Annotated in this window: 47 protein-coding genes and 1 pseudogene (1 of these 48 running past the window's edge); 31 read left to right on the top strand and 17 right to left on the bottom strand. The window is 71.7% G+C overall.

The window, feature by feature from the left end:
* Positions 1-533 carry the start of a type III PLP-dependent enzyme domain-containing protein gene (locus ABD374_RS18680; protein WP_344496636.1) on the bottom strand. It extends 814 nt beyond the left edge of the window, so 533 of the gene's 1,347 nt are visible here — the first part of the coding sequence; its start codon is at positions 531-533; its stop codon lies off the left edge, out of view.
* Between the two features lie 131 nt (positions 534-664).
* Here ABD374_RS18680 and hutU point away from each other — a divergent pair, with 131 nt between their 5' ends.
* From hutU to hutI, 4 genes are all read left to right on the top strand, one after another.
* Positions 665-2,323: a urocanate hydratase gene (hutU, locus tag ABD374_RS18675; RefSeq protein ID WP_344496634.1), complete on the top strand. Its 1,659-nt coding sequence runs from the start codon at positions 665-667 to the stop codon at positions 2,321-2,323.
* A gap of 77 nt (positions 2,324-2,400) precedes the next feature.
* The gene (locus ABD374_RS18670; RefSeq protein WP_344496927.1) at positions 2,401-3,591 is read left to right on the top strand and encodes an allantoate amidohydrolase; all 1,191 of its coding nucleotides are present in this window, start codon (positions 2,401-2,403) and stop codon (positions 3,589-3,591) included.
* On the top strand, positions 3,582-4,940 hold the full coding sequence (locus ABD374_RS18665; protein WP_344496632.1) for a formimidoylglutamate deiminase: 1,359 nt from the start codon (positions 3,582-3,584) through the stop codon (positions 4,938-4,940). The genes ABD374_RS18670 and ABD374_RS18665 overlap by 10 nt, the downstream gene beginning before the upstream one ends.
* Before the next feature lie 160 nt (positions 4,941-5,100).
* Positions 5,101-6,288, top strand: coding sequence for an imidazolonepropionase (gene hutI, locus ABD374_RS18660; protein WP_344496630.1), 1,188 nt, complete (start codon positions 5,101-5,103; stop codon positions 6,286-6,288).
* Positions 6,289-6,378: 90 nt separating this feature from the next.
* Here hutI and ABD374_RS18655 read toward each other — a convergent pair whose 3' ends face one another.
* Positions 6,379-7,278: an RNA polymerase sigma factor SigF gene (locus tag ABD374_RS18655; protein ID WP_344496926.1), complete on the bottom strand. Its 900-nt coding sequence runs from the start codon at positions 7,276-7,278 to the stop codon at positions 6,379-6,381.
* Between the two features lie 251 nt (positions 7,279-7,529).
* Between ABD374_RS18655 and ABD374_RS18650 the strand changes: the two genes are divergently transcribed.
* Positions 7,530-7,898, top strand: a complete 369-nt coding sequence (locus ABD374_RS18650) for an STAS domain-containing protein (RefSeq protein WP_344496925.1) — start codon at positions 7,530-7,532, stop codon at positions 7,896-7,898.
* Between the two features lie 191 nt (positions 7,899-8,089).
* Positions 8,090-8,581 carry an ATP-binding protein gene (locus ABD374_RS18645; RefSeq protein WP_344496628.1) on the top strand — a complete coding sequence of 164 codons (492 nt, stop codon included), beginning with the start codon at positions 8,090-8,092 and terminating at the stop codon, positions 8,579-8,581.
* 221 nt (positions 8,582-8,802) lie between these two features.
* Here ABD374_RS18645 and ABD374_RS18640 read toward each other — a convergent pair whose 3' ends face one another.
* Positions 8,803-10,302, bottom strand: coding sequence for a peptide MFS transporter (locus ABD374_RS18640; RefSeq protein WP_344496626.1), 1,500 nt, complete (start codon positions 10,300-10,302; stop codon positions 8,803-8,805).
* Between the two features lie 424 nt (positions 10,303-10,726).
* Here ABD374_RS18640 and ABD374_RS18635 point away from each other — a divergent pair, with 424 nt between their 5' ends.
* Both ABD374_RS18635 and ABD374_RS18630 read left to right on the top strand, forming a co-directional pair.
* Entirely contained in the window at positions 10,727-11,404 is a 678-nt protein-coding gene (locus ABD374_RS18635; protein ID WP_344496624.1) for a response regulator transcription factor, read from the top strand.
* A 15-nt stretch (positions 11,405-11,419) separates the two neighbouring features.
* The gene (locus ABD374_RS18630; RefSeq protein WP_344496622.1) at positions 11,420-12,685 is read left to right on the top strand and encodes an ATP-binding protein; all 1,266 of its coding nucleotides are present in this window, start codon (positions 11,420-11,422) and stop codon (positions 12,683-12,685) included.
* A gap of 12 nt (positions 12,686-12,697) precedes the next feature.
* Here the strand turns inward: ABD374_RS18630 and ABD374_RS18625 are convergent, their stop codons facing one another.
* On the bottom strand, positions 12,698-13,264 hold the full coding sequence (locus tag ABD374_RS18625; protein ID WP_344496620.1) for a GtrA family protein: 567 nt from the start codon (positions 13,262-13,264) through the stop codon (positions 12,698-12,700).
* 229 nt (positions 13,265-13,493) lie between these two features.
* On the opposite strand from ABD374_RS18625, the gene ABD374_RS18620 reads away from it, so the two are divergent.
* The 4 genes from ABD374_RS18620 (at position 13,494) to ABD374_RS18605 (ending at position 17,781) form a co-directional block, all read left to right on the top strand.
* A complete protein-coding gene (locus ABD374_RS18620; protein ID WP_425577279.1) occupies positions 13,494-14,612 on the top strand; it encodes a 5-(carboxyamino)imidazole ribonucleotide synthase in 1,119 nt (372 codons plus the stop codon).
* Entirely contained in the window at positions 14,609-15,145 is a 537-nt protein-coding gene (gene purE, locus ABD374_RS18615; RefSeq protein WP_344496616.1) for a 5-(carboxyamino)imidazole ribonucleotide mutase, read from the top strand. The genes ABD374_RS18620 and purE overlap by 4 nt, the downstream gene beginning before the upstream one ends.
* A complete protein-coding gene (locus tag ABD374_RS18610) occupies positions 15,142-16,341 on the top strand; it encodes a dipeptidase (protein ID WP_344496614.1) in 1,200 nt (399 codons plus the stop codon). Before purE ends, ABD374_RS18610 begins: the two co-directional genes overlap by 4 nt.
* 294 nt (positions 16,342-16,635) lie before the next feature.
* Positions 16,636-17,781: a dipeptidase gene (locus ABD374_RS18605; RefSeq protein ID WP_344496612.1), complete on the top strand. Its 1,146-nt coding sequence runs from the start codon at positions 16,636-16,638 to the stop codon at positions 17,779-17,781.
* A gap of 125 nt (positions 17,782-17,906) precedes the next feature.
* Here the strand turns inward: ABD374_RS18605 and ABD374_RS18600 are convergent, their stop codons facing one another.
* Positions 17,907-19,253 carry a UDP-glucose dehydrogenase family protein gene (locus ABD374_RS18600; protein WP_344496924.1) on the bottom strand — a complete coding sequence of 449 codons (1,347 nt, stop codon included), beginning with the start codon at positions 19,251-19,253 and terminating at the stop codon, positions 17,907-17,909.
* Positions 19,254-19,431: 178 nt separating this feature from the next.
* On the opposite strand from ABD374_RS18600, the gene ABD374_RS18595 reads away from it, so the two are divergent.
* Positions 19,432-20,589, top strand: a complete 1,158-nt coding sequence (locus ABD374_RS18595) for an acyl-CoA dehydrogenase family protein (protein WP_344496610.1) — start codon at positions 19,432-19,434, stop codon at positions 20,587-20,589.
* A 61-nt stretch (positions 20,590-20,650) separates the two neighbouring features.
* Here the strand turns inward: ABD374_RS18595 and ABD374_RS18590 are convergent, their stop codons facing one another.
* Positions 20,651-21,943 carry an LCP family protein gene (locus ABD374_RS18590; protein WP_344496608.1) on the bottom strand — a complete coding sequence of 431 codons (1,293 nt, stop codon included), beginning with the start codon at positions 21,941-21,943 and terminating at the stop codon, positions 20,651-20,653.
* 119 nt (positions 21,944-22,062) lie between these two features.
* On the opposite strand from ABD374_RS18590, the gene ABD374_RS18585 reads away from it, so the two are divergent.
* A complete protein-coding gene (locus tag ABD374_RS18585) occupies positions 22,063-22,632 on the top strand; it encodes an acyl-CoA thioesterase (protein ID WP_344496606.1) in 570 nt (189 codons plus the stop codon).
* Between the two features lie 34 nt (positions 22,633-22,666).
* Here the strand turns inward: ABD374_RS18585 and ABD374_RS18580 are convergent, their stop codons facing one another.
* Positions 22,667-24,109: an LCP family protein gene (locus ABD374_RS18580; protein ID WP_486388629.1), complete on the bottom strand. Its 1,443-nt coding sequence runs from the start codon at positions 24,107-24,109 to the stop codon at positions 22,667-22,669.
* 125 nt (positions 24,110-24,234) lie between these two features.
* On the opposite strand from ABD374_RS18580, the gene ABD374_RS18575 reads away from it, so the two are divergent.
* Positions 24,235-25,251 carry a glycosyltransferase family 2 protein gene (locus ABD374_RS18575; RefSeq protein WP_344496602.1) on the top strand — a complete coding sequence of 339 codons (1,017 nt, stop codon included), beginning with the start codon at positions 24,235-24,237 and terminating at the stop codon, positions 25,249-25,251.
* A 324-nt stretch (positions 25,252-25,575) separates the two neighbouring features.
* On the opposite strand, the gene ABD374_RS18570 is transcribed toward ABD374_RS18575, so the two are convergent.
* From ABD374_RS18570 to ABD374_RS18555, 4 genes are all read right to left on the bottom strand, one after another.
* Positions 25,576-27,321 carry an LCP family protein gene (locus tag ABD374_RS18570; RefSeq protein ID WP_344496600.1) on the bottom strand — a complete coding sequence of 582 codons (1,746 nt, stop codon included), beginning with the start codon at positions 27,319-27,321 and terminating at the stop codon, positions 25,576-25,578.
* A gap of 32 nt (positions 27,322-27,353) precedes the next feature.
* Entirely contained in the window at positions 27,354-29,135 is a 1,782-nt protein-coding gene (locus tag ABD374_RS18565; protein ID WP_344496598.1) for an LCP family protein, read from the bottom strand.
* A gap of 217 nt (positions 29,136-29,352) precedes the next feature.
* Positions 29,353-30,576, bottom strand: a complete 1,224-nt coding sequence (locus ABD374_RS18560; RefSeq protein WP_344496596.1) for an LCP family protein — start codon at positions 30,574-30,576, stop codon at positions 29,353-29,355.
* Positions 30,577-30,740: 164 nt separating this feature from the next.
* The gene (locus ABD374_RS18555) at positions 30,741-31,505 is read right to left on the bottom strand and encodes a TIGR03089 family protein (RefSeq protein ID WP_344496594.1); all 765 of its coding nucleotides are present in this window, start codon (positions 31,503-31,505) and stop codon (positions 30,741-30,743) included.
* Between the two features lie 137 nt (positions 31,506-31,642).
* Here ABD374_RS18555 and ABD374_RS18550 point away from each other — a divergent pair, with 137 nt between their 5' ends.
* The 3 genes from ABD374_RS18550 (at position 31,643) to ABD374_RS18540 (ending at position 35,177) form a co-directional block, all read left to right on the top strand.
* Positions 31,643-33,007 carry a peptidoglycan recognition protein family protein gene (locus ABD374_RS18550; RefSeq protein ID WP_344496592.1) on the top strand — a complete coding sequence of 455 codons (1,365 nt, stop codon included), beginning with the start codon at positions 31,643-31,645 and terminating at the stop codon, positions 33,005-33,007.
* Between the two features lie 85 nt (positions 33,008-33,092).
* Positions 33,093-34,175 (top strand): mannose-1-phosphate guanylyltransferase, encoded by a 1,083-nt coding sequence (gene manB / locus ABD374_RS18545; RefSeq protein WP_344496591.1) that lies wholly within the window; start codon positions 33,093-33,095, stop codon positions 34,173-34,175.
* 69 nt (positions 34,176-34,244) lie between these two features.
* Positions 34,245-35,177: a DNA-3-methyladenine glycosylase family protein gene (locus ABD374_RS18540; RefSeq protein ID WP_344496589.1), complete on the top strand. Its 933-nt coding sequence runs from the start codon at positions 34,245-34,247 to the stop codon at positions 35,175-35,177.
* 152 nt (positions 35,178-35,329) lie between these two features.
* Here the strand turns inward: ABD374_RS18540 and ABD374_RS18535 are convergent, their stop codons facing one another.
* Genes ABD374_RS18535 through ABD374_RS18525 form a run of 3 tightly spaced genes read right to left on the bottom strand, consistent with a single transcriptional unit; the run spans position 35,330 to position 38,182 of the window.
* Positions 35,330-36,679 carry a coenzyme F420-0:L-glutamate ligase gene (locus tag ABD374_RS18535; protein WP_344496587.1) on the bottom strand — a complete coding sequence of 450 codons (1,350 nt, stop codon included), beginning with the start codon at positions 36,677-36,679 and terminating at the stop codon, positions 35,330-35,332.
* Entirely contained in the window at positions 36,676-37,632 is a 957-nt protein-coding gene (gene cofD / locus ABD374_RS18530) for a 2-phospho-L-lactate transferase (protein WP_344496585.1), read from the bottom strand. The genes ABD374_RS18535 and cofD overlap by 4 nt, the downstream gene beginning before the upstream one ends.
* Before the next feature lie 13 nt (positions 37,633-37,645).
* A complete protein-coding gene (locus ABD374_RS18525) occupies positions 37,646-38,182 on the bottom strand; it encodes a cysteine dioxygenase (RefSeq protein ID WP_344496583.1) in 537 nt (178 codons plus the stop codon).
* A 677-nt stretch (positions 38,183-38,859) separates the two neighbouring features.
* Between ABD374_RS18525 and ABD374_RS18520 the strand changes: the two genes are divergently transcribed.
* From ABD374_RS18520 to ABD374_RS18510, 3 genes are all read left to right on the top strand, one after another.
* Complete coding sequence (locus ABD374_RS18520) at positions 38,860-39,123, top strand: WhiB family transcriptional regulator (RefSeq protein ID WP_344496581.1); 264 nt, start codon at positions 38,860-38,862, stop codon at positions 39,121-39,123.
* Positions 39,124-39,373: 250 nt separating this feature from the next.
* Positions 39,374-43,087: a glycosyltransferase family 2 protein gene (locus tag ABD374_RS18515; RefSeq protein WP_344496579.1), complete on the top strand. Its 3,714-nt coding sequence runs from the start codon at positions 39,374-39,376 to the stop codon at positions 43,085-43,087.
* Positions 43,084-44,643, top strand: coding sequence for a DUF5719 family protein (locus ABD374_RS18510; RefSeq protein WP_344496577.1), 1,560 nt, complete (start codon positions 43,084-43,086; stop codon positions 44,641-44,643). Before ABD374_RS18515 ends, ABD374_RS18510 begins: the two co-directional genes overlap by 4 nt.
* A 6-nt stretch (positions 44,644-44,649) precedes the next feature.
* Here ABD374_RS18510 and ABD374_RS18505 read toward each other — a convergent pair whose 3' ends face one another.
* Positions 44,650-45,117, bottom strand: a complete 468-nt coding sequence (locus ABD374_RS18505; RefSeq protein ID WP_344496575.1) for a metallopeptidase family protein — start codon at positions 45,115-45,117, stop codon at positions 44,650-44,652.
* 321 nt (positions 45,118-45,438) lie between these two features.
* Here ABD374_RS18505 and ABD374_RS18500 point away from each other — a divergent pair, with 321 nt between their 5' ends.
* The 6 genes from ABD374_RS18500 to ABD374_RS18475 all read left to right on the top strand — a co-directional run bounded on the left by ABD374_RS18500 (position 45,439) and on the right by ABD374_RS18475 (position 51,294).
* Positions 45,439-45,816 carry a DUF3499 domain-containing protein gene (locus ABD374_RS18500; protein WP_344496573.1) on the top strand — a complete coding sequence of 126 codons (378 nt, stop codon included), beginning with the start codon at positions 45,439-45,441 and terminating at the stop codon, positions 45,814-45,816.
* A 69-nt stretch (positions 45,817-45,885) separates the two neighbouring features.
* Positions 45,886-47,253 carry a phosphomannomutase/phosphoglucomutase gene (locus ABD374_RS18495; RefSeq protein WP_344496571.1) on the top strand — a complete coding sequence of 456 codons (1,368 nt, stop codon included), beginning with the start codon at positions 45,886-45,888 and terminating at the stop codon, positions 47,251-47,253.
* A gap of 332 nt (positions 47,254-47,585) precedes the next feature.
* Complete coding sequence (locus ABD374_RS18490; RefSeq protein ID WP_344496569.1) at positions 47,586-47,768, top strand: Trm112 family protein; 183 nt, start codon at positions 47,586-47,588, stop codon at positions 47,766-47,768.
* A gap of 79 nt (positions 47,769-47,847) precedes the next feature.
* Positions 47,848-48,981 carry an SIS domain-containing protein gene (locus ABD374_RS18485; RefSeq protein WP_344496567.1) on the top strand — a complete coding sequence of 378 codons (1,134 nt, stop codon included), beginning with the start codon at positions 47,848-47,850 and terminating at the stop codon, positions 48,979-48,981.
* Positions 48,982-49,061: 80 nt separating this feature from the next.
* Entirely contained in the window at positions 49,062-50,228 is a 1,167-nt protein-coding gene (manA, locus tag ABD374_RS18480; RefSeq protein WP_344496565.1) for a mannose-6-phosphate isomerase, class I, read from the top strand.
* A 97-nt stretch (positions 50,229-50,325) separates the two neighbouring features.
* The gene (locus ABD374_RS18475) at positions 50,326-51,294 is read left to right on the top strand and encodes a cation diffusion facilitator family transporter (RefSeq protein WP_344496563.1); all 969 of its coding nucleotides are present in this window, start codon (positions 50,326-50,328) and stop codon (positions 51,292-51,294) included.
* 90 nt (positions 51,295-51,384) lie between these two features.
* Here ABD374_RS18475 and ABD374_RS34675 read toward each other — a convergent pair whose 3' ends face one another.
* A complete protein-coding gene (locus ABD374_RS34675) occupies positions 51,385-51,930 on the bottom strand; it encodes a PTS fructose transporter subunit IIB (RefSeq protein ID WP_425577265.1) in 546 nt (181 codons plus the stop codon).
* A 373-nt stretch (positions 51,931-52,303) separates the two neighbouring features.
* On the opposite strand from ABD374_RS34675, the gene ahcY reads away from it, so the two are divergent.
* The 3 genes and pseudogenes from ahcY to ABD374_RS34670 all read left to right on the top strand — a co-directional run.
* A complete protein-coding gene (gene ahcY, locus ABD374_RS18465) occupies positions 52,304-53,761 on the top strand; it encodes an adenosylhomocysteinase (RefSeq protein WP_344496561.1) in 1,458 nt (485 codons plus the stop codon).
* Positions 53,762-53,864: 103 nt separating this feature from the next.
* Positions 53,865-54,479, top strand: a complete 615-nt coding sequence (locus tag ABD374_RS18460; RefSeq protein WP_344496559.1) for a hypothetical protein — start codon at positions 53,865-53,867, stop codon at positions 54,477-54,479.
* Between the two features lie 275 nt (positions 54,480-54,754).
* Positions 54,755-54,875: pseudogene (locus tag ABD374_RS34670) on the top strand (IS5/IS1182 family transposase); the annotation flags it as partial.
* A gap of 412 nt (positions 54,876-55,287) precedes the next feature.
* Here the strand turns inward: ABD374_RS34670 and ABD374_RS18455 are convergent.
* The gene (locus tag ABD374_RS18455; RefSeq protein WP_344496557.1) at positions 55,288-56,211 is read right to left on the bottom strand and encodes an RDD family protein; all 924 of its coding nucleotides are present in this window, start codon (positions 56,209-56,211) and stop codon (positions 55,288-55,290) included.
* Between the two features lie 134 nt (positions 56,212-56,345).
* On the opposite strand from ABD374_RS18455, the gene ABD374_RS18450 reads away from it, so the two are divergent.
* Entirely contained in the window at positions 56,346-57,353 is a 1,008-nt protein-coding gene (locus ABD374_RS18450; protein WP_344496555.1) for a stage II sporulation protein M, read from the top strand.
* Positions 57,354-57,671: the final 318 nt, after the last annotated feature.

Below are 57,671 nucleotides of genomic sequence, written 5' to 3'. Positions count from 1 at the left end.
GAGGTGGCGGTGGCGGTGGAGAGCGCGCCGATGGAGCCGCCGCCGATCTGCGGGTTGACGCGCAGGCCGACGGGGGACGCGGGAGAGGCGGAGGGGGCGGGGGCCGCCGACTTCACCAGCGCGTCGATGCGCGTCAGCTCCTGGAGGTTGTCGGCGTTGACCGCGACGCCCAGGGCGAGGGCTTCGCGCAGCTCGGCTCCGGTCTTGGCGGGGGAGTCGAGGACGGTGTCCGCCGGGCGCACACCGGCGGCGCGGGCCAGGGCCAGCTCGCCGGGGCTCGCGACTTCGGCGCCGATGCCCCCGTGCGCGTACAGCAGCCGCAGGACGGGGACCAGCGGCGTCGCCTTGACGGCGAAGGCGTGCAGGACCGGGGTGCCGGGCGGGGTGACCTCGTCGAACGCGGCGCGCAGGGCGGCGGCCGAGGCCCGGATGCCGGTGATGTCGAGGAGACCGGCGAGCGGGGTGCCGGGTCCGACGACCCCCTGCTCGACGGCGGCGCGTACGGCCCGCTCGCGCCGCTCGGGCGCACTCATGTCCGAAGGCATGTGTTCCAGCCAACCACCGGCTCCGGCCACGCGCAGGCGGCCGGATGTATTGACTAGTTCTATTCACCTCGCCAGGATGTGAATAGACGACGATGCAGTCACTTGCGAGGAGGCACCCCATGTCAGGACCCCGCCCCGTACGGGCACCGCGCGGTACGGAGCTGAGCGCCCTGGGATGGCAGCAGGAGGCCGCCCTGCGCATGCTCCAGAACAACCTCGACCCCGAGGTCGCCGAGCACCCCGACAAGCTCGTCGTCTACGGCGGCACGGGCAGGGCGGCGCGGGACTGGCGCTCGTTCGACGCCATGGTGCGCACCCTGAGGACCCTGAAGCAGGACGAGACGATGCTCGTCCAGTCCGGGCGCCCGGTCGGCGTCATGCAGACCCACGAGTGGGCGCCGCGCGTGCTCATCGCCAACTCCAACCTGGTCGGCGACTGGGCGAACTGGGAGGAGTTCCGCCGCCTGGAGGCGCTCGGCCTGACCATGTACGGCCAGATGACGGCCGGGTCGTGGATCTACATCGGCACCCAGGGCATCCTCCAGGGCACGTACGAGACCTTCGCGGCCGTGGCGGCGAAGAAGTTCAACAACACCCTGGCCGGGACCATCACCCTCACCGCCGGCCTCGGCGGCATGGGCGGCGCCCAGCCCCTCGCCGTGACCATGAACGACGGCGTCGCCCTCTGCGTCGACGTCGACCCGCGCGCCATCGAACGCCGCATCCAGCACCGCTACCTCGACGTCAGGGCCGACAGCCTGGAGCACGCCCTCCAGCTCGCCGTCGAGGCCCGCGACGCCCGCAGGCCGCTGTCCATCGGCCTCCTCGGCAACGCGGCCGAGCTGCTGCCGCGCATGCTGGCCGAGGGCGCGCCGATCGACATCGTGACCGACCAGACGAGCGCCCACGACCCGCTCGCGTACCTGCCCATCGGCGTCGACTTCGACGACATGGCGTCGTACGCCGCCGAGAAGCCCGCCGACTTCACGCTGCGCGCCCGCGAGTCCATGGCCAAGCACGTCGAGGCGATGGTCGGCTTCATGGACGCCGGCGCCGAGGTCTTCGACTACGGCAACTCGATCCGCGGCGAGGCCCAGCTGGCCGGCTACTCCCGCGCCTTCGACTTCCCCGGCTTCGTCCCGGCGTACATCCGCCCGCTCTTCTGCGAGGGCAGGGGCCCCTTCCGCTGGGCGGCCCTGTCCGGCGAGGCGTCGGACATCCACAAGACGGACAAGGCGCTGCTCGACCTCTTCCCGGAGAACGAATCCCTGCACCGCTGGATCACGATGGCCGGCGAGCGCGTCCACTTCCAGGGCCTGCCGGCCCGCATCTGCTGGCTGGGCCAGGGCGAGCGCGACAAGGCGGGCGCCCTGTTCAACGACATGGTCGCCGACGGCACCCTCGCCGCCCCCCTCGCGATCGGCCGCGACCACCTCGACTGCGGCTCCGTCGCCTCGCCCTACCGCGAGACCGAGGCCATGCTCGACGGCTCCGACGCGATCGCCGACTGGCCGCTGCTCAACGCCATGGTCAACGTCGCCTCCGGCGCCTCCTGGGTCTCCATCCACCACGGCGGCGGCGTCGGCATGGGCCGCTCGATCCACGCGGGCCAGGTCTCGGTGGCGGACGGCACGAAGCTCGCGGGCGAGAAGATCCGCCGCGTCCTGACGAACGACCCGGGCATGGGCGTCATCCGGCACGTGGACGCGGGCTACGACATCGCGGAGAAGACGGCGGACGAGCAGGGCGTACGCGTCCCGATGCGGGAGGGCGAGTGAGCTCCGTGGCGCCCGCCGACGGCCCGCCGCACCCCTCCGCCGCCGGCTCCGCCTCCACCGCCGCCTCGTTCCACGAGATGTGGGCGGACCTGTCGCCGGTCGGCCGCGACGACGACTCCGGCGGCTACCGCCGCTACGCCTGGACGGCGGCGGACACCGACTGCCGCGCCTGGTTCAGGGCCCAGGCCGAGTCCCGCGGCCTGATCTACGAGGTGGACCGCAACGGCAACCAGTGGGCCTGGCAGGGCGATCCCCTCGCCGGGGACGCGGTCGTCACCGGTTCGCACCTCGACTCGGTCCCGGACGGCGGCGCGTTCGACGGCCCGCTCGGTGTCGTGTCCTCCTTCGCCGCGCTCGACGAACTCCGCCGCAGGGGAGCGGAGTTCACCAAGCCGGTGGCCGTCACCAACTTCGGTGACGAGGAGGGCGCCCGCTTCGGCCTGGCCTGCGTGGGCTCCCGCCTGGCGGCCGGCCGGCTGACGGCCGCCGAGGCCCACGAACTCCGGGACGCGGACGGCGTCAGCCTCCCCCGGGCGATGGAGGCGGCGGGCTGCGACCCCTCCGCCATCGGCCCGGACCCGGAACGCCTGGCCCGTATCGGCGCGTTCGTCGAGCTGCACGTGGAACAGGGGCGCGCGCTGGACGTTTCCGGTGACCCCGTCGGCATCGCGTCCGCCATCTGGCCGCACGGCCGCTGGCGGTTCGACTTCCACGGCGAGGCCAACCACGCGGGCACCACCCGCCTGGAGGACCGCCGCGACCCTATGCTGACGTACGCCGAGACGGTCGTCGCCGCCCGCCGCGAAGCGCGGCTCGCCGGGGCCCTCGCCACCTTCGCGAAGATCGCCGTCGAGCCGAACGGCGTCAACGCGATCCCGTCGCTGGTCCGCGGCTGGCTCGACTCGCGCGCCGCTGACCAGGAGACTCTCGACCGGGTCATCGCCGGCATCGAGCAGGCGGCGCACGAGAGCGCCACTCGCTGGGGCATCGACCTGCGCATCGCGCGGGAGTCGTTCACTCCGGTGGTGGAGTTCGAGCACGCCCTGCGCGACGAACTCGCGAAGCTCCTCGGCGGCGGCATCCCCGTCCTCGGTACGGGCGCGGGACACGACGCGGGTATTTTGTCCGCTTCGGTGCCGACCGCCATGCTGTTCGTACGGAACCCCACGGGCATCTCGCACTCCCCGGCCGAGTACGCCGCCGAGGACGACTGCGTCGCGGGGGTCATCGCACTCGCCGACGTACTGGAGGGGCTCGCGTGCACGTGACCTACTGGCTGGAGCACGCCTGGCTCGACGCCTTCGTCGAACCGGGCGTGGCCCTGACCGTGTCCACCGGTGGCTCCGCCACGGGCGCCGACGGCCGGATCACGGCGGTCCGCAAGGACGTCCCGGCCCCGCCGCCCGGTGCCGTGGTCCTGCGGGGCCTGACCCTCCCCGGCCTCGCCAACGCCCACTCGCACGCCTTCCACCGGGCGCTGCGGTCCACGGTGCAGGTGGGCTCGGGCACGTTCTGGACCTGGCGGGAGGTGATGTACCGCGTCGCCTCCCGCCTCACCCCGCAGACGTACTTCGACCTCGCCCGGGCCGTGTACGCCGAGATGGCGCTGGCCGGGATCAGCGCGGTGGGGGAGTTCCACTACCTCCACCACGCGCCGGGCGGCACTCCGTACTCCGACCCCAACGCCATGGGCGAGGCCCTGATCGCGGCCGCCGCCGAGGCCGGCATCCGCATCACCCTCCTCGACACGGCGTACCTGGCGTCGGGCTTCGGTACGCCGCCGAACCGCCCGCAGCAGCGCTTCTCCGACGGCACGGCCGACGCCTGGGCGGAGCGCGCGTCGCTGCTCAAGGACCGCGACCACGCGCGGATCGGCGCGGCCGTCCACTCGGTGCGCGCGGTCCCCGCCGGCCAGCTGGCGACGGTGGCGGCCTGGGCGCGGGCCCGCGAGGCCCCGCTGCACGTCCACCTCTCGGAGCAGACCGCCGAGAACGACGCGTGCCTGGCCGCGCACGGCTGCACCCCGACCCGGCTGCTCGCGGACCACGGGGTTCTCGGCCCCCGCACCACGGGCATCCACAACACGCACCTGACGAACGAGGACATCGCCCTCATCGGCGGAACCTCCACGGGTACGTGCATGTGCCCCACGACGGAACGCGACCTGGCCGACGGCATCGGCCCGGCGTCCCGCCTCCAGCGGGCGGGCTCGCCCCTCTCCCTCGGCAGCGACAGCCACGCGGTGATCGACCTCCTGGAGGAGGCCCGCGCGATGGAGCTGAACGAACGCCTCAGCTCGCGCACCCGCGGCCACTGGACGGCGGCGGCCCTGCTCCGGGCCGCGTCGGTGGACGGCCACGCGGCGCTGGGCTGGCCGGACGCGGGCACGATCGAGCCGGGCGCCCTGGCCGACCTCACGACCATCGCCCTCGACTCGGTCAGGACGGCGGGCCCACTGCCGCGCCTGGGTGCCGAGACGGCGGTGTTCGCGGCCTCGGCCTGCGACGTGCGCCACACGATCGTGGCAGGTCGTCACATCGTGAAGGACGGCGCCCACACCCTGATTCCCGACATCCCCCGGGCCCTGGCCGAGGCGATCGCCGCCGTCTACGGATAACGGGGCAAGCCCCGGACCCCGGACGCCCTCCGGCGCTCGAGGAGCGGGGCCCGGGGCAGTGCCCCGATCCGGGAAGGGGCGGGCAGGGGAACAGCCCCGCGCAGCGGCCCGCTCCCGCCCCCATCGCCCGCGCACCGCACGTACCCCGGAGAGGACCCCCGTGAGCACCACCCTCGTCACCAACATCGGCACCCTCGTCACCAACGACCCCGCCCAAGGCACCGGCACAGGCCCCCTCGGCCTGATCCCGAACGCCGCCGTCGTCATGGAGGGCGACCGCATCGCCTGGGTGGGCGAAGCCGCCGCCGCACCCGCCGCCGACACCTCCTACGACGCGCGGGGCCGCGCCGCGATCCCCGGTTTCGTCGACTCGCACTCCCACCTCGTCTTCGCCGGCGACCGCACCGAGGAGTTCAACGCCCGCATGTCGGGCCGCGCCTACTCCGCCGGCGGCATCCGCACCACCGTCGCCGCCACCCGCGCCGCGTCCGACGAGGCGCTCGAAGCGAACCTCACCCACTACCTCCGCGAGGCGCTGCGCCAGGGCACGACCACCTTCGAGACGAAATCCGGCTACGGCCTGACGACCCACGACGAGGCCCGCGCCCTGCGCATCGCGTCCGCCCACACCGACGAGGTCACCTACCTCGGCGCCCACATCGTCTCCCCCGACTACGCCGACGACCCGGCGGCGTACGTCGCACTCGTCACCGGCGACATGCTCGACGCCTGCGCCCCCCACGCCCGCTGGATCGACGTCTTCTGCGAGAAGGGCGCCTTCGACGGCGACCAGGCCCGCGCCGTCCTCACCGCCGGCAAGGCGAAGGGCCTGCACCCCCGCGTCCACGCCAACCAGCTCGGCCACGGCCCCGGCGTCCAGCTCGCCGCCGAACTCGACGCGGCGAGCGCCGACCACTGCACCCACCTCACCGACGCCGACGTGGACGCCCTCGCGAACAGCCGTACGGTCGCCACGCTCCTGCCCGGCGCGGAGTTCTCCACCCGGGCCGCCTGGCCCGACGCCCGCAGGCTCATCGACGCGGGCGCGACCGTCGCGCTGTCCACGGACTGCAACCCGGGCTCGTCCTTCACCAGCTCGATGCCGTTCTGCATCGCCCTGGCGGTACGGGACATGGGGATGACCCCCGACGAGGCCCTGTGGTCCGCCACGGCGGGCGGCGCGGCGGCCCTCCGCCGCACGGACGTCGGCCGCGTCGCCCCCGGCGCCCGCGCCGACCTGGCCCTCCTCGACGCCCCGTCCCACGTCCACCTCGCCTACCGCCCCGGAGTGCCGCTCGTCGCGGAGGTCTGGCACCGGGGCGTGCGTACGGCGGGGCGCCCCGGGTAGGCATCACGACGAGGAAGAGGGCCTGCCCCGGATAGCGCCTGGGGCAGACCCTCGTTTCTTCATGTGCGCGTCGACGCGTACGCCGGGGCGTCACTCCTCCAGCGTCAGACCCTTGCGCAGCTTGGTCAGCGTGCGCGACAGCAGGCGTGACACGTGCATCTGCGAGATGCCGAGCTCGTCACCGATCTCGGACTGCGTCATGTTGGCGACGAAGCGCAGCGAGAGGATCTTCCGGTCCCGGAAAGGGAGCCCGGCGATCAGCGGCTTCAGGGACTCGATGTACTCGATGCCTTCGAGCCCGTGGTCCTCGTAGCCGATGCGGTCGGCCAGCGCGCCCTCGGAGTCGTCCTCCTCGGGCTGGGCGTCCAGCGAACTCGCGGTGTACGCGTTGCTCGCGGCCATGCCCTCGACGACCTCTTCGTTGCTGAGGTCGAGGCGCTGGGCGAGTTCACTCACCGTGGGGGAGCGGTCCAGCTGCTGGGCCAGCTCGTCACCGGCCTTGGCGAGGGCCAGACGCAGTTCCTGGAGGCGCCGCGGCACGCGGACCGACCAGGACGTGTCACGGAAGAACCGCTTGATCTCGCCGACGATCGTCGGCATCGCGAAGGTCGGGAACTCGACGCCTCTGCTGAGTTCGAAGCGGTCGATCGCCTTGATCAGGCCGATGGTGCCGACCTGGATGATGTCCTCCATCGGTTCGCTGCGGGAGCGGAACCGGGAAGCGGCGAACTTGACCAGGGCCAGGTTGAGTTCGACGAGTGTGTTGCGCACGTACGCGTACTCGTACGTGCCCTCTTCGAGGGTTTCCAGACGCCCGAAGAGCGTCTTCGACAGTGCCCTGGCGTCCAGCGCCCCCACCTGGTCGTACGGGGGGATCTCCGGGAGCCCTTCCAGGCCCTCGGGTCCGGTCTCGATCTGCTCGGGCGGGGGTGTCGACGTCGCGGTCCGCTGCGGGGGAAGCGTTCGCGGGTCGTCGAGCCGGGGTGACATGGTGTCCTCCATCGTTCTCGGCATATGGCTGCCGATGCCGATACGTCTGCGTGCGATGTGCGGCGCCTCCAAAGCCGGTTGTGTTGGTTGTGTCCCTCCTACCCCTACCCGCTCGCGACCGGCACTCGCAAGTTCCTTATGTCCGAATTGGTAAGTATTGCGCGGCTCTTCGGGTACCGATCGGCGCACAGAAGGCGTAAGGTTCTGGCACGTCAATGACAGTCACGACCGCGAAGAGAGACGAGACGGGCATGGAGCGCGGGACGGTCGGCAGCGCGAACCGGGGTCGGCTCCGGGTCGCAGTTCGGACCGAGGGACAGAGCGAGATCGTCACGCCGGCGGGTGAGCTGGACCACCACACCGCCGAGCTGCTCCGTGAGCCTCTGGAAAACGCGGTCGAAGCCGGGCGTTCGCGCCTGGTCATCGACTGCTCGTCGCTCGATTTCTGCGATTCCACCGGGCTCAACGTGCTGCTCGGTGCTCGCCTCAAGGCCGAAGCGGCCGGGGGAGGGGTCCATTTGGCCGGGATGCAGCCGGTGGTGGCCAGAGTCTTCGAGATCACCGGGGCCGAGGCCGTCTTCACGATCCACGAGTCGCTCGAAGCCGCGATGGAAGACTGAATCCCGGCTCTCCGGCGCCCCCTGTCGACCGGTTGGTCACCCGTGTCGCACGTCCGTACCGAAAAGTGGGTGTTCTCACCGTTCGGCCGGGCAGGAGGTCTCTGACCCCGACGACCCCGGGGGCTTCGAAAGCCCTCATGTCCTTGCACTGATGAATTGATGAATTGGCGAATCGGTGAGGTGAAGCGCTGATGAGCACCACCCGGCAGCCTCGGTCGGATGATCTCGGCCCGGAGGCTGCGAGTCACAGCTCGGCCTCTGCCGTGTCCGCCACCGACCAGGCGCGTTCCCTGGCACTGAGCAATGCCAGCGGCATCGTGCCGCTGGCTCGTGACTTCACCCGCCAGGCGCTGTACGACTGGGGCTGGCTCCCCGCTTCGTCGGCCGACCGGCGGGCCGCCGCCGAGGACGTCCTGCTGGTCGTCTCCGAACTGGTCACCAACGCCTGCCTGCACGCCGAGGGGCCGGAGGAGCTGCGCGTCGCGTGCGACGGCAAGGTGCTGCGCCTGGAGGTCGTCGACCGCGGCGCGGGCCAGCCGGCCCCGCGTACGCCGCACCGGGCGGGACGGCCCGGCGGCCACGGCATGTTCATCGTGGAGCGGCTGTGTCTCGACTGGGGGGTCGAGCGGAACCAGGACCCCCCCGGCAAGACGGTCTGGGCGGAACTCGCCGCTCCCGCGTAGCCCGCCGCAGCGGCGGTTCACGGCCCTTCTGGTGCACGCCGGCCCGGCGTGCACTTTCTTCTTGCCCGGCGGGACCCCCTGCCCCGGCGGGACCCCCTGCCCGGAGGCGGGGCGTCCCGGCCGATGTGCGGCCGGACAGCGGCCTCGCACGCGTCGTACGACGAGAAGGGCCGCCGCACCGAGTCGGTGCGGCGGCCCTTCCTCCTGCGGGCTTCAGCGCGTCAGTGCACGCCGCCCATGAGCGGCTGGACCTTCTTGCGGTACATGAAGATCGCGGCGCCGGCGAGGACGGCGAGCGCGCCCTGGCTGGCGAACCAGAACTCGGTGTCCGTCGGAGCGCCCAGCAGCTGGAGCAGCGCGATGACCGAGTCGCCGGCCGTCACGGCCAGGAACCAGACACCCATCATCTGGCTCGCGTACTTCGCCGGGGCCAGCTTCGTCGTGAGGGACAGGCCGACCGGGGAGAGGGTCAGCTCGCCGACGGTCTGGAGGAGGTACACGGCGGCCAGCCACAGCGGGGTGACCATCGCGCCGCCCGCGGCCGCGGTCTGCGCCAGCATCATCACGCCGAAGGAGACGCCGACGAGTACCAGGCCGAAGGCGAACTTCGTCAGTGTGCTCGGTTCCTTGGCGCGGCGGTTGAGCGCCACCCAGGCCCAGGCGAAGACCGGGGCCAGAGCCATCACGTACAGCGGGTTCAGCGACTGGAACCAGCTGGCCGGGAAGTCGAAGCCGAACAGATCGGTGGCGGTGTTCCGCTCCGCGAACAGGCTCAGCGTGGAACCGGTCTGGTCGTAGATGCCCCAGAAGATGGCGGCGGCGACGAAGAACCAGACGTACGCCGACATGCGGGACTTCTCGACGGCGTCGAGCTCGGGGTCGCGCTTGACGCGGAAGATGTAGTACGCGGGCAGCACCAGGCCCAGGATGGTCAGCGGCCACAGCACCCAGTCGATGGTGAAGGAGCCGCTGCCGCCGATGACGCCGTACGCGACGGCCGCGACGGCCAGCCAGATCAGCACCTTCTTGATGACGGCGGCACGCTCGACGTCGGAGAGCGGAGCCGGAACGAGGCTGCTCTCCTCGGCCAGGGTGCGGGAGCCCAGGAGGAAGCAGGCGAGGCCGATGGCCATGCCGATGCCGGCCATGGCGAAGCCGTAGTGCCAGTTGACCTTCTGGCCGACGTAGCCGATGGTCAGCGGCGCGATGAAGGCACCGAGGTTGATGCCCATGTAGAAGATGGTGAAGCCACCGTCACGGCGCGGGTCGTTCCTGTCCGGGTACAGGTGGCCGACCATCGTGGAGATGTTGGCCTTGAGCAGGCCCGAGCCGGCCGCGATGAGCACCAGACCGGCGAAGAACGAGATCTCCAGCGGCACGGCCAGCAGGAAGTGCCCGATCATGATGATCGTGCCGGACACGGTCACGGTCTTGCGGGCGCCCCAGACGCGGTCGCCGAACCAGCCGCCGGGAAGGGCGAGCAGGTAGACCATCGCGTTGTACACGCTGTAGATCGCGACGGCCGTGGCGGTGTCGAAGCCCAGCCCGCCGTCGGCCACCGTGGCCGAGAGGTAGAGCACGAGCAGCGCTCGCATGCCGTAGAAGCTGTACCGCTCCCACATCTCCGTCAGGAAGAGGACGGGCAGGCCGAGGGGGTGGCCGAGGAAGGTCCTCCCACCCGGGGCGGCCTCGGGGGTGTCCTTCGTCAGGCTGGACGCCATGGTCGATCCTTGCTTGCTCGGGACGCGACCGCCTCGTGAGCGGATACGCGCCCGGTGGGGGGCGGCCGGCACCGACGCGGAGCAGGTCCGCGCCAGGATCAACTCCCTCCGCGCGCCATCGCGTGAGGGGCCCGGCCCAAAGGTCGTTCCCTGCCGGGCCGGCAGTGCCAACCCCGCACAGGAAAAGAGACCTTCGGCGTGTAGGACAGACCAAAGGCCCCTGAGTCGTGATAAAGCAGTCTCGCCACCATACGTCACGACAGTGCCCCATATGGAAGAGGTTGAGAGATGGATCACAGGTGACGTTGGAACCGAGGGGCCTGATTCGAAGGTCGATACCAGGATCGCATCCCAGGGCCGCAGGTCGGAACGATCACTCGTCGATCGACCACGTCCCGTACCTGTCGCGGACTACCATCACCCCATGACCCGTGTACTGCTCGCCGAGGACGACGCATCCATCTCGGAGCCACTGGCCCGCGCCCTGCGTCGGGAGGGTTACGAGGTCGAGGTGCGCGAGGACGGTCCGTCCGCACTCGGCGCCGGCCTCCAGGGCGGCGTCGACCTGGTCGTGCTCGACCTGGGGCTGCCCGGCATGGACGGCCTGGAGGTCGCCCGCCGGCTGCGCGCCGAGGGCCACACCATCCCGATCCTGGTGCTGACCGCCCGCGCCGACGAGGTGGACACCGTCGTCGGCCTCGACGCCGGCGCCGACGACTACGTCACCAAGCCGTTCCGCCTCGCCGAGCTGCTCGCCCGCGTACGGGCCCTCCTGCGGCGCGGCGCCGGCGACCACGCCCCCGCGCCCGCCACCCACGGCGTACGGATCGACGTCGAGTCGCACCGCGCCTGGATGGGCGAGGAGGAACTCCAGCTCACCGCCAAGGAGTTCGACCTGCTGCGGGTCCTCGTCCGGGACGCCGGCCGGGTCGTCACCCGCGACCAGCTGATGCGCGAGGTCTGGGACACCACCTGGTGGTCGTCGACCAAGACCCTCGACATGCACATCTCGTGGCTCCGCAAGAAACTCGGCGACGACGCCGCCAACCCGCGTTACATCGCCACCGTGCGGGGCGTCGGCTTCCGCTTCGAGAAGAGCTGACGTACACACACAGCCATGCGCCGCCGTCTGATCAACTCCACGCTCGCCGTGGTGCTCGTCGTCATCGCCGTCTTCGGCGTCTCCCTGGTCATCGTGGAGACCCGCACCATCAGCAACAGTGCCCAGGAGAGCGTCGACTCCGAGGCGCTGCGCCTGATCAGCGTCGTGGAGAGCCGTCTCCTCGGCGACGAGAGCGTCAACCCGGGGGTGCTGGGCGAGCAGATCGACCCCCGGCGGTACGCCCGCATCGACATCCCGGGCCGCGCCCCCATCGAGATCGGCGAGCGCCCCGAGGGCAGCGTCATGGAGGGCGTCGCGCGGAGCGAGTCCGGCGAGAAGGTCACCGTCCAGGAGTCCCGCTCCACCGTCACCGACGAGGTCGGCCGTACGCTGCTGATCATCGGCGCGGTGGCGCTGCTCGCCGTGATCGCCGCGGTCCTCCTCGCCGTACGCCAGGCCAACCGGCTCGCCTCCCCGCTCACCGACCTCGCCGAGACCGCCGAACGCCTCGGCTCCGGCGACCCGCGCCCCCGCCACAAGCGGTACGGCGTGCCCGAGCTCGACCGGGTCGCCGACGTGCTCGACTCCAGTGCCGAGCGGATCGCCCGGATGCTGACCGCCGAGCGCCGGCTCGCCGCCGACGCCTCCCACCAGCTCCGTACGCCGCTGACCGCGCTCTCCATGCGGCTGGAGGAGATCACCCTCACCGAGGACCTGGACACGGTGAAGGAGGAGGCGACGATCGCGCTGACGCAGGTCGAGCGGCTCACCGACGTCGTACAGCGGCTGCTCACCAATTCCCGCGACCCGCGCACGGGCTCCGCCGTCGTCTTCGACCTCGACGAGGTCGTCAAGCAGCAGATCGAGGAATGGCGCCCGGCCTACCGCAGCGCGGGCCGGGCCATCGTGCACTCGGGCAAGCACGGCATGCAGGCCGTCGGCACGCCGGGCGCGGTCGCCCAGGTGCTGGCCGCCCTGATCGAGAACTCCCTGATGCACGGTGGCGGTACGGTCGCCCTGCGTACCCGCGTCACCGGCAACCAGGCCGTCATCGAGGTGACCGACGGGGGCCCGGGAGTGCCCGCCGACCTCGGCGCGCGGATCTTCGAGCGGTCCATCAGCGGCCGCAACTCGACGGGGATCGGCCTGGCCGTCGCACGTGACCTGGCGGAGGCGGACGGCGGCCGCCTGGAGATGCTCCAGCAGCAGCCGCCGGTGTTCGCGCTCTTCCTGAGCAGGGTGACGCGCCCCCGGCAGGAGCCGGAGCCGACGGTCAGGTGACGCGGCCGGCGGTCAGGTGGCGCGGTCGACGGGGACCCGGGGGGCGCGGGCGTCCAGGAGCGGATCCGACTCCGCGGCCCGCACGGCGCCGGTCTCCACGGCGCCGGGCTCTATGCCGTCGCTCTCCACGGCGTCGCCCTCGGGCAGCTTCCGGAAGACCCAGGTGCGGTACGACCAGAAGCGGAAGACGGTCGCGATGCCGATGCCCAGGAACTTGAAGGCGTTGCTCTGGAGCGGGCTGTCCCAGCCGAAGCCGTACGTCGCGGTGTACAGCACACCGCTCTGGATCACCAGGCCGACCACGCTGAACAGCAGGAAGAGCGTGAGCTCCCTGGTCCTGCGGTTCTTGTCGCGCTCCCGGTACGTGAAGTAGCGGAAGCCCAGGTAGTTGAAGCCGATGGCGACCACCGTGGCGAAGACGCTCGCCCGCACCACGGGAACGTCCGTGAGGTGGCGCAGGAGGTTGAAGACGCCGAGGTCGACGAGGAGCCCCAGGCCGCCGATCGTGCCGAACTTCGCGAACTCGCGCCCGAACCGCTCCAGGCGCCTTCGCAGAGGGCCGCCGTCCCGTCCACTCATGGTGATCGCTCAGCCCCGTTTCGATTGGTGTCGCCCCGTCGTCGACGACCGGTCGGTGCCGTCGACCCAGCCATGCTAACCAGCGGCCCGCCAGGATGTTCGTGGGCGCCGTCGAAGACGTGCCGCAGCTGTGACAGCCGGTGAGGGACGCCGCCGGCGGGTGTGGGGGGCACCGGCGGGCGCGCGGGCCTGCGGATACCCTGGAGGAGTGACGTTCCCCGTAGTCGGCATGGTCGGTGGCGGTCAGCTCGCCCGTATGACCCACGAGGCCGGTATCCCCCTCGGCATCAGATTCAAGCTCCTCAGTGACACACCCCAGGACTCGGCGGCCCAGGTCGTCGGCGACGTCGTCGTCGGCGACTACCGCGATCTGGACACGCTGCGCGACTTCGCGCGCGGCTGCGACGTGATCACCTTCGATCACGAGCACGTCCCGACCGAGCACCTGCGGGCCCTGGAGGCGGACGGCATCCCCGTCCGGCCGGGACCCGACGCACTGGTGCACGCCCAGGACAAGGGCGTGATGCGGGCGAAGCTCACGGAGATCGGAGCGCCCTGCCCGCGCCACCGCATCGTGAGCGACCCGGCGGACGCAGCGGCGTTCGCCGCCGAGACCGGCGGTTTCCCGGTCATCCTGAAGACCGTGCGCGGCGGATACGACGGCAAGGGCGTCTGGTTCGTACGCGACGAGCAGGACGCCGAGGAGCCCTTCAGGGCCGGTGTCCCGGTCCTCGCGGAGGAGAAGGTCGACTTCGTACGGGAGCTGGCGGCGAACATCGTCCGCTCCCCGCACGGCCAGGCCGTCGCCTACCCGGTCGTCGAGTCGCGGCAGGTCGACGGTGTCTGCGACACCGTGATCGCCCCGGCGCCCGGCCTCTCCGAGGAGCTCGGCGGGCAGGCGCAGACCCTGGCGCTGCGCATCGCGAAGGAGCTCGGCGTCGTCGGCCACCTCGCCGTCGAACTCTTCGAGACGACGGACGGCCGCATCCTCGTCAACGAGCTGGCGATGCGCCCGCACAACTCCGGCCACTGGACGCAGGACGGCGCGATCACCTCGCAGTTCGCCAACCACGTCCGCGCGGTGCTGGACCTGCCGCTCGGCGATCCGCGCCCGCGCGCGCCGTGGACGGTCATGGCGAACGTCCTCGGCGGCGACTACCCGGACATGTACCAGGCGTACCTGCACTGCATGGCGCGCGACCCGCAGCTCAAGATCCACATGTACGGAAAGGACGTGAAGCCCGGCCGCAAGGTCGGCCACGTCAACACCTACGGCGACGACCTCGACGACGCGCTGGAGCGCGCCCGTCACGCCGCCGGCTACCTGCGAGGAACGATCACCGAATGACGAACCCTGCTGCAGCCCCCGTAGTCGGCATCGTGATGGGCTCCGACTCGGACTGGCCGGTCATGGAGGCCGCCGCGAAGGTGCTGGACGAGTTCTCGGTCCCGTACGAGGTCGACGTCGTCTCGGCGCACCGGATGCCGCGCGAGATGATCGCGTACGGCGAGGAGGCGGACGGGCGCGGCCTCAAGGTGATCATCGCGGGCGCGGGCGGCGCGGCGCACCTGCCGGGCATGCTGGCCTCGGTGACGCCGCTGCCGGTGATCGGCGTACCGGTCCCGCTCAAGTACCTCGACGGGATGGACTCGCTCCTGTCCATCGTGCAGATGCCGGCCGGCGTGCCGGTGGCCACGGTGTCGGTGGCGGGGGCGCGCAACGCGGGGCTGCTGGCGATCCGCATGCTCGCGGCGCACGATCCCGAACTCCTCGGCCGTATGCGGGAGTTCCAGCAGGATCTCAACGACCAGGCGACGGAGAAGGGCAAGCGGCTGCGCGCGAAGGCGATGGGCGCGGACTCCTTCGGCTTCGGCACGTGACGCCCGTGGAGCACGACCGGCCGGCCGACCGGGCGCGCGAGCTGCTCGCCGCGCACCCGGTGGTCGACGGCCACAACGACCTGCCGTGGGCACTGCGCGAGCAGGTCCGCTACGACCTGGACCGGCGCGACATCGCCACCGACCAGTCGGCCTGCCTCCACACCGACATCCCCCGGCTGCGGGCGGGGGGCGTGGGCGCGCAGTTCTGGTCCGTGTACGTCCGCTCCGACCTGGCCGGGGACGAGGCGGTCAGCGCGACGCTGGAGCAGATCGACGTCGTCGAGCAGCTTCTGGCGCGTTACCCGGGCGACTTGGCGCGGGCGACGACGGCGGACGAGATGGAGGCGGCGCGGGCTGCGGGGCGGATCGCGTCGCTGACGGGCGCCGAGGGCGGGCACTCGATCAACAACTCCCTCGCCACGCTGCGCGCCCTGTTCACGCTGGGCGTCCGGTACATGACGCTGACGCACAACGACAACATCGCGTGGGCGGACTCGGCGACGGACGAACCGGGGGTCGGCGGGCTCTCGCCGTTCGGCCACGAGGTGGTCCGCGAGATGAACCGCGTCGGGATGCTGGTGGACCTGTCCCACGTGGCGGCCACGACGATGCGGGCGGCGCTGGCCACGTCGGTGGCTCCGGTGATCTTCTCGCACTCGTCGGCGCGTGCGGTGTGCGACCACCCGCGCAACATCCCCGACGACGTGCTGGCGCTGCTCCCGGGCAACGGGGGAGTGGCGATGGCGACGTTCGTGCCGAAGTTCGTGCTGCCGGAGGCGGTGGAGTGGACGCGGCGCGCGGACGAGAACATGCGCGCGCACGGCTTCCACCACCTGGAGATGACGGCGGAAGCGATGAAGGTGCAGCGCGCCTTCGAGGACGCGCATCCGCGTCCGGTCGCGACGGCGGCCACGGTGGCCGACCACCTGGACCACATGCGCGAGGTCGCGGGCGTGGACCACATCGGCATCGGCGGCGACTTCGACGGGACGGCGTTCACGCCGGCGGGCCTGGAGGACGTGGCCGGGTACCCGAACCTGATCGCGGAACTGCTGGGGCGGGGATGGTCGGAGCCCGACCTGGCCAAGCTGACGTGGCACAACGCGGTACGGGCCCTGCGCGACGCGGAGTCGGTGGCCGCGGGGCTCCGGCACCGTCCCCCGTCGAACGCGACGCTGAGCGAGCTGGACGGGTAGGGCAGGAGCGGGGTGCGGGCGCGCAGGCCGGTGCGACGGGGGCTTCGGGGCCGGTGCCGCGCCGGGGCGCCTCCTCGGGCGCCGAACGTTCGGGTACGGGTTCTTCTCCGGGGTGGTTGTGTGCGGCGCCCTGCGGGGAGCGCCCCGGCACGGCCCCTCCCGGCACCGTGACAGGCGGGGCGGGGCGGAGCGGCGTGCGGCGGTCCCCGTCCCCCGAACGCACCGTCCGCCGCGAACCCTCGCCGCTCCCGTGACACGGTGGCCGTACCGCGTCTCTGAATCCGGAGCCCCGTCATGGCAGATCTGCAGCAGGACGACCCGCAGTCCTCGTCCACCGCCGCGGTCGGCGAGCTCGACCGAATACCGCGCACGGCCGTCCCCGCACGAGCGCAGCCCGCCGGGCCGCCCGCCCCCGCCGGGCCGTCCGCTCCCGAGGGGCCGCCCGCTCCCGAGGGCGAGGGCAGTCTCGCCCGTGCCCGCGCATTCCTCGCCGCGCACCCCGTCGCCGACGGGTGCAATCACCTCGGCCGAGCCCTCGCGCAGCGCCAGTGGCACGACCTCGAACTGGGCGAGAGCACCCTGGACACCGACCTCCCCCGCCTGCGCGCCGGCGGCGTGGGTGCCCAGTTCTGGTCCCTGAGCGTCCCGGCGGAGTGCGCCGGCGACCGGGCCGTCAGCGCCACCCTCGAACAGGTCGACCTCGTCAAGACGGTCGTCGCGGCGTACCCCGAGCGTCTGCGCCTGGCCCTCACCGCCGGGGACATGGCCGACGCCCGCAACTGCGGCCGCATCGCCTCCCTGCTGGGCCCGGTCTCGGGCCAGGCCCTCGGCGACTCCCTGGGCACGCTCCGGGCGTACCACGCACTGGGGGTACGCAGCGTGCTGTTCGCCGGAACGCGCTGGTCCGGCGGTGAGGGGGAGGGGCTGTCCTCCTTCGGCCACGAGGTCGTACGGGAGATGAACCGCCTCGGCGTACTCATCGACCTCACGGGCGCACCGGACCGGGCCGTGCACGCCGTGCTGTCCGTCACCCGGTCCCCGGTGCTCTTCTCCCACTCGGGCGCCCGCGCGCTCACCGACGCCCCGGAGAACGTCTCCGACGACGTCCTGCGCGCCCTCGCCCCCGACCGGGGCGTCTGCATGGTCGGCTTCGCCCCCGAACAGACCGTGCGCCGCGTGGCGGACCACCTCGACCACGTGCGGGAGGTGGCGGGCCGGGAGTGCGTGGGGCTCAGCGGCATGTACGGCAGGGACGTGGCGGACGTACCGCACGCGGACGAGCTCCGGGACGTGTCCTGCTACCCGCGTCTCGTCGCGGAGCTGCTCGACCGCGGCTGGGACGGGACGGACGTGGCCCTGCTGACGTGGGGCAACGTGGCACGAGTGGTGCGGGACGCGGAGTTCACCTCCCGCGCCTCCCGTCACCGCGCCGCCCCGTGACGCCGTCCGCTCAGCAGGCGCAGGGGCAGAACGGGTGCCCGGCCGGATCGCGCCGGCCGCGCGAAGACGCCAGAGGGCGTCCCTCCCGCGCGGAAGGGACGCCCTCGCCGGAACAACGGTCGCCGCTACGCCTTCGGACGCCCCATGGCCCGGTACGTCCAGCCCGCCCCGCGCCACAGCTCCGGGTCCAGCGCGTTGCGGCCGTCCAGGATCAGCCGTACCGAAGCCACCTCGCCCAGCTCCGCCGGGTCCAGCTCCCGGAACTCGCGCCACTCCGTCAGGTGCAGCACCACATCCGCGCCGCGCACCGCTTCGAGCGCGGTCGGGGCGTACCCGAGGGTCGGGAAGAGGCGCTGCGCGTTCTCCATCCCCTTCGGGTCGTAGACCGTGACCTGGCCGCCCTGGAGGTGGATCTGCCCGGCGACGTTGAGCGCCGGCGAGTCCCGTACGTCGTCCGAGTCCGGCTTGAACGTCGCGCCCAGCACCGCGACCCGCTTCCCCAGGAAGCCGCCGCTGCCGCCCACCGCCTCGCGCGCCAGCTCGACCATGTGGCCACGGCGCCGCATGTTGATCGAGTCGACCTCGCGCAGGAAGGTCAGCGCCTGGTCGGCGCCCAGCTCACCGGCGCGCGCCATGAACGCCCGGATGTCCTTGGGCAGGCAGCCGCCGCCGAAGCCGATCCCGGCCCGCAGGAACTTCTTGCCGATCCGCTCGTCGTACCCGATCGCCTCGGCCAGCTTCACCACGTCGCCGTCGGCGGCCTCGCACACCTCCGCCATGGCGTTGATGAACGAGATCTTCGTCGCCAGGAACGAGTTCGCGGACGTCTTGACCAGCTCGGCCGTCGGGAAGTCCGTCACCACGAACGGCGACCCCTCCTCGATCGGCCCGCCGTACACCTCGCGCAGCAGCTTCTCCGCGCGCTCGCTCTCCACACCCACCACGATCCGGTCCGGGTGCAGCGTGTCCCGCACGGCGAACCCCTCGCGCAGGAACTCCGGGTTCCACGCCAGCTCCGCGTCCGCCCCCACGGGCGCCCGCTCGGTGAGCAGCGCCGAGAGCCGGGCGGCGCTGCCGACCGGGACCGTCGACTTGCCGACGACGAGGGCGGGCCGGGTCAGCTGCGGCGCGAGCGAGGCGAAGGCGGAGTCGACGTAACTCATGTCGCACGCGTACTCGCCGCGCTTCTGCGGCGTGTTCACGCACACGAAGTGCACGTCGCCGAACGCGCCGACCTCCTCCCACGAGGTCGTGAAGCGCAGCCGCCCGGTCGACCCCTCGATCCCCGCGACGTGCTTGCGCAGCAGCTCTTCGAGCCCGGGTTCGTACATGGGGACCCGGCCGGCCGCCAGCATCTCGATCTTCTCGGGCACCACGTCGAGACCGAGGACTTCGAAGCCCAGCTCAGCCATGGCCGCGGCGTGGGTGGCGCCGAGGTAGCCGGTGCCGATCACGGTGATCTTGAGGGCCATGTAGTGCTCCAGGAGGGTACGGGCAGACATTCGCCGCCCGAGCATAGTCGCGCCCGCCGACGGGGACGCTTTTCCCGTGTCGGGCCCCTGTCGGCAAGCTCACGTATCCCTGGGGGCGGCCCGCCCACTAAAATTGGGTTACTTAACGGTAGTTAGCATCTTTGGGGAGTGAGAGACCTTGGCAGGCTCGCCTGATTTCGACCTGTACCGCCCGTCCGAGGAGCACGGCATGCTCCGTGACGCGGTGCGCTCGCTCGCCGAGGCGAAGATCGCTCCGTACGCCGCGGCGGTCGACGAGGAGGCCCGCTTCCCGCAGGAGGCGCTGGACGCCCTGGTCGCCTCCGACCTCCAGGCCATCCACGTCCCGGAGGCCTACGGCGGCGCGGGCGCCGACGCGCTGGCCACCGTCATCGTCATCGAGGAGGTCGCGCGCGTCTGCGCCTCCTCCTCCCTGATCCCGGCGGTCAACAAGCTCGGCTCGCTCCCGGTGATCCTCTCCGGCTCCGAGGAGCTGAAGAAGAAGTACATGACGCCGCTCGCCAAGGGCGAGGGCATGTTCTCGTACGCCCTCTCCGAGCCGGACGCGGGCTCGGACGCGGCGGGCATGAAGACCAGGGCGGTCCGCGACGGCGACCACTGGGTCCTCGACGGCGTGAAGCGCTGGATCACCAACGCGGGCGTCAGCGAGTACTACACCGTCATGGCCGTCACCGACCCGACGAAGCGCTCCAAGGGCATCAGCGCCTTCGTCGTCGAGAAGTCCGACGAGGGCGTCTCCTTCGGCGCCCCGGAGAAGAAGCTCGGCATCAAGGGCTCGCCGACCCGCGAGGTCTACCTCGACAACGTCCGCATCCCCGCCGACCGCATGATCGGCGAGGAGGGCACCGGCTTCGCCACGGCGATGAAGACCCTGGACCACACCCGCATCACGATCGCGGCCCAGGCCCTCGGCATCGCGCAGGGCGCGCTCGACTACGCCAAGGGCTACGTCCAGGAGCGCAAGCAGTTCGGCAAGCCGGTCGGCGACTTCCAGGGCGTGCAGTTCATGCTCGCCGACATGGCGATGAAGCTGGAGGCCGCCCGCCAGCTGACGTACGCGGCCGCCGCGAAGTCCGAGCGCGTCGACGCCGACCTGACCTTCTTCGGCGCCGCGGCCAAGTGCTACGCCTCCGACGCGGCCATGGAGATCACCACGGACGCGGTCCAGCTCCTCGGCGGCTACGGCTACACCCGCGACTACCCGGTCGAGCGCATGATGCGCGACGCGAAGATCACGCAGATTTATGAAGGCACGAACCAGGTCCAGCGGATCGTGATGGCCCGCAACCTGCCGTAGACACGGACGAGGACGGGGCCCGGACGGATCACCGTCCGGGCCCCGTCCTCGTCCGCCGCGGCTAGCTGCCCTTGACGGTGACCTTCTCGTCGTTCTTCAGCTGCTCCACGAGCTGCGCGACCTTCGCCTTGTCCCAGACCAGGTTCCCGCCGTTGCTGCCCGCGATCGGCATGTTCATCGACGTGCCCTCGCCGCCCGTGACGCCCTTCATCGCGAAGAACATCTGGCCCAGGGACCACAGGCTCATGTCCTTGTCGACGATGAGCGTGTCCAGGCCGGCGCCCATCGTCGGGTAGAGCTTGAACGGGTTGAGGATCGTGCCGGGCGTCGCCGTCTGGCCCGCCAGCGCCGCCAGGAACTTCTGCTGGTTCTTCGTACGGTCCAGGTCGCTGCCCGCGAAGGCGTACCGCGTGCGGACGAAGGCCAGCGACTGCTCGCCGTCGAGGGTCTGCCGGCCCGCCTGGAAGTCGGCGCCCGACTTCTTGTCCTTGAACGCCTTCGGGATGTCCATCTCCACCCCGCCGATCGCGTCCACGATGTTGGCGAAGCCGGCGAAACCGATCTCGACGTAGTGGTCGATGCGCAGACCGGTGTTGTGCTCGACGGTACGGACCAGCAGTTCGGGGCCGTCCTCGGCGTACGCCGCGTTCAGCTTCACGCGCCGGCCCTGGGCCGGGAACCTCTTGCCGGACTCCGAGCCCACGAAGGACGGGATCTCCACGTCGGAGTCGCGCGGCAACGAGATGAGCGTCGGGCCGTTGGAGCCGTCGTGCAGGATCATCATCGAGTCGGTCCGCTTGCCCTCGGCCGACCCGGTGTGCAGCTTCTTCTTGTCGTCGGCGCTCATGCCCTCGCGGCTGTCGGAGCCCACGATCAGGTAGTTGGTGCCGTCGCCTTCCCCGGGCCGGTCGATGACCTTCGCCAGGTCGACCTCGCGCTTGAGCCTGGAGTCCGCCCAGAAGTACGTACCGATGGAGACGGCGAGGAGCACGACGGCCAGCGTCAGCGACCCGAGCTTGATCCGGCGGCCCCAGTCGGGCGCCGGGCCGCCGCGCGGCGGACGGGGGCCCCGGCCGCCGGAGGACACGCGTCCGCCGCCGTAGACCTGGCCCGTGTTGTAGCCGTCGCCGCCGTGCGCCTGGCCGTAGCCGCCCCGGCCGTAACCGTCGTCGTACCCCTGCGGCTGCGGCGGCACCGGACCGTGGACCGGAGGCGCGGGGGCGGTGGGCTGCGGCGGGACCTGGCCGCGCTGCACATGCCGCATCACGCGCGCGCCCTCGGGCTGCGCGCTGCCGCTGCCGCGTCCGTGCCGGTCGCCGCGGTCGTCGGTCCATCCGTCGGGCCAGTCGCTCATGCGGACCAGTGTGCAGGCAAGGGGTGGGCCGCTTACAGGGCGGGTGGGAAATCGAGTCAGGGCTGTTGCAGTCCTGATGCAATGCGCCCCCGCGCAAGCCCCCGCATAAGGTGGAGGGCATGACAGATCAGGCCCACGTTCCGACCGGAACACTCCAGCCGGGCGATATTCCGGGCAAGCCCACCTCCGCGTCCCGCACCACGCTCAGCCACATCATGACCGGCAGCGACACCAACCTCCTCGGTACGGTGCACGGCGGCGTGATCATGAAGCTGGTGGACGACGCGGCGGGCGCCGTCGCGGGCCGGCACTCCGGCGGGCCCGCCGTCACCGCGTCCATGGACGAGATGGTCTTCCTGGAGCCGGTGCGCGTAGGAGATCTGGTTCATGTGAAAGCCCAGGTCAACTGGACGGGCCGGTCCTCGATGGAGGTCGGCGTACGGGTCCTGGCCGAGCGCTGGAACGAGTCGACCCCGGCCACCCAGGTCGGCAGCGCCTATCTCGTGTTCGCCGCCGTCGACGCGGACGGCAAGCCCCGCCGCGTGCCGCCGGTCGTCCCCGAGACGGAGCGCGACCGGCGCCGCTACCAGGAGGCCCAGATCCGGCGCACGCACCGCCTCGCGCGCCGCCGCGCGATCAAGGAGCTGCGGGACAGGCGCGCCGCCGAGGGCCTGGACGCGGAGGGCTGACACGGACGGCCGGCACGGCCGGTCACGGTCAGGATCACGGGCAGATGACCTGGTCCCCGGTGACCGCGGCGGGCCGGCCCTGATACGGATCGTCCGCCCGTACCGGCCGCACCTTCTTGAAGTCCGTGCCCGCCAGCACCTTCAGCAGCCCGCCCTGCCCGTCCACCGCCCGCAGCTCGCACCCGGGCAGCGCGGTCTGGAGCGCCTTCGCCGAGCGGTCCCAGCGCGGGTCGTACATGACGATCGTGCGCCGTACGTCGTCCAGCTCGGCGTCGCCGGGCGTGCGGGTGGTCCTGAACCCGGTGGAGCGCAGCGCGTCGTCCACGCGCCTGCCCAGCCCCGGGACGGACGTCCCGTTGTAGACCTGCACGGCGATCTGCCGCGGCGGTACGTCGACGAGCGCCGCCCCCGCCTTCTCCGGGGAGCGGGAAGCGAGCGGCTTGTCGTCGCGCAGCGCCCGGAAGAGCTTCTCCGCCTTCGCCTCGTCCCACTTCACCGTCGAGCCGATGCCCCTGGCGGGCGGGTTGATGCCCGCGACCGGTACGGACGTGAACTCCGACGACGCGGGTGTGAAGCCGCGCATCGCCTGCCCCAGGGCGAGCATCTCCTCCGTACCGAACCCCTTGTCCGCGCGGACGGAGGAGAGCAGCGTGGACGTCACCTCCCGGAACTTCGCCGGGTTCAGCAGGACGCCGCTCCCGGCGGCCCGGGCGATCAGGGCGGCGAGGAAGCGCTGCTGGCGCTGCATGCGGCCGAAGTCGGACGCCCCGTCGACGTGCCGGGAGCGGACGTACTGGAGTGCCTGGCCGCCGTTCAGCCGGTGGGTGCCGGCGGGCAGGTCGAGGCCGGTGTAGTGGTCCTCGAGCGGACGGACCGTGCAGATCTCCACCCCGCCGAGCACGTCGACCGTCTTCATGAAGCTGGTGAAGTCGAGCTCCAGGTAGTGGTCGATCTTCACCTTCGTCATGTGCTCCACGGTCCGCACCGTCAGCTGCGGGCCGCCCTCCGCGTACGCCGCGTTGATCTTCACGGGGTGGGCGTCGTGGTGCTCGCCCGTGGACCGGTCGGTGTGCTCGGGCACTTCCGCGTAGCTGTCGCGCGGCAGGCTCACGATGCTCGCGCGCTTCCTGTCGGCGGAGATGTGCACCACCATGATCGTGTCGGTGCAGTGGCAGGGCGCGCCGCCCAGCCGGTACTTCCGCTTCTCCTCGGACGTGATCCTGTCGCGGCCGTCGGTGCCGACGAGCAGGATGTTCGTTCCGTGGCCCCCCGCGGGACGGTTCTTCATGTCCTTGAACGGATCGACCCGCTCGATGCGGGTGTCCAGGCCGGTCACCACGGCGTGGCCGATGCCGCCGGCGCACAGCACCAGGACCGAGATCGTGGTGACCAGACGCGTCGACCACCGCGGACGCTCGTCCTGCCTCCGGCCGCGGCCCTGCCGCGGACGGGGCTGTGGAGGGGGCGACGTGGGCACGTGGGACACCTCCGCGAAGGCGAGGGGGACAAGTGAGCAACGTAAGCCCATACGATCTACGTCCCGGGCAGCGACGTGGCCGCGGCGCGTCCGCGTCCCCCGTTCGCGGTAACGTGACCCCTGATATGAACGCCACACCCGCAGTCTCCGTGATCATGCCGGTCCTCAATGAGGAGCGGCATCTGCGCAACTCGGTCCGCCACATCCTGGAGCAGGAGTACGACGGCGAGATGGAGGTGGTGATCGCGATCGGCCCGTCCTCGGACCGCACCGAGGAGATCGCCGCCGAGCTGGTGCGCGAGGACCCCCGCGTCCGCACCGTCCCGAACCCCACCGGCCGTACCCCCGCCGCGCTGAACGCCGCCATCAAGGCGTCCCGGCACCCCGTCGTCGTACGGGTCGACGGCCACGGCATGCTCTCGCCGGACTACATCGCGACCGCCGTCCGCCTCCTGGAGGAGACCGGCGCGCAGAACGTCGGCGGCATCATGCACGCCGAGGGCGAGAACGCCTGGGAGGACGCGGTCGCGGCCGCGATGACCTCGAAGATCGGCGTCGGCAACGCGGCGTTCCACACGGGCGGCGAGGCCGCGCCCGCCGAGACCGTGTACCTGGGCGTCTTCCGTCGCGAGGCCCTCGAACAGCAGGGCGGCTACAACGAGGAGTTCATCCGCGCCCAGGACTGGGAGCTGAACTTCCGCATCCGTGAGGCGGGCGGCCTGATCTGGTTCTCGCCCGAGCTGAGGGTCCAGTACCGTCCCCGCCCCTCCGTCCGGGCCCTCGCCAAGCAGTACAAGGACTACGGCCGCTGGCGCCACGTCGTCGCCCGCTACCACGCCGGTTCGATCAACCTGCGCTACCTCGCGCCCCCGACGGCCGTCTGCGCCATCGCGGCCGGCCTCGTCGTCGGCGCCGCCCTCACGCCGTGGGGCTTCGTCGTCCCGGCCGGTTACCTGGCCGCGATCGTGGCGGGCTCGGTCCCGGCCGGCAAGGGCCTGTCGCTGAAGGCGCGCGCGCAGATCCCCGTCGCCCTGGCGACCATGCACATGTCGTGGGGCTACGGCTTCCTGACGAGCCCGCGCTCGCTGGCGAAGAAGGTCATCGCGAGCCGCCGCCCCGCGGTCACGGCCACGACGGTCTGACGCCGGGCGGACGTTTTCCCGCCGAGAACGAGTACTCGCCCGTTCGTGCGCAGTTTCCCCGTTCATCAGTGCTGTACGGCGGGCGGGCCGGCGCTTCACTTCTCCCGGGGAGAAATGAATGAACAGCCGGAGCGAGGCCACCGCGGGAGCGACATCCGTGGCAGTGCTCAACTTCTTCTGGGCGACTTCAACTCGACGCCGAGGAAAGACAATGCGTCGCAGTGTTCCGACTTCCTTGCCGTCTGCCCCGTCAGCCCATTCGAAAAGGCGGCGGTGCCCCTCGCGCGCGAGCGAGGAGCACCGCCGCCTTTTGGCTCGGCCCGGTCACCAGGTGAACCCCGGCTGCACCGTCATGCAGGCCTCGGTGTCCTCGCCGTTCAGCGCGCGGCCGGATTTCAGGGCCTCGTCCCTGTCCTTGCCGTCCTTGTCGTCGTCCTCCGCCGCGGACTCGGGGTACGTACTGCCGGTGCGCCAGTCCGCGCCCACGACCAGCGTGACGCCCGAGACGTCGGTGGACCTCTTCGCCGAACTCAGTGGCAGACCGAGGGACTTGGCGACCGTCTGGGCGTCGCCCTCCAGGTCGACGCTCGGGAAGTACACGGTGGTCCGCTCCCGCGGGGTGAGCCGGGGGTCGGCCTTCGCCTGCGCGAAGCCCTCCTCCGCCAGTACGCCGGCGACTTCCGCGGCGCGCCCCGCGGCCACTCCGAGGGCATCCGTGGAGGTGCCGTTCCGCACCATCACGCCGATCTCCGCGTCCGGTGCGGCCGGGTCCCCGGACGCCTGCGGCTTCTGCTTCTTCGAAGCCCTGCCGTCCAGCGGGGTGTCCTCGCGGATCATCTTGAAGAGCAGCTCGGCCTCGCCCGGCTTGGGGAGGACCCGGCCGCCCTGCGGCACCCACGGCATGGTGACCATGGTGATGCGGCTCGTCGGGACCTTCTTGAGCTCCTCGCCGAGGTCGTACAGCTTCTTGACGGTGTCGAGCCGCTCGTCGACGGTGAGCGCCCGGGTGGCGGACTCGGCCAGCTTCCGCAGCTTGTTCGGGTCGCTGAGCTTGGTGTTCTTCTTCAGCTCGCGGACCATCGAGTTCATGTACATGTGCTGCGCGTGCGTACGGGCGAGGTCGGTGCCGTCCTCGAAGCCGTAACGGGTGCGCAGCCACTGGAGGGCCTGCTCGCCCTTGACGTAGGTCGTGCCCCTCTCCAGCTTCAGGCCCGATCCCTGGCCCTTGCTGTTGCGCGAGTGGACGTTGTCGGTGACGCAGACCGGGACGCCGCCGATGGCGTCCGCCATGGAGACCACCCCGGAGAAGTCGATCATCATGAAGTGGTCGATGGTGATGCCGGTCAGTTCGTACCAGGTGGCGACCGTACAGCCCGGACCTCCGCGACCGAGGCTCTCGTTGGTCATCCTCGGCCCCGTCGTCGCCGGGTAGACCTCGTCGGTTTCCGGGTCCGTGCACTTGGGCATCTTCAGCAGCGTGTCGCGCGGCATGCTGATCACCGAGATGTTGCTGCGGTCGGCGGAGACGTGGAGCAGCATCTGCACGTCGGCCAGCGGCGGGCTGTCGAAGGTTTCCCTGGCGCCGCCGAGCCGCTTGTTCGCGTCCGAGTTGCGCGCGTCCGAGCCGATGAGCAGGATGTTCAGCGGGGTCTGGCCCGCGGCGTTGACCTGGTGACCGGCCATCGGCTTGTCGCCGAGGTTGAGTTCTTCCTTCTTCAGGTTGCTGTTGAGCTGGCGGTAGTAGAGGTAACCGGCGCCGGCCGTGCCGAGTATCAGCAGGGACAGCACGGAGGCCACCCAGCGCAGTATCCGCCGCTTCCCGCGTGTGCCACAGCGCCGGCGCGCGCCGGCGCGTCGCCGCGGACCGGTGCCGCCGGACACCGGTCCGGCCGGTCCGGACACCGGTCCCGCCGGTCCCGCCGGCCCCGCCGGTTCCGGCGCCGTGCCGGCCGCCGGCCCGGTTCCCTCCGGCCCGCCCCCGCCACGGCCCCGTTCGCCGGCGTCTCGGACGCCCCCTCGCATCCCCTCCCCGCGCACGCTGTCGCGTCCCACCCCTGGCCCCCCTGTCATTCAGGCGCGCCTCGTCCTCGGGCGTCCCGGTCTCACTGTGCGCAGACCTTCTTGTCCGCTGCGACCTTGTCCACCTCGGGCGGCTTCACCGGACCGGCGATGGGCACCCCCGCGCCCTTGAAGTCGGCGCCGAGGGTCAGGACCATCGCCTGCGTCCCGCCGGCGTCCTCGTCGCCCTTCTTGAGCGCCGTGGCGGGCAGGCCCATCAGGTCCGCGAGCCTGCGTGCCTGGTCGGCCTGGTTCGGCGCGTACTCGAGAGTGGTCTCGGCGATCTTCTCCGGGGCGTTGCTCTTGTTCGTGGACTTGAGCACGCCCTTCTCGACCTGCAGCCAGTTGAGGGTCTTCTGCGCGGCCCCGGCGGTCTCGCTGCCGTTGTAGACGTCGACGCGCACCTCGGAGGCATCGGCCCTCGGGCCCTCGAGCAGCGCCGCCTGCTTGCTCTTGGCGGCCTTCTGCTTCTTCTTCACCTCGGTGAAGGAGGTGTCGGTCTGCAGCATGGTGAAGACCTGCGGGGCCTTGACCGGGTCCAGTACGACGGTCGCCCTGACCTCCTCATCGGGGTTGTCGACCACGGGGACCGTCGTGAACGTGATGTTCTTGAGGTTGATCCGCCCCAGTTCGTCGGCGAGACCCTTCAGCTTCGGGATGTCACTGATTCCCTTGTCCACCGTGAGCGCCTTGGTGGCCGCGTCCGCGAGAGCGAGCATCCGCTTCGGGTTGCCGAGGGTCTCCTCCCTCATCTTGCGGATCATCGAGGCGATGAACTGCTGCTGCATCTTGATCCGGTCGAGGTCGCTCTCGTTGCCGAGGCCGTGCCGGTTGCGGAGGAACGCGAGCGCTTCCTCGCCCTGGAGGGTGTGATCCCCCTCCGCCAGGTCGAGCTTGGAGTACTGGTCGTCCTTGATGGGCTTGGTCAGGCAGACGTCCACGCCGTCGATCGCGGTGGTCAGCGTCTTGACCGCGTTGAAGTCGGCCATCATGAAGTGGTCGACCGGGACGCCGGTGATCTCCTGGACCGTGCGCATGGTGCATCCCGGGTCACGGCCCGCCACGCCGAAGCTCTCGTTGAACTTCGTGTACGCCTTGCCGGGGATGATCTCGGTCGAACCGTCCGGCTGCTTGGTGGGGCAGTCGGGGATGTCGGTCTTCAGGTCGCGGGGGATGCTCAGCGCGGTCGCGTTGGTGCGGTCCTCCGACACGTGGAAGAGGAACGTCGTGTCGGCGTGGCCGGTGGTGTTCTGCCGGTCTCCGTAGCCTTCGTTGCCCTCGCCGGTGCGGATGTCCGTGCCGATGATCAGGATGTTGATCGGCCCGTCCTTCAGGGAGCCGCCGTTGGCGGCGTCACCGACGTCGACCGAGTTGATGTTCCCGTTGAGGCGGTCGTAGAGGACGTACGCGCCGACCGAGACGCCGACGAGCACGAAGCCCATGACGCCACCGGTCCACATCAGCGCCTTCTTCGTGCCGGACTTCTTCGCCCTGCGCTTGCGCCGGCCGGCCTGCGGAGCGGATTTTTCACCACCGGAATCGCGTGAGCCGCCGGAACCGCCGGAACCGCGTGAACCGCGTGAGGCGCCCGAACCGCGTGAGCCGTTCGCGGCCCGCCGGCTGCGCTGCGCCGGGACCTCACGCCGGGGTGCGGCGGTCCGCTCGCGGGCCTGTGTTCTCGACGGAGCTCTCCGGGGCCGGGGCGCCGCGGGAGATTGCCCAGCGGATTGTTCCAGTCGCAATTCGTAATGACCGGTCTCCGGGTTGAGCACCCACTGGTCAGCGGGATCGATTTCTTCCGCCCGCCCACGGTTTTGCGCATCCACGGTTGCTTGAGTCCTCCGTCGGGTGCGACACGATGCGCCTCCCCCAGACGCCCGGTCGTTCATTCCAGCAGTGCGACCTCAGGGCCGGAAGCACCGGATCGCGTCACAGTATCCGCCCAGTTCAGCGCGGAGCGACGTCCGTGACAAATTCCACGCCCCTTACAACTGGGCAATACGCCCAATCTGTTCTGTTGACGGTCATGCCTTGGGTATGGCTTTACTCGCACGCGCCGACGGCGGCATTGCTTCCGGTGAATGTGGGCGCCGGAGCCGGGTTGGTCGGACCCGGATCGTCCGGCTTCCCGTCGTCCTTCCCGCCGTCCTTCTCCGAGACCGTCGGCACGACCGAGACGGGTGCGTCCTCCCGCAGCCGCTCGAACAAATGACCGGCGGCCGGCTGGACGAGTTCGTCGCGATTGCGGTTGTACGTGTACGGCTGGCGCGGCACGGTCAGGAACTGCACCCGCTCGGTCGGAATGTCCCGCATGCCGCGCACCAGGTCGTACAGATCCCTGAGCGAGTCGAGCCCGGGATCGGTGGTGAGGGACTTCGTCGCCGCGTCCAGCACGGGGTAGAGCCTGGCCGGGTTGAGCAGCACGCCGTTGCTCTGCACCTTGTTCACCAGGGCGCCCAGGAACTTCTGCTGGCGGTCCATGCGTTCGGTGTCGCTGCCGTCGCCGACGGTCTTGCGGGCCCGTACGTAGCCGAGGGCCTGCTCGCCGTCGAGCCTCTGGAGGCCCTTGTCCAGCCGGAGAAGGGCGTCGTTGTCGTCGATCGGCTCCTTGACGCAGATCTCGACGCCGTGCACCGCGTCGACCATCCCCTTGAACCCCGCGAAGTCGATCACCATGTGGTGGTCCACGCGGATGCCGGTGAGCCGCTCGACCGTACGGATCGTGCACGCCGTGCCCCCCAGCTCGAACGCCGAGTTGAACTGCGCGAATTGCTTCTTCGTACGGGTGCCGTCGGGCTTGCGGCAGCCGGGGACGTCCACCATCAGGTCGCGCGGCAGCGAGACGGCCGTCGCGCTCCTGCGGTCCGCGGCGAGGTGCAGCAGGATCGTCGTGTCGGAGCGCTGGGTTCCCTCGTCCGGTCCGTACTTGCGGTTGCCCTTGCCGGAACGGGTGTCGGACCCGATGAGCAGGATGTTCTGGGCGTCCAGCGCGAGGGAGGCGGGGCGTTCCTTCTCGTACTTCTCCAGCTCGGCGGCGGCGCCGGTGTCCGTGGTGATGTTGTCGTCGAGCTTCCGGTAGAGCCACCAGCCGGCGCCGGCCGCGACGAGGAGGAGGAAGGAGACGCCGAGAGCGGTCCAATGGAGCCAGCGCCGCCTCCCGTTGGCGCCGGCCCCGGCTTCCTCGTCCGCGCCTTCCGTGGCCTGGCCCTCCGCCCCGTCCTCGGCCGTACTGTCCGGTTCGGAGGGCGTGCCAGCACTGTCGGTCACGTCTGCGTCCATCCTTCACGGGGTCGGCGGCGCGCTGGGCCGCCGGTCGCAGGGGTAGACGGCCGAACCTCGCGCCTGGTTGTGCGGTGCGTACCGCCGATCATCTACCGGAGCCGGCGCTCCGCTCCAAGGACTCGGCAACCGGTGGGCCGGACGGGTGGCCCTCAGGGCGCTTGTCGTACCGCCGTGTTGGTGACCCGCTCGCTCTCGGCCCGCTGGGCGAGACCCGCTTCGGAGAGCCGGCCGAGATGCCGGCACAGCACCACGGAACCACCGGAGGCGAGCGGCGCGAACAGTCCCGAGGACAGCCCCTCCCAGGTGTCGTACGCCAGCCCCGACAGCAGCCGCGCCCCGGGGCCGATTCCGAGGGCCTTCGCGTCGGCGCGCGCCCGGTCGGCCACCTCCGCGGCCGTCAGCTCCGTACCGTCGACCCGCAGGGCGGGCCCGTCCGGGTCGACGGGGGCGTACGGCGCGAAACGGTCGCCCTGCCCCGGCACCTCGACGGCGTAGTCGGCGAATCCGGCGGGCGGCTGCGGGAAGCGGCCGCCCAAGGGGCGCAGGGCGAGCGCCACGCGCTCCCCGCCGCAGGCCCGCGCCTCCTCCAGCGTGTCGGGCCCGCTGACCACCAGATCGGCGTCGGCCGGGTCGCCGCCCACATCCGCGACCACGCCGGCCGAGGAACAGGCGAGCAGCCAGACCGCGGTCTGCCAGTGCGCGGGCAGCAGCAGCGCGAGCCGGTCGCCCGGGGCCGCGGCGAGGTCGCCCTGGAGCAGATTGGCGGTCTTGGCCACCCAATTGGCGAAGGTGGCGACGGACAGTTCCACGCGCTCACCCGTGGCGTCGTCGTAGAAGGTGACCAGAGGGCGGGCCGGATCCGCGGCGAGCGCGGATCGCAGCAGGTCGGCGGGGGTGCGATCAGTGGCGTTCACCGCGCAAGAGTACGCCGCGCCCGTGCCCGGACGCCGTGGAGTCCGGGCACGGGCGGGCCGGCCGTACCCCCTCGGACCGACGAGGCGTCAAATCCTCAAATGGACATATTTGTAGGCTTATGCACAAGATCTACACCATGCGTGCATTCCTTGCTTCCGCGATCGGAGTCGCGTGCACCGCCGCTCTGGTCCTGCCCACCGGCGCCGTGGCCGCCCCCGCCGCCGAACCCGCCCCCGCGCCACCCGGCTCCACCCAGTCGCTGCCCCTCGCGCCACTCGTGCCGGAGGGCCCCGGGACCGACCGGGCCGCCGGCACCGCCCCGCGCGGCCTGCCACCCCGCGACGTCAGACCGTTCTCGCTGGTCGGGGTCGTCTGGGACGACGCCGATGCCGAACTCCACGGCACGGTCCAGGTGCGTACCCGCCCCACCGGGTCGGCCGGCTGGTCCGGCTGGCAGGACGTCGAGACCCACAACCACGACCACGCCGCCGACTTGGGCACGGCGGAGCGCGAGGCGGGGAGGGTCCGCGGCTCGACCGCCCCCCTGTGGGTCGGCGACAGCGACGGTGTGGAGGTACGGGTACGTCCCGAGGGAGCCGACGGCGTACGCGCCGCCACCCCCACTCCGCTCCCGGCCGGCCTGCGCCTCGAACTGGTCGACCCCGGCGACGACCCCCCTGCGGGCTCCCGCGTCGACGACGACACCACGACCAACACCGAAGCCGAAACCGACGCCGTCGACGACCCCCGGACCACCACCGCCGTCGTCCTGTCCGCCGAGGAAGCCCTCAGCTCGGCGGTCAACGCCGACCTCGCACCGCTCGGCGCCACCGAAGTGCCCGCCCTGAGCCGGGCGGAGACGGAGGAGGAAGTCGCCTTCCTGGGAGCGAAGCCGCATATCGGACCGCGCCCCCGCATCGTCACGCGCAAGGGGTGGGGCGCGGACGAGAAGCTCCGCGAGCGCAGCTTCGTCTACACCAAACGCGTCAAGGCGGCCTTCGTGCACCACAGCGCGACCGGGAACAACTACACCTGCTCGCAAGCACCCTCGGTCCTGCGCAGTATCTACCGCTACCACGTCAAGAGCAGTGGCTGGCGTGACTTCGGCTACAACTTCGCCGTCGACAAGTGCGGAAACATCTACGAGGGCCGGGCAGGCGGTGTGGCCAAGCCGGTCCTGGGGGCGCACACTCTCGGTTTCAACACCAACAGCACGGGCATCGCCGTCCTCGGGACGTACAGCAAGTCGAAACCACCCACCGCCGTCGTGAACGGAGTTGCCCGCCTCACCGCCTGGAAACTCGGCCTGTACGGCGCGGATCCGCGCGCGAAGACCACGCTCAAGTCCGGTGGCGGCAACCGCTACAAGAAGGGCACCAAGGTCAAGCTCAACGTCATCTCCGGACACCGGGACGGATACGTGACCGACTGCCCCGGAGGCCGCCTCTACAGCAAGCTCGGTGCGACCCGGACCGCCTCGGCCCGTCTCCAGGGCCGCTGACCGCCGCCCGGGGTACATCGAAAGGTCTGCATACACTGGCCTGCCCGTACCCCGGCCGGCCCCAGCAGGAAGCAGAGACGACAAGGTGACTGAAGCGATCCTCCTGGTCGGCGGCAAGGGCACCCGGTTGCGCCCGCTCACCGTGCACACACCGAAGCCGATGGTCCCGGCGGCGGGTGTGCCCTTCCTCACCCACCAGCTGGCCCGCGCACGGGCGGCCGGAGTCGAACACATCGTCCTCGCGACCTCGTATCTCGCCGAGGTCTTCGAACCGTACTTCGGCGACGGATCCGACCTCGGTCTGCACCTGGAGTACGTCACCGAAGAAGAACCGCTCGGCACCGGCGGCGCCATCCGCAACGTGGCCTCGCGCCTCCACTCGGCCCCCGACGACCCGGTCCTGATCTTCAACGGCGACATCCTCACGGGCCTCGACATCGGCGCCCTCGTCTCCACCCACACCGCGTCGGGCGCGGACGTCTCGCTGCACCTCACCCGGGTCGAGGACCCCAGAGCCTTCGGCCTGGTCCCCACCGACGCCACCGGCCGGGTGACCGCCTTCCTCGAAAAACCCCAGACCCCCGAGGAGATCGTCACCGACCAGATCAACGCGGGGGCGTACGTCTTCCGCCGCTCGGTCATCGACACGATCCCGGCCGGCCGGCCCGTCTCGGTCGAACGCGAGACGTTCCCCGACCTCCTCTCCTCCGGAGCGCACCTCCAGGGCATGGTCGACTCGACGTACTGGCTGGACCTGGGCACCCCGCAGGCCTTCGTCCGCGGCTCCGCCGACCTGGTCATGGGCCGCGCCCCGTCCCCGGCGGTACCGGGCCGCTGCGGCGACCGCCTGGTCCTGCCGACCGCATCCGTCGCCACGGACGCGAAGCTCACCGGCGGCACGGTGGTCGGCGAGGGCGCGGTGGTCGGCGAGGGTGCCCGCATCACCGGCAGCGCCCTTCTTCCCCACTGCGTGATCGAGCCGGGCGCGGTGATCACCGACTCCCTCGTCGGCGCGGGCGCCAGGATAGGCGCCCGTACGGTCGTCTCCGGCGCGGTGATCGGCGACGGCGCGACGGTGGGGGCGGACAACGAGCTGTGCGAGGGCGTACGGGTGTGGTGCGGCGCGTCCCTCCCCGACGCCTCGCTCCGCTTCTCGTCGGACCAGTAACGCCCGTCCCTTGGGTCCGGGGCCCCGATGCCCTTAGGCTCGAAGTCCATCCCGGACCCGAGGACCCCCATGCCAGGCCGCGCCGCCCCCACCACCACGGGGCTCACCCGCACCTGGACGCCACCGGGCCCGCTGGACCTCGGACTGGTGCTCGCCCCACTGCGGCGCGGACCGGCCGACCCCACCTTCCGTACGGCCCCCGACGGCTCCTTCTGGCGCACCAGCAGAACGCCTGCGGGCCCCGGCACCCTCCACCTCGCCGCGCACCACGGCGAGGTGGAGGCGACAGCCTGGGGCCAGGGAGCGGACTGGCTCCTCGACCAGCTCCCCTCCCTCCTCGGAGTGTCCGACGACCCGTCCGCCTTCGTGCCGCGCCACCGCCTCCTCGCCGAGACACAGCGCCGCCGCCCCGGTCTGCGGCTCGGCCGCACCGGCCTGGTCCTCGAATCGCTGATCCCCTCCGTCCTGGAGCAGAAGGTCACGACGGACGAGGCGTACCGGGCATGGCGCCTGCTGCTGCGCACGTACGGCGAACCGGCCCCGGGCCCGGTAAAGAACATGCACGTCACGCCCTCCCCCCGCACCTGGTCGCTGATCCCCTCCTGGGAGTGGCACCGCGCGGGCGTCGACAGCAAACGCTCCTCGACGATCCTGCGGGCGGTACGCGTGGCGGGCCGCCTGGAGGAGGCCGCAGCCATGTCCCCGGAGGACGCCTCGGCCCGGCTGCGACTCATCCCCGGCATCGGCCCCTGGACGGCGGCGGAAACCCTGCAACGCAGCAACGGAGCCCCCGACGCGGTGACGGTCGGCGACCTCCACCTGCCGGGCACGGTCGGTTACGCCCTGGCGGGCGACCGGGACGCGGACGACACGGCCATGCTCGAACTCCTGGCCCCCTACGCGGGCCAACGCCACCGGGCGACCCGCCTGATCCTTCTCTCCGGCCGGACCCCGCCCCGGCGGTCCCCCCGCATGACCCCACGCGACATAGCCCGCCTCTGACCCCCGCCCTACGGGTGGCGGTGCCGTGAGGGGAGACCCGGCACGTTTCCCCCGCCCTACCGGTGGCGGTGCCGGGAGAGGGGACGCACCGGGGCGTCCCCGACCCAAACGCCCCCGCAACCGCCCCGCCCCGCACCCCGTGTCGCCCCGCCTCAGCGCACCTCGACGAACGCCGCCGAATCCCGCGCCGCCCGTTCCTTCGGCGGAGCCGCAGCGTGGCCCACCGCGACCGCGCCCATCGGGTCCCACCCCTCCGGCAGCCCCAGCACGTCCCGCACCACCTCACGGCAGAACATCGTCGACGAAACCCAAGCCGACCCCAGCCGTTCACCCGCCAGCGCCACCAAGAAATTCTGCACAGCCGCCCCGGCCGCGACCACGAACATCTCCCGCTCCGCCGCGTCACGACGAGCGTCCCCGTACACGTGCGAGCCGTCCATCACCAGGCACGGCACCACCAGATACGGCGCCCTGCGCAGCACGTCCCCCCGTCGCACCCTCTTCGCCACGGACTCCTCGGACTTCCCGTCCGCCCGCAGGTCCGCCACCCACGCGTCCCGCATCGCGTCGAGCAGAGCCACCCGCGCCGCCTCCGACTCGACCAGCACGAACCGCCAAGGCGTCGTGTGGTGCGGCGCGGGCGCCGTCACAGCCGCCGCGACCGCGCGTCGTACCGCGCCCGGATCCACGGGCTCGTCGGTGAAGTCCCGGACCGTACGCCGCAGCGTCACCGCTTCCCGCACAGCCTCCGACGTCCCGAGCCGGAACATGTCGTCGGCCGCAGCCCGGACCAGCGCCCGCCCGCCACCGTCGCCACCGTCACCGTCGGAGCCTCTACCGGCCAGGTGCGAAAGCCCCCGCACCACCGCGACCGGCAGCCCCTCCGCCTTCCCCTTCACCAGATCGCCCGCCGCCGCCAGTTCGTCCCCGACGGCGACGACCGTCGCGTTCAGCGGGTTGCCGTACGCGTCGGTCCCGCCCCGCAGGTCGTCCAGGACCCGGACCCCGGCCGCCCCGATCGCGACATCCGTCAGGCCGGTGCGCCAGGGCCGTCCGAAGGTGTCCGTAACGACAACCCCCACGTCCACGCCGAGCGCGTCCCGCAGCCCGTCCCGGATCAGCCGCGCCGAGGCGTCCGGATCCTCGGGCAGCAACAGCACGGTCCCGGCCGTCGTGTTGGACGCGTCGACACCGGCCGCGGCCATGACGAGCCCCTGCCGGTTCTCGACGATGCGGAGCGCTCCGCGCCGCGCGACCACCCGTACGGTCTCGGCGTCGATCGCCGCCTCGCGGTCGGCCGCCTCCACGACGCGGCCCTCCGCCTTGCTGACGATCTTCGAAGTGACGAGCAGGACGTCGCCGTCGACGAGCCCGGGTTCCGCATCCGCGATCAGCTCGGCGAGGTCGTCCCCGGCCCGCACCTCCGGAATCCCGCCCGGCGCCCACACCCGATAGGCCGGGACAGCCCCAGAACCAAAGACCCCACCCCCCGACGCACTCACGCCCGTACCTCTTCGGCCAGCCCCAGCGCCTCCCGGGCCATAGCGGCCGTGGCCTCGACCCCGGTCATCATCAGCGGAACGGCCCGGCACCGGATCCCCGCGCTCTCCACGTCCTCGACCGCCCCCGCGTCCACCGTGTCGACGAGCCACCCGTCGAGCAGCCCGGACCCGTAATGCCGGGCGACAGCGGCAGCGGTCGACTCGACACCCACCGCGGCCAGCATCTTGTCGGCCATGCCCCGCACGGGCGCGCCCCCGACGATCGGCGAAAGCCCGACCACCGGCACCCCCGCGTCGGCGATCGCCTCACGCATACCGGGCACGGCCAGGATCGTCCCGATGCTCACCACCGGATTGGACGGCGGAAAGAGAATGACGTCGGCCGCGCCGATGGCCTCCAGGACCCCCGGCGCCGGCTTCGCCTGCTCCGCGCCCACCGGCACAACGGCCTGCGCGTCCACCGAGGCGCGCAGCTTCACCCAGTACTCCTGGAAGTGGACCGCCTTCCGCTCGCCGTCCACCTCGACGGCGACATGCGTCTCGATCCGGTCGTCGGACATGGGCAGCAGCCGCACCCCCGGCTGCCACCGCTCGCACAGCGCTTCCGTCACGGCGCTCAGCGGATAACCCGCGCCGAGCATCTGCGTACGGACGATGTGCGTCGCGAAGTCACGGTCGCCGAGCCCGAACCACTCGGGCCCCACGCCGTACGCCGCGAGTTCGCTCTTCACCTGGAAGGTCTCGTCCGCACGCCCCCAGCCCTGCTCCTCGTCGATGCCACCGCCGAGGGTGTACATCACGGTGTCGAGGTCGGGGCAGACCTTGAGCCCGAACAGATGGATGTCGTCACCGGTGTTGCCGATGACGGTGATGTCCGCGTCAGGCGCGGCCGACTTGAGGCCGCGGAGGAAGCGAGCGCCACCGATACCGCCTGCCAGAACCACAATGCGCATGCACAGCAGTCTGTCAGGCAGGTACGACATCCTGAGCCGCCGGGGAGCCCGGAGAGCCCGGGGAGCACTGAGCCGCCTGGTCCGACTGCGCCGGACGCATGGGCATCTCGGTGAGCCCGGGGAAGTAGACGTGCAGGCTGACCGCCGGTTCCAGCGAGTCGTTGGTGACCTCGTGGACGTATCCGGGAGCGAACACCCGCTGCGAGCCCGCGCCCAGCGTGCGCTGTGCCCGCCCCGCCCGCTCGGTCAACTCGCCGTCGAGAACGGTCAGTACGCCGGACGAAAGGCCGTGGTCGTGCATACCGCTGCCCTGCCCGGGCACCCAGCTGAGCAGCCAGACCTCGTATCCGGGTCCGGTGCGCAGCCGGTGGTACCAGCGGGTGGTGGCGTCGTACGCGACGAGGTGTTCCCACTGGGCGCGGTCGGCGGCGATGGAGCGGGCGAGTCCGGCGAACTCGGCGACGGTGGCCGGGTGCTCACGGGCGGGCTGGAGGAGGTGCTGGACGGCGAGGATGTCGCCGGCGATCTGGAGGTCGCTGTCGCTGTTCATGGTGCGGGGGTTCCTCGGCATGAGAGCTGGGGTGTCGCAAGGAGGGAAGAGGCGGTGCAACGGGAGATGGCGCGGATCGTCGCACGACAGGTGGAGCGGGTGTTACGGAGAGTGAGCTGGAGCGCGGCGGCTTCAACAGCTGGGACAGCAACAGCAACAGCGGGCCCGGACAGCGCAACGGAACCCACGTGCGTGGGTCCGGGGGAGCGCTGCGGTCGCTGGCATGGTTCCAAGGAGACCGGGTCGCTCCCCCGCTGTCAACCTTGTGACCTATTTAGGGGGAATGTTTCACCTCATCCAGTTAACGGATGCGAAGAAAGGTTTGTGCGGCTCGTGATGCGGAGAAGTGGCGCATCAGTCGGTCGGGCAAACGTCGTCGAGGCGTTGTGACCGGACTGTGATCCGGATCGCTTCTGCGGGCCGGCCGCAACAAGATCGAACCTTGCTGCATCTCACTCGCGTGAGGGGGCAGGAGTAGGCCGGTGGCATGTGTCGCGGTTTTTAGCGATTTGAACACTTTCCGCATAGCTTTGGTTCCGCAGAGTGAATAACCGGCTCAATAGCAGATCTCGGCTTGACTGGCTCGGATCCGCACACTTGTAATTTCACTCGTGTCGTTCGGCCAAAAACGGCAACGACTACATCACGGGGAAGCAAAAGACAGACGAGGGGCGCACATGACCGAGCTGTTCCAGCAACTGCTGGTCGAGGACGCGGAAGAGGAAATCGGCTGGCAGGAGCGCGCCCTGTGCGCCCAGACCGACCCCGAGTCCTTCTTTCCCGAGAAGGGCGGTTCCACCCGCGAGGCCAAGAAGGTCTGTCTCGCCTGCGAGGTCCGTTCCGAATGCCTTGAGTACGCACTTTCGAACGATGAACGGTTCGGCATCTGGGGCGGCCTGTCCGAGCGTGAACGCCGACGACTGAAGAAGGCCGCCGTCTGACCGCTGTGCCCACCGCCGTGCTCTGCTGCGCCTTACGCCTCATTGACCAAATGTCACAAGCTTGTACGTATCCACCGGTCCGTCGCCCGGCCCCCGGCCGCAGGCGGCGGACCGTTGTGTTGCCCAGCCGTTAGTGTGGGGCGCTGTCCGAGACGCATCAACGCCCCCGCGGGGCGCGCGCGTCCGCGCAGTCAGACAGCAGCCTTCCGGGGGGCGACCCCCGGACCCCGGCCGGAGGGCCCGTACCCCGATGTCCGTGCACAGCCAAACGTCGGCGCCGTACGCGGCGGCCGAGCCCGAGTTCCCCCGGCATGTCGTCACCGCCGTGCTCGTCTCCCACGACGGAGCGCGCTGGCTGCCCGACGCGCTCGCCGGGCTCCTGGGGCAGGAACGCCCCGTACAGGACGTCGTCGCCGCCGACACCGGCAGCGCGGACGACTCCGCCGAGCTGGTCGCCGACGCGATCGGCGCCGACCGCGTGCTCCACCTCGCACGCCGCTCCGGCTTCGGCACCGCCGTCGACGAGGCGGTCCGCAGCGCCCAGGTCCTCACGCCCGAGGAACTGCCCTACCTGAAGCGCCCCAGCGGCTGGGACCCGGTGAGCAGGTCGTGGCGCGACGACGCGTACGACCTCCCCGACCTCCCGCACGGCGAACCCGTGCAGTGGCTGTGGCTCCTGCACGACGACTGCGCGCCCGAGCCGGACGCGCTCGCCGAACTGCTGCGCGTCGCCGACTCCGACGAGCACGCCGCGATCGTCGGCCCCAAACTGCGCGGCTGGTACGACAGGAAGCAGCTCCTCGAAGTCGGCGTCTCCATCGCCAACAGCGGCCGCCGCTGGACCGGCCTCGACCGCCGCGAGCAGGACCAGGGCCAGCACGACCAGGTCCGCTCCGTACTGTCCGTGTCGACCGCCGGCATGCTCGTCCGCCGCGACGTGTGGGAAGAGCTCGGCGGCTTCGACCGCAGGCTGCCCCTCATGCGTGACGACGTCGACCTGTGCTGGCGCGCCCACGCGGCGGGCCACCGCGTCCTCGTCGCCCCCGGCGCCGTACTGCGCCACGCCGAGGCGTCCGCGCGCGAGCGCAGGCCCATCGACTGCGCCGGGCGCTCCGTCGCCAACCCGCACCGCGTCGACAAGGCCGGCGCCGTCTACACGATGCTCGTCAACGCGCGCGGCCCCGCCCTGCCGTACGTCATGCTGCGCCTGGTCGTCGGCACGCTGCTCCGCACGCTCGCCTACCTCCTCGGCAAGGCGCCGGGACAGGCGGTCGACGAGGTCACCGGACTCTTCGGCACCCTGCTGCGCCCCGGGAAGATCCTCGCGGCCAGAAAACGGCGCGGAAGGGGACAGGTCGACGCGAGCGAACTGCGCCCCCTCTTCCCGCCGACCGGAGCCACCGTCCGGGCCACCGTCGAGCAGGTGGCGGGCACCTTCGGCGGCGGCTCCGAGCCCGACACCGGCTCGCGCCACGGCGTCGTCGAGTCGGGCCCCGGCGGCGACGACGCCGACTACCTGGAGGTCGAGCAGTTCGCGCGGCTGAAGCGGATCGCCCGCAAGCCGGGGCCCGTGCTCTTCGTGCTGCTCCTCCTCGTGTCGCTCGTCGCCTGCCGCGGCCTCCTCGGCGGCGGATCGCTCGCCGGCGGTGCACTGCTGCCCGCACCCGACGACGTGTCCGGCCTCTGGTCGCGGTACGCCGACGCCTGGCACCCGATCGGCACCGGCGGCACCCAGACGGCGCCGCCCTACCTCGCCCTCCTCGCCGCCCTGTCGGCCGTCTTCCTCGGCTCCACGGGGTTCGCGCTCACCGTGCTGCTCGTCTGCTCGGTGCCGCTGGCCGGCCTCACCGCCTACTTCGTCTCGCGTCCGCTCGTCGAGTCCCGGCTGCTGCGTGCCTGGGCGGCCGTCGCGTACGCCTTCCTGCCCGCCGCCACCGGCGCCCTCGCCACCGGGCGCCTCGGGACGGCCGTCCTGGCGGTCCTGCTGCCGCTCATCGCGCGGTGCGCCGTCTCCGCGAGCGGGCTGCGCGCCGAGGGCGCGCGCTCCAGCTGGCGCGCCGTCTGGGCGTACGCGCTCCTGCTGACCTTCGCCATGGCGTTCACGCCGGTCGTCTGGCCCGTCGCCCTGGTGCTCGGCATCGGCGTCCTGGCGCTGCGGCGCGGCGACATCGTGGCGTACGGACTGCGCTTCCTGGCCGGCGTCGGCACCCCCGTGCTGATGCTGGCCCCCTGGTCGCTCACCCTGCTCACCGACCCGCCCGCCTTCTTCCGCGAGGCGGGCCTGGACTTCGGTACGGACCCGGCCGGGGCACTGGACCTGCTCGGCGCCAGTCCCGGCGGCCCGAAGGCCGCGGGCGGACTGCTGCTCGCCGGCATCGTCCTCGCGGCGCTGGCGGCCCTGCTGCGCGGGGAGCGGACCTTCGCCATCCGCACGGCGTGGGTCGTGGCGATCGTCTCGCTGCTGTGCGCGGTCTTCGCCAACAACTCCGGCTGGGCGGGACCGGCGACCCTCGTCTACGGCCTCGCGCTGATCGCCGCCACCGTGCTCGGCGCGGACGGCGCGCGCGAGCGCGTCGCCACCCAGAGCTTCGGCTGGCGCCAGCCCGTCGCCGTACTCATCGCCTTCGCGGCGGCGGCCGGACCGCTGCTCGCCGCCGCCGGATGGATGATCGGCGGCGCCGCGGGGCCGCTGGAGCGGCGCGACCCGGTGCAGGTGCCGGCGTTCGTCGCCGAGGAGAGCGGCACCCGCGACCAGGCGCGCACCCTGGTCCTCGGCGGTACGTCGGCCGTGAAGGTCTCGTACACGCTCGTACGCGGCTCCGGCGCCCGCCTGGGCGACGGGGAGCTCGTCGAGGCGGGCGGCAGCAGCCCGCGCCTCGACAAGATCGTCTCGAACCTGGTCGCGGGCTCCGGAGCCGACCAGGCCGACCAGCTCGGCGGGTACGCCGTCCGCTACGTCCTCGTGCGCGACGGCGCGCCCCGCTCGGTGAGCCGCGTCCTGGACTCGACACCCGGCCTGAGCCGGCTCAGCCAGCTCGACGGCAGCGCGCTGTGGCGCGTCGACCGCCAGGTCGCGCGGGCCACGATCGTCTCCGGCAAGGAGGGCGCCGAGCCGCTGTCCGTCGCCTCGGAGCCGGTCGAGGCGCACACGGAGATCCCGCCGGGTGAAGCGGGCCGGATCCTGCGGATCGCGGACTCGGCGGCCGAGGGCTGGCAGGCCACGCTCGACGGGCGCGTACTCGAGAAGAAGACCGTCGACGGCTGGGCGCAGGGCTTCGAGCTGCCCGCCGGGGGCGGCAGGCTCGACCTCGCCTACGAGGCCCCCGTCACCCACACCGCGTGGGTCTGGACCCAGGTCGGCCTCGCCCTTCTCCTGCTGGTGCTCGCACTGCCGGGCCGCCGCAAGGAGATCGACGACGACCTGCCCGAGGAGGAGCCCGAGGTGCCCGCGCAGCCGGTGGCCGGCGAGGGCCGCAGGGCGCGCAGGCTGCGCGCGGCGGCGCAGGCGGAAGCCCCGCACGCCTCCCCGGCGGACGCGGAGGAGTCCGGGCAGCAGCCCCCCGCCCCGCCGGTCGCGGAGCCGTACGGGCAGCCGGCCCAGGGGCAGGACGGGACCGCCGTGTACGCGTCCGTGCCGCCGCAGCAGCAGTACGGGGAGTGGGACGCGCAGTCGTACGCGGGCGCCGGGTACGGACAGCAGCCGTACGTCCAGGACCAGCAGCAGGGTTACGGCGGCGAGCAGTACCAGGCCGACCCGTACCAGGCCGACCCGTACGGCGACGACCGGCAGGACTACGCCGGGGAGCAGTACCAGGCGGAGCAGTACCAGGCCGATCTGTACCAGGCCGGCCAGTACCAGGAAGGCCAGTACGACCCGTACGGCTACGGACAGCAGCCGCCGCAGCAGCCCTACGCCGAAGGCAACGAGCCCGAGCGGCGTCCCGACGGGAGCGACAACCGATGAACCGCACCACCCTCTCCCTGATCGCCGCCGCCACCGCTCTCGCCGCGGTCACCGGGTTCGCCGTGGTCTCCGCGCCGGACGGCCCGGCGGACACCGCGGCGGCCGGCGCGGGCCGGGCCGCCGACGCGAAGACCCCGGCGCGGATGCCCGTGGAGCGCTCCAGCCTGCTCTGCCCCGCGCCCAGCACGTCCGACCTCGCGGAGACGACGTACACGTCGATCACTCCGGCGGACAAGGGCGGGGCCAAGGGCGACGCGGACACGGAGGAGGGCTCCGCGGAACTCGTTCCCACCAACGCGACCCTGGCCGCCCGGGACGGCGCCGAGGACAAGGAAAAGGACACCGGGAAGGCGGGGCCCGGCAAGCCGGTCCTCTCGCTGAAGGAGCCCGGCAAGCCCGTCACCGCCGAGGCGAACACCGCCGAGGCCCCCGCCCTCGTCGGTTCGGCCGACGGCCTCCTGGCCCCCGGATGGACCGCGCAGCAGACCACGAAGATCACGGCGGGCGACGGCCGGGGCGTGCTCGGCGTCAGCTGCACCGCGCCCGACAGCAGCTTCTGGTTCCCCGGCGCGAGCACCGCCGACACACGGCACGACTACGTACACCTCACGAACCCGGACGACACCGCCGCCGTCGCCGACGTCGAGCTGTACGGCAAGGACGGCGCCCTGGAGTCCGACGCGGGGGAGGGGATCACGGTCCCCGCCAGGTCCAGCGTCCCGGTGCTGCTGTCGACGCTGAGCGCCGACAGCGCCGAGAACGTGACCGTCCACGTCACCGCCCGCAGCGGCCGCGTCGGCGCCGTCGTCCAGGCGGTGGACGAGGAGGCCGGCAGCGACTGGCTGGCCGCGTCCGCCGACGCCTCGGACACCGTGGTGCTCCCGGGCATCCCGGCGGACGCCACCTCCGTGCACCTGGTGGTGTTCGCGCCCGGCGACGAGGACGCCGACCTCGAGGTGCGACTGGCGGGGCCCACCGGCTCGATCACGCCGGCCGGCCACGAGACCCTGAACGTCAAGGCGGGGATGACCACGGCCGTCGACCTCAAGGACGTCACCAAGGGCGAGGCGGGCTCACTGCTGCTGGGCCCGGCGCAGGGCGACCCGGTGCCGGTGGTCGCCGCGCTGCGCGTGGTGCGCGGCGAGGGTGCCGCCCAGGAGACGGCGTACATCCCGGCGACCGGGCAGGTGGGCGAGCGGGCCACGGCGGCGGACAACAGGGCCCGGGGCTCGGTGCTCTCGCTGACCGCGCCCGGCGCGACGGCCGAGGTCGAGGTCACCGCGTCGGCGGGCAGCGGGGGCGGCGAGCCGGTCGTCAAGAAGTACACGGTCGAGGCGGGTACGACGCTCGCGGTGGAGCCGCCGGTGCCGTCCGGGCTCAAGGGCTCGTACGCGCTGACGGTCGAACCGCGGTCGGGCGGCCCGGTCCACGCGTCGCGCGCGCTCGAACTGCCCGAGGACGGCGTCCCGATGTTCACCGTGCAGACGATGCCGGACGACCGGGGGACGGTCCCGGTGCCGGAAGCGGAACAAGACCTGTCCGTACTGGACGACTGACCGGCGTCAGTCCTGCCCGTCCCCGCCCCCGTACCGCGGATCGACCGACTCCGGTGCGAGCCCGAGCAGTTCCGCGACCTGCTCCACGATGATCTCGTGCACGAACAGGGCCCGCTCGTCCCGGCTCTTGGTGCGGATCTCGACGGGGCGCCGGTAGACGACGATCCGGGCCGGGTGGGCGCTCGTCGCGGGGGTCACCCCGCCGAGCGGCACCGATTCGTCGGCCCAGGGGCCGGAATCGTCGCCGCCGGCCGCGGGCGGTACGTCGAGCACCAGGAAGTCGACTTCGGCGAGCTGCGGCCAGCGCCGTTCCAGCCGCTCCACGGAATCCTGCACGAGGTCGCCGAAAACGGCGGCCCGGCTGACCGAGAGGGGCACCTGGGGCGGCGCCACGGGCCCGCGCATGCCGCGGCCGTGGCGGTCGCGGCGGCGGGGCCCCGGGCCGGCGGGGCTGGGGGGTACGGGACTGTCCATCACTGACGCAGGGTAGCCCTCATCCGATCGGTCGGATCGCGGCGGAGGGACGGCACACGGCATGTCGCATATTGAGCATTCCAGCCAAGGTTGGGCTCGTTTTCACGCCGGTGCGCGACCGTCGATCGCGCGTCGCTTGACGGCATTTGCCCCGAGTGACGACCGGTCACGGCCGGGCCACGACCGCCTCGTCGCGGTCTCCGCGCAGGTCAGACCAGTGGCTCGGGAGGCCGTCGCGACACGGTGGAAGACGCGACACGGCGGAGTGACGTGAGGGAGAGTCGTCGCGGCCCGCTCAAGAGTGCGGTACCGTCCAACCTCGTGAGCCCTGTACGTCGCTGTTCGCGCACCGCGTGCGGCCGCCCTGCCGTCGCGACACTGACGTACGTCTACGCGGACTCGACCGCAGTCCTCGGCCCGCTCGCCACCTATGCCGAGCCCCACTGTTACGACCTGTGCGCCGAGCACTCGGATCGGCTGACCGCCCCACGCGGCTGGGAAGTTCTCCGGCTCGTCGACGGGTCGGCCGCCCCCTCGCGCCCCAGCGGCGACGATCTCGAAGCGTTGGCCAACGCCGTACGTGAGGCCGCCAGGCCGCACGAGCGCGCCGCGGACGCCCGCGGCGGGGCGCGCACCGCGGACCCGATGGAGGTCGCCCGCCGCGGCCATCTGCGGGTCCTGCGCTCCCCCGACTCCTGAGGCCCGTTTCTGACGCCACCTCCTGCGGGTAGCTTGGGGGGTCCTAACCGGACTTCAGGAGGGTTGGCCGTGGCTGCTGATCTGTCGCAGATCGTCAAGGCGTACGACGTGCGCGGAGTGGTCCCCGACCAGTGGGACGAGTCACTGGCCGAGCTGTTCGGAGCCGCCTTCGCGCAGGTGACCAATGCCGAGGCGATCGTCACCGGGCACGACATGCGGCCCTCGTCGCCGGGGCTCTCGCGGGCGTTCGCGCGCGGGGCGGCGGCGCGCGGGGTGGACGTGACGGAGATCGGGCTCTGCTCGACCGACCAGCTGTACTTCGCGTCCGGGCAATTCGGTCTGCCGGGCGCGATGTTCACGGCCTCGCACAACCCCGCGCAGTACAACGGCATCAAGATGTGCCGGGCGGGAGCGGCTCCGGTGGGCCAGGACACGGGTCTCGCGGAGATCCGCGCGCTGGTGGAGGAGTGGTCGGCGGACGCCCCCCGGACGCCCCCCGCCACCAGGACCGGAACCATCACCCGGCGTGACACGCTGACGGACTACGCGGCCCATCTCCTCTCCCTGGTCGACCTGGCCTCGATGCGCCCCCTGAAGGTCGTGGTCGACGCGGGCAACGGCATGGGCGGCCACACGGTCCCCACGGTCTTCGCCTCCCTGCCCCTCACGGTCGTCCCCCTCTACTTCGAGCTGGACGGCACGTTCCCGAACCACGAGGCCAACCCGCTCGACCCGAAGAACATCGTCGACCTCCAGGCGAAGGTCCGCGAGACCGGCGCCGACCTCGGCCTGGCCTTCGACGGCGACGCGGACCGCTGCTTCGTCGTCGACGAGCGCGGCGAGGGCATCTCCCCGTCCGCGATCACGGCGCTGGTCGCCGCGCGCGAACTGGCGCGCAACGGCGGCAAGGGCACGGTCATCCACAACCTGATCACGTCGTGGTCCGTCCCGGAGGTCGTCAAGGAGAACGGCGGCACCCCGGTCCGTACCCGTGTCGGACACTCCTTCATCAAGGAGGAGATGGCCCGCACCGGCGCGATCTTCGGCGGCGAGCACTCGGCGCACTACTACTTCCGGGACTTCTGGAACGCGGACACCGGCATGCTGGCCGCCCTCCACGTCCTGGCGGCCCTCGGCGGCCAGGAGGGCACCCTGTCCGGCCTGGTCGCGCAGTACGACCGCTACGCGAGCTCCGGCGAGATCAACTCGACGGTGGACGACCAGGCGGGCCGGCTGGCGGCGGTCAAGACGGCGTACACCGGCCGCGACGGAATCACCATCGACGAACTCGACGGACTGACGGTCACCGCCGCCGACTGGTGGTTCAACCTCCGTCCCTCCAACACGGAGCCCCTGCTGCGCCTGAACGTGGAGGCGAGGGACGAGCCCACCATGGCGAAGACCCGGGACGACGCCCTGGCGCTGATCCGCGCCTAGCCTTCCGGCCCCGGCGCGCCCACCTCGATCCCGTCCGGCGATCGGGGGCAGAGGGGGCCCGGGGCCCGCCCCCGGGTTCGGGAAGGGGCGGGCAGGGGAGCGCCCCGTGCGGCGGCCCCGCCCGCCCCGCCCCGCCACCCGCGCCCCCTCTGCACCACCCGCCCGGTCGGCAGCGGGGAACGGAGGAACCGGGCAATGGAGGACCCGAGGGCCCGAGGAGCACCGCCACGTCCACGCCGACCGCCTCGCCGGACCGCGCCGCCCCCGCCCCGGCGGTAGGCTGACCTGGCCCGATCCATAGCCGTATCCGCATGTTCGAAGGGACCCGCCCCATGCCGCTCGAAGCCGGCCTTCTGGAGATCCTCGCCTGCCCCGCCTGCCGCGCGCCCCTCGACGACGCGTCCGCCGCGGACACCCCCGAGCTGATCTGCACCAGCGAGGACTGCGGCCTGGCCTACCCGGTACGGGACGGCATCCCGGTCCTTCTCGTCGACGAGGCCCGCCGCCCCGCCTGATCCCCGCCCCGCCTGACGCCCCACCCACCACCTCGCGCAGGGCCACACGCCACGCGCCCGGCGATCGGAGGCCCGCACCATGCTCGACGAGTCGTTGCTGGACGACCCGGAGTCCCTGGCCCGTGCCGATCACCGCGGCCTGCTCCGCGGCGCCGCGGAGGCGGGCGCACGCGTACGCACCGCCGCACGGCACGCCACCGAGGCCGGCCTCGCGGAGATCAAGTCGGAGGGCCGCCCCCGCGCCGTACTGATCGCGGGCCCCGGCACCGCCGCGAACGGCGTGGCCGACCTGCTGGCCACCTTCGCCGGCGCCTCCTGCCCGGTCGCCCGGCTGCACTCCACCGGAGTCGCCCCCGCCGCCGGCGCCCTGCGCTGGGCGCTCCCGGGCTGGGCGGGCTCCGTCGACCTTCTCCTCCTCGTCACCCCGGACGGCGCCGAGCCCGGCCTCGCGCTCCTCGCCGAGCAGGCGTACCGCCGCGGCTGCACGGTCGTCGCCGTGGCCCCGCAGCGTTCCCCGCTGAGCGAGTCCGTCGGCGGCGTACACGGCATGGTCGTACCGATGGCGACGGCGCCCTACGAGGAGTACGACGAGGGCGACGCCACCGGCCCCGGCGCGCTCTGGGCACTCCTCACGCCCCTCCTCGTCCTCTTCGACCGCCTCGGCCTGGTCACCGCGCCCCCGGACACCCTCCGGCTCGTGGCCGACCGTCTCGACCGCACCGCGGAACGCTGCGGCCCGGCCGTCGCGATGTACGGCAACCCGGCCAAGACACTCGCGTCCGAGCTCGCCGACTCGCTGCCGCTCATCTGGACGGAGGGCGCGTGCGCCGGCCCCGTGGGCCGCCGGTTCTCCGCCGTGCTCGCCGAGCTGGCCGGCCGCCCCGCCCTCGCCGCCGAGCTTCCGGAGGCCCTGCCGACCCACGGCGTACTGCTCGCCGGGACCTTCGCCGCGGGCGCCGACCCCGAGGACTTCTTCCGCGACCGCGTCGACGAAGCGCAGGCGCTGCACGCACGCGTGGTGCTCCTCCGGGACCGCCCGACCGGTGGAATGTCCGCGGCCCCGGCCGCCCGCGAGCTCGCGCTCAGCCACGACACGGCCATCAGCGAGATCGAACCGGAGGAGGGCGGCGAGCTGGAGAACCTCGCCGAACTGCTCGCCATCACGGATTTCGCCGCCGTTTACCTGGCGCTCGCTTCCGCAGGGCGATCATGAGGACCAGCACCTGACCGACGCCACCTGCCACCTCCCCCGAGGCCGGCCGGTACCAGAGCCACCACACCAGGGAACGCCCCATGGACCGCCTCTCGAACACCGTGCGCCCCTACGCCTGGGGCTCCACGACAGCCATCCCGGACCTGCTCGGCACCGCCCCCACCGGCGAGCCCCAGGCCGAGATGTGGATGGGCGCCCACCCCGGAGCACCCTCCCTCGTCGACCGCGGCACGGGCGAACAGCCCCTCTCGGCGGTCATCGAAGCCGCCCCCGAAGCCGAACTGGGCGAGGCCGCGGTGCGGAAGTTCGGCCCCCGCCTCCCCTTCCTCCTCAAGATCCTCGCGGCCGGCGCCCCCCTCTCCCTCCAGGTCCACCCGGACCTGGCCCGGGCCAGGGAGGGCTACGCCGCCGAGGAGGCCCGGGGCGTCCCCCTCGACGCCCCGCACCGCACCTACAAGGACGCCAACCACAAGCCCGAGCTGATCTGCGCCCTCACCCCCTTCGAGGGCCTCTGCGGCTTCCGCGCCCCCGCCGAGTCGGCCGACACGCTCGCCGCGCTCGAAGTCGACTCCCTCAAGCCGTACGTCGACCTCCTCCACGCCCACCCCGAGGAGGCCGCGCTCCGCGAGGTCCTCACCGCCGTACTGACCGCGGACCGCACCGAGACGGCCGCGACCGTCACGGCGGCCGCGGCCGCCGCCGAGCGCCTGGGCGGCGCGTACGCCCCGTACGCCGGTCTCGCGCACCACTACCCCGGCGACCCGGGCGTCATCGCCGCCATGCTGCTCAACCACGTACGGCTGCAGCCCGGTGAGGCCCTCTTCCTCGGCGCCGGCGTCCCGCACGCGTACCTCAGCGGCCTCGGCGTCGAGATCATGGCGAACTCGGACAACGTCCTGCGCTGCGGCCTGACCCCCAAGCACGTGGACGTCCCCGAACTCCTGCGCATCGTCCGCTTCGAGGCCGGCGACCCCGGCATCCTGCGCCCCGAGGCGTCGTCCCCCGACGGCGAGGAGCTGTACGACACCCCGATCGACGAGTTCCGCCTCTCGCGCCACGTCCTGGCGCCGGGCGCCGCCCCCCGCACCCTCCCGTCCGCCACCCCGCAGATCCTGCTCTGCACGGCCGGCCGGGTCAGCGCCGGCGCACTCACCCTCGCACCGGGAGAGTCGGCCTTCGTACCCGCAGGAGAATCGGCCCGATTGTCCGGTACGGGCACCCTCTTCCGTGCCACAGTCGTCGCCTGACGTACCGTCCGCGCAGGCTTCCGCGGCAAGCTGCAACAATGACCGGCCGTACGGCGGCGCCAGGGCCGCGGAACCTAGGAAGGGACATCCGGCACCCATGAGTGCGTCAGGCGGAACCAAGGCGATCGTGGCGGCACTCGTCGCCAACCTCGCGATCGCAGTAGCCAAGTTTGTGGCGTTCCTCTTCAGTGGCTCGTCCTCGATGCTCGCGGAGAGCGTGCACTCGCTCGCCGACTCGGGCAACCAGGGCCTGCTGCTGCTCGGCGGAAAGAAAGCCAAGCGCGAGGCGACCCCCCAGCACCCCTTCGGCTACGGACGCGAGCGTTACATCTACGCCTTCCTGGTCTCCATCGTGCTGTTCTCCGTCGGTGGCATGTTCGCCATCTACGAGGGCTACGAGAAGATCAAGCACCCACACGAGATCGAGGCCTGGTACTGGCCGGTCGGAGTCCTCGTCTTCGCGATCATCGCGGAGTCCTTCTCCTTCCGTACGGCCATCAAGGAGTCGAACCAGACGCGCGGCAACCTGTCCTGGAAGGACTTCATCCGCCGCGCCAAGGCCCCCGAGCTGCCGGTCGTCCTCCTGGAGGACCTCGGCGCGCTGGTCGGCCTGATCCTGGCGCTCGTCGGCGTCAGCCTGGCCATCGTCACGGGCGAGGGCGTCTGGGACGGCATCGGCACCCTCTGCATCGGCATCCTGCTGATCATCATCGCGATCGTCCTGGCGGCCGAGACCAAGTCCCTCCTCCTCGGCGAGGCGGCAGGCACGGAGGACGTGGAGAAGATCAAGACCGCTCTCGTCGACGGTGAGACGGTCACCCGCGTCATCCACATGCGTACGCTCCACCTCGGCCCCGAGGAACTGCTGGTCGCCGCCAAGATCGCGGTCCAGCACGACGACACGGCCGCCGAGATCGCCCACGCGATCAACACGGCGGAGGACCGCATCCGCGCGGCGGTCCCGATCGCCCGCGTGATCTACCTGGAGCCGGACATCTACAGCGAGACGGCGGCAGCGGCGGGCGAGAACCCGGCGAGCACACCGGGCGGCCCGGCCGGTCACTGACCTCCGTACGCCTTCCACTCCTCGTACGCCTCTGCGCCTCACGAGGAAGGCCCCCGCCGTCCACCGGCGGGGGCCTTCTCGCTGCCTGCGTCAGGGGCGGCGGGGACCGGTGCGGCGGCGCGACGGCCGCCGCACTCCGCCGTACGGCCGGCGCGGCCACGCCCAGCCCGGCCCCGGCCGAGAACGGCACGACGCCGACCGTGCCGGACTGCTCGTCGGGGAAGAACCGCGAATCCCACGGGTCCCCCGGTCGCCCCCGGGTACGAACATCCGCCCCCCGGGCACCGTGACGTCGAACTCCATTCCCCCGGCCGGCATCGCCGTCCTTGACGTACGGCTCGTCGAGCGGCCGGCCGTCCGGCGTCGACACGCCGTCCCGGCCGCCGGCACCCTCTTCCCGGTGAACCGGCTGCGGTCGACGTTCCTGCCGGCCGCGATGATGACGCCGTCAGCCTCTCCGACACCGTTGTCGGACAGGGTGTTCCCGGCCCCGATGGAACCTTGCGTCTCCACCTCCAGGTCGGCGCCGAGCCCCTCGGCGGCCTGCGTCAGCTTCTCCGCCGCCGTGTACGTGTGGGCGATCCCGGTGGGGCAGGCGCTGACCGCGAGCAGCTTCGGCTTCTTCTGCCCGCTCATGTCTCCACCTCCTGGGGAGCCGGCCGGACTCGTCACGTGAATCTCCCTGTCGGGCGCGGGCCCCCGACGAACAGGCATCGCGCAACACGGGAACACCCGGGTCAGAAGACCGAGGAGCCCAGTACCGGCCGATCTTCCTCCCCGCCTCCCGCCCGCAGCCCTGACCAGGGCGGCTGGGGTTCACTGGGCCGATCGGTGTAGATTCGTGACCTAACCAGACGTCGCTGCTGATGGCGGTCGGGCGGTCCCGTGGACCGGCCGAGGGAGAGAGGGCCTCCGACGGACTGCGCTGCGAGCGCCCGGGCACTCGTGTGCCCGCCGCCGCAGAGTCAGCCGTACCCACCTCGACCCACAGCCACGAGGAGCAGCCCGCATGACGACTGTCGCAACCGGCCAGGACTTCAAGGTCGCCGACCTCTCCCTCGCCGCCTTCGGCCGCAAGGAGATCACTCTCGCCGAGCACGAGATGCCCGGCCTGATGTCCATCCGCGAGGAGTACGCCGCCGCCCAGCCGCTCGCCGGCGCCCGCATCACCGGCTCCCTGCACATGACCGTGCAGACCGCCGTCCTCATCGAGACGCTGGTCGCCCTCGGCGCCGACGTCCGCTGGGCCTCCTGCAACATCTTCTCCACCCAGGACCACGCCGCCGCCGCCATCGCGGTCGGGCCGAACGGCACCCCGGACGCCCCCGCCGGCGTCCCGGTCTTCGCCTGGAAGGGCGAGACCCTGGAGGAGTACTGGTGGTGCACGGAGCAGGCTCTGACCTGGCCGAACACGCCCACCGGCGGCCCGAACATGATCCTCGACGACGGCGGTGACGCCACTCTCCTCGTCCACAAGGGCGTCGAGTTCGAGAAGGCCGGCGCCGCTCCGGACCCCTCCACTGCGGACAGCGAGGAGTACGCCTACATCCTCACGCTTCTCAACCGGACCCTCGGTGAGAACCCGCAGAAGTGGACCCAGCTGTCCTCGGAGATCCGCGGTGTCACCGAGGAGACCACCACCGGTGTCCACCGCCTGTACGAGATGCACCGCGACGGCACCCTCCTCTTCCCGGCGATCAACGTGAACGACGCCGTGACGAAGTCGAAGTTCGACAACAAGTACGGCTGCCGCCACTCCCTGATCGACGGCATCAACCGTGCCACCGACGTCCTGATCGGCGGCAAGGTCGCCGTCGTCTGCGGCTACGGCGACGTGGGCAAGGGCTGCGCCGAGTCCCTGCGCGGCCAGGGCGCCCGCGTGATCATCACCGAGATCGACCCGATCTGCGCGCTCCAGGCGGCCATGGACGGCTACCAGGTCACGACGCTCGACGAGGTCGTCTCCATCGCCGACATCTTCGTCACCACGACCGGCAACAAGGACATCATCATGGCCGCGGACATGGCCAAGATGAAGCACCAGGCGATCGTCGGCAACATCGGTCACTTCGACAACGAGATCGACATGGCCGGCCTCGCCGCCATCCCCGGCATCGTCAAGGACGAGGTCAAGCCGCAGGTCCACACCTGGACGTTCCCCGACGGCAAGGTCATCATCGTCCTGTCCGAGGGCCGCCTGCTGAACCTGGGCAACGCGACCGGCCACCCCTCGTTCGTGATGTCCAACTCCTTCGCGGACCAGACCCTGGCCCAGATCGAGCTGTTCACCAAGCCCGAGGAGTACCCGACCGACGTCTACGTGCTGCCCAAGCACCTCGACGAGAAGGTCGCCCGCCTCCACCTCGACGCCCTCGGCGTCAAGCTCACGACCCTCCGCCCCGAGCAGGCCGCCTACATCGGCGTCCCGGTCGAGGGCCCGTTCAAGTCCGACCACTACCGCTACTGAGCCATACGCCCAGCACTCACCAGCAGTAGCTGTCAGGCAGGCCCCCCGCACCCCCGTGCCGGGGGGCCTGCCCCGTGTCGGACCCGAAGAACCGGACAGACCCATGCCCCGAGGCCGATACTCACTCCACGATCCCCACGACCGCACCCCCCTCGGCGAAGAACACTTCCACTGCGCGCCCGGCCCCTCCGGCTGGCGTTACGTCTCCCAGATCACCACCCCCTCCGGCGATCACGCCGGCTCCGTCGACCTGGCCGTCGACGAACTCGGCCGCCCCATCCGCCTCGAACTGCACGCCGCGAGCTGGCAGATCCGCGGCGCGGCCATCGACGGCGTCACCTGGGTCCGTACCGACCCGACCGGCACTCACGCCACCGAAGGCAACGTCCCCGCCCACGCCTTCACCGGCACTTCCCCCGCTTTTCTCATCGCCACCACCCGTCTCCTGCGCCTCACCCCCGGTTCCCCCGCCACCCGCGTCCGCCTCGTCGCCTTCACCGACCCGGTCCTGGCCCCCCGTACGACCGACCAGTCCTGGGCCTTGCTGAGGAGTGAAGCGCATGCCACTGACAACGGCCCCCTGATGGTGGACGAATACCAGGTCAACGCACTGGAGACCGGCGAGCAGCACCAGATCCACATCGCGGGCGACGTGGTCCTCTCCGCCCCCGGCATCGAGCTGGAGCACCTGGAAACCCCACCTTCGGCCTTCCCCTGACAACCAGCACCCTGTGGATCCGGGGGCAGGGCGGCCCGGCTTCGGCAGGTCCTCCCCGCCACCAGGCCTCGCCGCGCGAACGCCCTGGACTTCTCCCTGACTCCTCCCGGGCAGTGGGGGGCACCTCTCACATCCGGCCCGACCGTCAAAGGTCACCTCAAGACGGGACGAAGCCCGTCGGCCGGGACGGGACGAGCAGCACGCATCACCTGATCACCGATGCCACCGGCATCCCGCTCGCCGCCACGCCGACGGCAACCGCAACGACGTCACCCGGCACCCAGCGCTGGGCCACCGAGCGCGCCTTCGCCCCTCTCCTGATGCCGTCGCCTCCGGACCCGCCGGGAGATCCGCGACGACATCCACGAAGCCTTCCTGCGGCTCGCGTACTCGCTGACCTGCCCGCTCCGCCTGTCCAACCGGCCCGGTGAGCCCTCGCCTCCCCGCAACAGCCACTCCCCGACCGCCGGGACGCAGTCCAGAAGCCGGCTGACCCGCATGCCTTCTTCGCGCGAGGTCACCCTCGGCAGCGGGGCGAAGGCATCGGGAAGCATGTCCAGCAGGCTCATCACGCGCTCTCCCGTACACAGCGTGAACAGCAGCTCGCACCGCAGCCGACGCGGAACACCCGGACGGTGGGACAGGCTGTTCCACCGCGCAGACCACAGGCAGTGGCTTCCCTCGTACGCCCCATCGGCCCTCATCCACGCCGGGTCCGCCCGCTCCTCCAGCCCGGGCAGCAAGGCCGTATCGACGACCTCCACCTCACCGAGGCAGCGGCTGATCCGAGCGCATCGCCTCAGAAGTTCTAACCGGGCGGCGCGAACCCCGTACCGGCACCGGCACCGGCACCGGACGACGGCACCTCCACCCGCCCCGCCCCAGCACCCTTGTGTCCGGCATCCGGCGCAGCCACCCGCACAGCATCCACATCCACCACCGCACTCGCCCCGCCCCCCGGCGCGACCCCACCGGAGGCACCCGCCCCCATCAGCACCCGCCGCGCGTCCCGAACCTGCCGCTCGTTCATCACGGCCGCGAGGTAAGCGGCCGCCGGCACCTCCCGCGGCGCCGGCGCCCCCGTACGCACCGCGAGGTCCCCGGCCAACCGCTCAGCCATGGACGCGCTCACCTGGGGATCCAACTGCCCCATCCGCGTCAGGTACTGCCGTACCGCAAGCCACAACCCGTCCGGCACGCCGGACAGATCCAGCCCGGCGAACCGCCCCACGAGCCACGGCGGCGGAGGCGGCACCACGCCCACCCGCCCCGCGGACACCCGCTCCCGTACGACGAGAGTCCCGGCGAAGACATCCCCGACCCGCCGCCCCCGCTCGGACACGAGCGAAGCAATGCACGCGACAACCCCAAAGGTCATCAGGATCTCCACGACCCCCACCGCCCCCCGAACCAGGGCATGCCGGAACCGGATCGGCCCCCCGTCGTCCCGCACCACCCGCAGCCCGCAGGCCATCTTCCCCAGCGACCGCCCATGGGTGAGCGTCTCCACCGCTATCGGGGCCCCGACCAGCACCAACAGAAAAGACGCCACCGAGATTGCCATACCGGCCGCCTCGTCGAGCGAGGCAGTGGCTATCACCAGTCCCACCGACACACTCAGGTAAACCGTCCACACCACTGCCATGTCGATCGCCAGAGCAAGCGCCCGGCTCGGCAGTCTCGCCGGCCGCAACCCCAGTACAACCGCGTCACCCGTAACAAGCTCACTCACCGGAAACCCACCCTCCGCCACCCACGGCCGCCGCCCTTCCCTGCCCCTCGCATCTCCAGTCTGCCAAGCTGGCCCGCAGCGCGCGCCGCGCAGTACGGACCGTACGGACCCAGGGCCTGGAGCAGCAGCCGATCATGGACCTCGACGTCTTTGTCACCGCCCACCACGCAGAGTGGGACCGACTGGACCACCTCCTGCGCCGCGGCCGCCGCCTGACCGGCGCCGAGGCCGACGAACTGGTCGCCCTCTACCAGCACACGGCCACCCACCTCTCACTGATCCAGTCCAGCGCCCCCGACCCCGCCCTCACCGCGCGCCTCACCCAGCTCGTGGCCCGCGCCCGTGCCACCGTGACCGGCACCCGCCGCGCGTCCTGGCGCGACGCGACCCGCTTCCTGACCGCCGGATTCCCCGCCGCCATCTACCGCACCCGCCACTGGTGGGTCCCCGCAGCCGTGCTCTCCATCGCCGTGGCCGCCGTGATCGGCTGGTGGATCAGCACGCACCCCGAGGTCCAGTCGGCCATCGCGGCCCCCGCGGAACTCCGCGACATGACCCGCCCCGGTGGCCAGTACGAGACGTACTACTCCAGCAACCCGGCAGCCTCCTTCGCCGCCCAGGTCTGGACGAACAACGCCCAGGCAGCAGCCATGTGCCTGGTCCTGGGCGCCTTCCTCTGCTTCCCGGTGCTCTGGATCCTCTTCCTCAACATGCTGAACCTCGGTGTCGGCATCGGTCTGATGTCCTCGGCCGGCCGTCTCGATGTCTTCCTGGGCCTGGTCGTCCCGCACGGCCTGCTCGAACTCACCGCAGTCTTCGTAGCCGCCGGTACCGGCCTGCGCCTCGGCTGGACCCTGATCGACCCGGGCCCCCGCCCCCGCCGCACGGCCCTGGCCCAAGAAGGCCGCGCCGCCCTGGGCATGGCCCTCGGCCTGGCCCTGGTCCTCTTCGTCTCCGGCCTGATCGAAGGTTTCGTCACGCCGTCGGGCATGCCCACCTGGGCCCGCATCGCCATCGGCATCGCCGCCGAGCTGGCATTCCTCGCGTACGTCTACATCCTGGGCGGCCGAGCAGCCCGAGCAGGAGACCAGGGGGACGTCGACCCGGCCGACCGCAGCGCGGAGCTCCCGACCGCCGCGTGATGTGCGGACGACCTGCCTGACCTGCTAGTGTCCTGTCTGCCCCGCAAGGACTGTTGACACAGTCGGTGTGGGGAGGTAGATTCAAACAGTTGCAACGAGTTGGACATACTCACTGGCAACGGTTAACGTCTATACGACTCCTCAGGGAATTAAATCCCGAAGAGTCCTTCGATTCTTATCCGAATCACGAAGCCGATTAGCTCGGTAGAAATGCTTCTGATAAAGTCGGAATCGCCGGAAAGGGAAACGCGGAAGCGGGGAACTGGAAGGCGACCGGGGAAGTCGGACACGAAAGTGTCTGATAGAGTCGGGAACACG

The organism is Streptomyces enissocaesilis, from assembly GCF_039533765.1.
In the GTDB taxonomy this organism is placed as follows: domain Bacteria; phylum Actinomycetota; class Actinomycetes; order Streptomycetales; family Streptomycetaceae; genus Streptomyces; species Streptomyces enissocaesilis.
This window is presented reverse-complemented; position numbering and strand designations above follow the sequence as displayed.

Excerpts from the sequence above, each read along its gene's own strand:
- ABD374_RS18490 (WP_344496569.1), top strand. The coding sequence starts at position 47,586 with ATGCCGCTCGAAGCCGGCCTTCTGGAGATCCTCGCCTGCCCCGCCTGC.
- ABD374_RS34675 (WP_425577265.1), bottom strand. The coding sequence starts at position 51,930 with ATGAGCGGGCAGAAGAAGCCGAAGCTGCTCGCGGTCAGCGCCTGCCCC.
- ABD374_RS18585 (WP_344496606.1), top strand. The coding sequence starts at position 22,063 with ATGACAGATCAGGCCCACGTTCCGACCGGAACACTCCAGCCGGGCGAT.
- cofD (WP_344496585.1), bottom strand. The coding sequence starts at position 37,632 with ATGCGCATTGTGGTTCTGGCAGGCGGTATCGGTGGCGCTCGCTTCCTC.
- ABD374_RS18570 (WP_344496600.1), bottom strand. The coding sequence starts at position 27,321 with ATGACAGGGGGGCCAGGGGTGGGACGCGACAGCGTGCGCGGGGAGGGG.
- purE (WP_344496616.1), top strand. The coding sequence starts at position 14,609 with ATGACGAACCCTGCTGCAGCCCCCGTAGTCGGCATCGTGATGGGCTCC.
- ahcY (WP_344496561.1), top strand. The coding sequence starts at position 52,304 with ATGACGACTGTCGCAACCGGCCAGGACTTCAAGGTCGCCGACCTCTCC.
- ABD374_RS18450 (WP_344496555.1), top strand. The coding sequence starts at position 56,346 with ATGGACCTCGACGTCTTTGTCACCGCCCACCACGCAGAGTGGGACCGA.
- ABD374_RS18540 (WP_344496589.1), top strand. The coding sequence starts at position 34,245 with ATGCCAGGCCGCGCCGCCCCCACCACCACGGGGCTCACCCGCACCTGG.
- ABD374_RS18575 (WP_344496602.1), top strand. The coding sequence starts at position 24,235 with ATGAACGCCACACCCGCAGTCTCCGTGATCATGCCGGTCCTCAATGAG.
- ABD374_RS18505 (WP_344496575.1), bottom strand. The coding sequence starts at position 45,117 with ATGGACAGTCCCGTACCCCCCAGCCCCGCCGGCCCGGGGCCCCGCCGC.
- ABD374_RS18650 (WP_344496925.1), top strand. The coding sequence starts at position 7,530 with ATGGAGCGCGGGACGGTCGGCAGCGCGAACCGGGGTCGGCTCCGGGTC.
- ABD374_RS18605 (WP_344496612.1), top strand. The coding sequence starts at position 16,636 with ATGGCAGATCTGCAGCAGGACGACCCGCAGTCCTCGTCCACCGCCGCG.
- ABD374_RS18550 (WP_344496592.1), top strand. The coding sequence starts at position 31,643 with ATGCGTGCATTCCTTGCTTCCGCGATCGGAGTCGCGTGCACCGCCGCT.
- hutU (WP_344496634.1), top strand. The coding sequence starts at position 665 with ATGTCAGGACCCCGCCCCGTACGGGCACCGCGCGGTACGGAGCTGAGC.
- ABD374_RS18620 (WP_425577279.1), top strand. The coding sequence starts at position 13,494 with ATGGTCGGTGGCGGTCAGCTCGCCCGTATGACCCACGAGGCCGGTATC.
- ABD374_RS18510 (WP_344496577.1), top strand. The coding sequence starts at position 43,084 with ATGAACCGCACCACCCTCTCCCTGATCGCCGCCGCCACCGCTCTCGCC.
- ABD374_RS18645 (WP_344496628.1), top strand. The coding sequence starts at position 8,090 with ATGAGCACCACCCGGCAGCCTCGGTCGGATGATCTCGGCCCGGAGGCT.
- ABD374_RS18515 (WP_344496579.1), top strand. The coding sequence starts at position 39,374 with ATGTCCGTGCACAGCCAAACGTCGGCGCCGTACGCGGCGGCCGAGCCC.
- ABD374_RS18670 (WP_344496927.1), top strand. The coding sequence starts at position 2,401 with ATGTGGGCGGACCTGTCGCCGGTCGGCCGCGACGACGACTCCGGCGGC.
- ABD374_RS18655 (WP_344496926.1), bottom strand. The coding sequence starts at position 7,278 with ATGTCACCCCGGCTCGACGACCCGCGAACGCTTCCCCCGCAGCGGACC.
- ABD374_RS18475 (WP_344496563.1), top strand. The coding sequence starts at position 50,326 with ATGAGTGCGTCAGGCGGAACCAAGGCGATCGTGGCGGCACTCGTCGCC.
- ABD374_RS18520 (WP_344496581.1), top strand. The coding sequence starts at position 38,860 with ATGACCGAGCTGTTCCAGCAACTGCTGGTCGAGGACGCGGAAGAGGAA.
- ABD374_RS18525 (WP_344496583.1), bottom strand. The coding sequence starts at position 38,182 with ATGAACAGCGACAGCGACCTCCAGATCGCCGGCGACATCCTCGCCGTC.
- ABD374_RS18635 (WP_344496624.1), top strand. The coding sequence starts at position 10,727 with ATGACCCGTGTACTGCTCGCCGAGGACGACGCATCCATCTCGGAGCCA.
- ABD374_RS18485 (WP_344496567.1), top strand. The coding sequence starts at position 47,848 with ATGCTCGACGAGTCGTTGCTGGACGACCCGGAGTCCCTGGCCCGTGCC.
- ABD374_RS18590 (WP_344496608.1), bottom strand. The coding sequence starts at position 21,943 with ATGAGCGACTGGCCCGACGGATGGACCGACGACCGCGGCGACCGGCAC.
- ABD374_RS18630 (WP_344496622.1), top strand. The coding sequence starts at position 11,420 with ATGCGCCGCCGTCTGATCAACTCCACGCTCGCCGTGGTGCTCGTCGTC.
- ABD374_RS18625 (WP_344496620.1), bottom strand. The coding sequence starts at position 13,264 with ATGAGTGGACGGGACGGCGGCCCTCTGCGAAGGCGCCTGGAGCGGTTC.
- ABD374_RS18460 (WP_344496559.1), top strand. The coding sequence starts at position 53,865 with ATGCCCCGAGGCCGATACTCACTCCACGATCCCCACGACCGCACCCCC.
- manA (WP_344496565.1), top strand. The coding sequence starts at position 49,062 with ATGGACCGCCTCTCGAACACCGTGCGCCCCTACGCCTGGGGCTCCACG.
- ABD374_RS18640 (WP_344496626.1), bottom strand. The coding sequence starts at position 10,302 with ATGGCGTCCAGCCTGACGAAGGACACCCCCGAGGCCGCCCCGGGTGGG.
- ABD374_RS18600 (WP_344496924.1), bottom strand. The coding sequence starts at position 19,253 with ATGGCCCTCAAGATCACCGTGATCGGCACCGGCTACCTCGGCGCCACC.